Origin of the sequence: Chroococcidiopsis sp. CCNUC1 (assembly GCF_023546805.1) — a bacterium.
GTDB lineage: Bacteria > Cyanobacteriota > Cyanobacteriia > Cyanobacteriales > Chroococcidiopsidaceae > Chroococcidiopsis > Chroococcidiopsis thermalis.
This window is the reverse complement of sequence record NZ_CP097480.1, coordinates 692,057-749,727: the sequence shown is the minus strand read 5'-3', so window position 1 is coordinate 749,727 and position 57,671 is coordinate 692,057. Positions and strand designations below refer to the sequence as shown.

Here is a 57,671-nt window from a genome sequence, read left to right as displayed (position 1 = left end):
GGCGTAGCATTCGCCTCGGTTCGGGCAGCGTCCCTCCTCGCAAATCGTGTGAATCTGTCGCTGCTTAATAATTTTTTGAACTGTAGATAATTCGCTTGCCTTACCAATCGGTCGGCGCAGCCATGACGGTAAAGCCTCAATTTCCGACTTGAACTCAGAACGAGAAGATAGAGTCATATATTCAGTGACCAGTGACCAGTGACCAGTGACCAACTTCCATTATTAACTACTAATCACCAATTCCCCATTACCGACTACCAATTACCAATTACCCTTTTGATAGACAATTTGCCGACCGAAAATTTACCGAACTATATCTATTTAAGGAAAATTTTGCGATCGCGCAATCAGTAAAAATTCCCTTGGAGACAAAACGCGAACAGCGTTAGGTTTAGTTCGTAGTTTTGTTGTGCAAGGTTAGCTAGAAAAGTAAGTTACTGGTGTATCCCAGGTGGCTTTTACTCTCACTTACGTGTTTCAATTGAGCGAGTTCGAGATGTTGGCGATCGAGAATTTAAATTTACAGTTAACTAATATCTGCCGCACTCACTTTCTAGACTGCATAACCAGATATTCCCGCCTTTAAATCGTATTTTTCTATCTTATTCCCCTTAAAATTCATTGCCGAGGAGTCAGTTGTGGCAAGTAACAAAATCGTAGTTATCGATGACAGTCGCGTAATTCGGATGCGCGTCAAAGAAATGTTGCCACCTGGCAACTTTGATGTTTTAGAAGCAAAAGATGGTTTGGAAGGACTCAACTTAATTCGTCAAGAACGACCGAACCTGATTATGCTTGATTTTTTGTTACCTAAACTCAGCGGCTGGGAGGTGTATCAGCAAATCCAACAAAATGCCGAACTCCAAAAAATTCCTTTAGTCTTAATGTCGGGGCGCAAAGAAGAAGTTGTCGAGAAAATTCCAGAGCCATTCGAGTATTTTGAATTTATCCCTAAACCGTTCGAGCAAAAAGATTTAATCGGTGCAATTAAAGCGGCAATGGTAAAGTCAAAACTGCCGCGCCAAGGAGGAGCAACAGCACCAGTAGCGCCACAGGTAGCTGCAACAGCAACTGGAACCAGCACATCATCATCCGATCTGCAAGCTTTGAATGGAAAAATTGCTGCTATGCAGGCAGATATAGAACGGTTAAAACAGCAAATGGCGCAAGTCATGGCTGTGCTGGCTAGAAAATAACCTATAAGTTAGGTTTGAGCAGTTAGCTTTGACGACTGCTGAAGAAAACATACCTGGTAGCGATCGCTGCCAGGTATGTTTTTTGGTCATTAGCCATTGGTTGTTATTCTCTCCTCTGCTCTCTGCTCCCTGTTAACTGTTAACTGACAACTGATAACTGACTCCCCAAAACTAGTAAATTGAAAAGGATGATTTTTGGACAGCTAATGGAGTTAGATGGTTTTAGCTGGGTAAGTAATTTTACTCTGTGGGGGTCTACGCCTTTACTGCTAACTGCGCCAGAAGCAGAGGCAAATAGTGCTTTGGTGCTAGCAGGAGTGCTGCTAAGTTTGGTCGTCATTTACTTTGCTAGCAAAGTGGGTGGAGAAATCTCTAACCGCTTTGGTTTACCTCCAGTTTTAGGCGAACTGGTGGGTGGTGTCATTGTCGGAGTTTCTGCCTTACATTTATTAGTGTTTCCAGAAGGTGGGGCTGATGCTACGAGTTCTCTGATTATGAATTTCCTTCAAACCACCGCAGGGCTAGCGCCGGAGGAAGTTGCCCCCACCTTTGCCGCTCAAAGCGAAGTGATTTCAGTTTTGGCTGAGTTGGGTGTGGTGATCCTGCTGTTTGAAATTGGGCTGGAATCAAATTTAAAAGAATTAATGGCAGTCGGTATCCAAGCGGCTGTGGTGGCTTGTGTAGGGGTAGCCGTGCCGTTTGGTGCAGGTACGGCAGGGTTGATGATATGGTTTGGTGTACCTGCCGTGCCTGCGATTTTTGCTGGTGCTGCCTTGACTGCAACGAGTATTGGTATTACTTCCAAAGTCTTGTCGGAACTGGGAACTCTCAACTCAAGAGAAGGTCAAATTATCTTAGGAGCCGCCGTAATTGATGATGTACTAGGTATCATCGTGCTGGCAGTGGTGGCAAGCTTGGCGAAAACTGGCGAAGTGGACGTGGGTAATGTCATTTATCTGATTATTAGTGCCACTGGTTTTTTGTTAGGGGCAATTCTACTTGGCAATGTTTTCAACAAAACCTTTGTTACAGTTGTCGATCGCCTCAAGACGCGCGGTGAATTAGTCATCCCAGCTTTTATCTTTGCTTTTGTCATGTCATACTTAGCTGCGGCAATCCATCTAGAGGCGATTTTAGGAGCATTTGCCGCTGGTTTAGTGCTAGACGAAACTGATAAGCGCAAAGAACTTCAGAAACAAGTCGTACCGATCGCGGATATGCTCGTTCCCATCTTTTTTGTCACTGTAGGGGCAAAAACCGACTTGGGAGTTCTCAACCCCGCCGTTCCCAGTAACCGCGAGGGGTTGATTATTGCTATCTTTCTGATTGCTGTGGCAATCGTCGGTAAAGTTGTCACGGGTGCTGCCGTCTTCGGACAACCTGGCATCAATCGTTTAGCGATCGGGGTAGGCATGATTCCTAGAGGCGAGGTAGGACTAGTATTTGCTGGTGTTGGTTCTGCAAGCGGCGTTCTTTCTAAACCACTAGAAGCTGCCATTATCATGATGGTGATTCTTACCACATTTTTAGCACCCCCCTCTTGCGTTTCGTCTTTCCCCCACCACTGCTGTAGGAGGTGAACCAGAAACTCCCGTGTAGTAAGACAAGGAGGACAGGAGGACAAGGAAGAAATTCAATTCCACAAGCCAAAATCATAAATTTCCCTCACTCCTCACTCCTCGCTCCTCACTCCTGAAATTTGTAAATTTTGATGTACTTTTATCGTTCTGTTACGGGCAAACTGCGATCGCAGCCGCAAGATGCGGTACTAAATTAAAAAACGCGATCGGATAAGGAGGGTCAAGAAACTATTAGCATTTGAAAAATTATGCATTACACTACTGAAATCTTCTGCTACTCAGTTAAATTTTTCTGAAAATCAATGGCTCAATTGAGATAAATTAATCCATCGCTTGTTGGTGTGAGCGGACTGCAATGGGAATACTTATATGAAGCGCGAATCGTCAAATTTGATGAGAAGCATTTCACATTATGTTTAAATCTAGTTTCAACCATTATTGGAGGACTCAGGTATACTCATGGTCGGCATTGGCTCGACACTGCGGGATCGGATGGAGTGAAACAGCGCCAACAGAGGAGACGTTGACAGCTGGGATGCATGCGCATAAGGAGAAAGCACCGTGAAATTATACTGGCTTTTACCCAGTACTTTAGGCATTTTTCTAATCTCGTCTCCTACTGAGGCGGCGAGTCTGAAATCGTGGCATTTTAATGCCAAACAAAATCGACTGGAAATCAAAACAGAAGGCAAAGTTCAACCCAGAGCAAAGCTGGTATTTAACCCCACGCGCCTGGTGATTGACTTGCCGGGGACAGCTCTGAAGCGAACGACAGTCAAACAGAAAGCGGGTGGAGCGTTTCGCGCTCTCCGAATTGGACAGGTTGACCAAAAAACGACGCGGATTGCGCTCGAACTCAGTCCAGAGTATAGTCTCGACCCTAACCAGGTAAAGGTTCGCGGTGCTTCTCCCAGTCATTGGTTGGTGCAATTGCCGCAGCCAGAAAAAATTGCTAGCTCGTCTCCCGCTCCTGCACCGCAGTCGTCAGATGAGTCTGCGTCCTCAGAATCTCCGCAGCCACCTGTGGAGCCACCAGCTGCGACTACGCCTCCAGAATCTCCACAGCCACCTGTGGAGCAGCCAGCTGCGACTACTGCACCTTTGACGGCTGCCCCTTCATCACCACCAACGGAGCTACCAGCTGCGACTACTGCACCTTTGACGATCGCAGCGCCAAGACCATTAGAAGCAGCACCTTTATCCAATCCTAGTCCTGCTGTCTCTCCACCCAGGCAGTATTTACGGCGCACCAGCCGCACTACTGCGCCAGCCACGCCTACTCCATCTGTCAACGGCTTGCAAGTACAAGGCGTTCGTGCTACGGGTGATGGCTTTTTTATCCGTACTGTTGGCACTGGCAAGCTCGACGTTAATGTCGATCGCAACTCCGATGGGGATAAAATTTATGTCGATCTTAAGGGCGCGAGTTTAGCACCTAATTTCTCGCCACCAAGAGCATTTAGCCGTTTTGGGGTGAAAAAGATTTCCCTCAGTCAAGCTCAGTCCGAGCAGCCTATAGTCCGCCTGACGATGGAAGTCGATCGCGATAGCCCTAACTGGCGGGCAATGGTGAGTCGATTTGGCGGTCAGTTGGGCAATCAATTCGGTGGAGTCGTTTTACTTCCGAGTCGAAATCGGTATACGGATCGCGCTAGTACAGAGCGACGCAACAGAACGACAGAATTAGCCACAATTGAATCGGTGGACTTGCGGGGCGATCGCCTCTACGTCAAAGGCGATCGAACTTTAGTCTATGCCAGTGGTTGGGATCGGTCGTCTGCTGCCTACAGCATTACTATTACCAATGCCCAATTAGCTAGAACGGTACAGGGACCAACTTTAGATACCAATAGCCCAGTTTTAAGGGTGCGCTTGCGGCAGACCGATCCGCGCACGGTTACGATCCTAGTCCAGCCAGCGGCGGGAATACGAGTGGGAGAGGTCGAGCAACCCAGCCCAGAGTTTCTCTCGCTAGATTTGAAGCGCTCGTCGATGGTTCTAGTCCCGCCATCCTCTCCAGCGACTAATCCTTCAATTTCCGTTCCGCCGCCAGTACCCGCAGCACCACCTCGAGCCCGCGATCGCAATGGGAAAACAATTGTGGTCATCGACCCAGGACACGGCGGTAAAGACCCAGGAGCCGTTCAGGGAGGAGTGCATGAAAAAGATATTGTTCTGCCAATAAGCAATCGAGTTGCTCAGATATTGGAACAAAACGGCGTTCATGTCGTGCTGACGCGGGATAGCGACTATTTTGTAGGGCTACAAGGACGGGTAGATATCGCCGAACGGGTCAATGCTGACTTGTTCGTCAGTATCCACGCTAATTCCTTGCCTACGCGCCCAGATATCAGCGGTTTGGAGACTTATTATTTTGATAGCGGCTACAATCTAGCCGTGACAGTTCACAATGCTATGTTGCGAAATGTTCCAAATCTTCGCGATCGCCGCGTGAGAAAGGCTAGATTTTACGTCCTACGCAAGAGTTCTATGCCAGCTGTTTTGGTAGAAACTGGATTCATGACAGGGAAACATGACGCACCGCGTTTGAAAACGGCTGCTTATCAAAATCAACTGGCAGAAGCGATTGCTCAGGGTGTTCTTCAGTACATTAAACAACAACGTTGACACTACGGTAATGTCAGTGTTAATTATCAACTTGACGGATGGGTTTGCGTTGCTGGTTGCCGCTTTTGCTAATACCAGTTAACAAACTTGCCCATAGGTTCTGTGCTAAGCATAATTAACGGGTTAAGCTCGAACTGTGTTTTATTCCTATCTTTCTATCAATAATCCTTCCGATTTTCCCAGTCGAGAACCCCAACAATCGCCAATTGGCGTATTTGATAGTGGTGTGGGTGGTCTTACTGTTTTAACTCAGCTGTATCGGCAGCTACCAAACGAATCTATTTTATACTTTGGCGATACGGCTCGCCTACCCTACGGCACGCGATCGCCAGCCGAGATCGTACAATTTACTCGCGAAATCCTCTGCTGGATGCAACAGCAGCAGGTAAAAATGGTCGTGATGGCTTGTCACACGGGTTCCGCTCTAGCTTTAGAGACGGTGCGGTGGGAATTTCCGTTTCCCATTTTGGGTGTGATTTTACCTGGAGCAAAGGCGGCGGTAAAACAAGGTAAGCGCATCGGTGTAATTGCAACTCCAGCAACTGCTGCTAGCAACGCTTTTCCACAGGCAATTCAAGAAATTGATAGTACTGCTAAAGTCTGGCAAGTCGGTTGTCCCGAATTCGTGCCTCTGATCGAAGATAATCGGATCAACGAGCCATACACTAAAGAGGTAGCACGGCGCTATCTGGCTCCCTTAATTCAGCAGCAAATCGATACTCTGATCTACGGCTGTACCCACTATCCTCATTTATCACCCGTGCTGCGATCGCTTTTACCTAACAGCATCAAGCTGGTCGATCCGGCAATTCACGTTGTCAAAGCCGTAGCTTGCGAACTCGATTTACTAGGACTGCGAAATAATTTACCACCGATGCCAACTCGCTTTTGTGTCAGCGGTTGCCCCCAGCAGTTTATTCAGTCCTCCGTGCGATGGCTGGGTTATGCTCCTGTGGTGGAAAAAGTTAATTTAGAAACAGTCCTTACTCCCAGTTATCCCCTAGAACTTTTGGACTAGAGACGTTTGTAGAGACGTTATATGTAACGTCTCTACACGGTCACCGGTCGCTGGTCGCTGATAGTTGACCCAACCCTTCCTCTTTAGGAGTAGAGATGTCCCGAGTCTCGGGATTTTTTACCTGCCTTTGCGCTAACAGTAGTAAAAGGTAAACAGTCAATAAATAACCAGTTGCCAAGCAAGGAATAATCATGGGTACGTTGCCGTAAGTCATTGTGCCGCCAGCGAGTCAAGAAAGAGAAATAATGTTTAGAAAATAAGACAGCGCAAAGCATCGACCAAAAGCAGCTTTTGGCAGTTTCCACGTCGCAATAAGTTCTTACCAGTCAGTCAAACGAATGCCTCGCCAGCTGCTGGTTTCCTCACTGTTTTCCGCACACCACTAACTTAATTTCCGAGATTATCTCTCTATTCAAAACCTTTAAGCGCTAGCAGGTCTACCAAACAAAATTAACTGACTGGCACTTAAAAGTTTCGGAACGATGCCGAGGTTCTGGGTTGCGTTTGGGTATGCTCACCTAATCGACTCAGCCGATCTCGTTACCTCTTGGCAACTTGCTCGACTGTGTTGAATTTGTGAATTGGTTTAAATGCTTCAGTATCTAGGCTAACACATGAATCTAGACTTTTAGTCACTAATGTTGCCTCTAAATTTAAAATCAACGGTCGGATAGATAAATCTTGGGTAAATTTACTGAACTTGGGAAGGATGACTTTGACAAAGCGAAGTTTTTCTAAGTCTTTTTGCTGAATTGTAGCTAAGGCTACGACAATTTTTTGCAGGAAATGCATTGGGGCGATCGCGACGATTGCGAAAAATTCCATTTACCAAAACTTCCCCCTTGCCGAGGCTTAGCTTAAAATGAGTACAGAATATGTAAAATTTCGTAAAAAACTATTAGAGTCAGCTCCTTCATGACATCAGCGACTTCCCTATTTTCTCCAGTTGAAGCAGACCTGCGTATACTGTCAGAGAACCTAATAGAACTAGTAGGAACTCGTCATCCCATCCTCTCCGCCGCAGCAGAGTACTTGTTTGGAGCTGGAGGAAAGCGGGTGCGACCAGCAATTGTTTTGCTGATGTCGCGGGCGACGATGCTAGATGAGGATATTACTCTCCGTCACCGCCGACTTGCGGAAATTACGGAGATGATCCATACGGCAAGTCTAGTACACGACGACGTAGTAGATGAAGCTCCAATGCGGCGCGGCGTTCCTACCGTCCATAGCTTGTTTGACAACCGGATTGCCATTTTAGCAGGCGACTTTTTATTCGCTCAGGCTTCGTGGCATTTAGCCAACTTAGACAATCTGGAAGTGGTCAAACTGCTTTCGGAAGTGATTATGAACTTCGCCACAGGTGAGATTCAGCAGGGAATGACTCGATTCGATACCGCAATGACGATTGAAGCTTACTTAGATAAAAGCTATTACAAAACAGCTTCTTTGATTGCTAATAGCTCTAAGGCTGCGGGTATACTCAGTGGCGGCTCAAAAGAAATTGTCGATCGCATGTATGGCTACGGTCGTCACTTAGGTTTAGCATTCCAAGTCGTGGACGATATTTTAGACTTTACAGGCTCGACAGAAGTGTTGGGTAAGCCAGCCGGATCGGATCTCAAAAGCGGTAATTTAACCGCACCCGCTTTGTACGCTCTGGCAGAAAAGCCTTATCTTGAAGTCTTAGTCGAACGGCGATTCGAGCAAGAAGGGGATCTAGATGAAGCTTTGGCATTAATCAAAGATAGTCAAGGCATTCAAAAAGCCAGAGAGTTAGCCTCTTACCATGCTAACCAAGCAGTAGAGTGCATCGGTTATCTTCCAGTTTCAGAGTCTCGACAAGCCTTGATTAATATGAGCGATTACGTGTTGAATCGATTGTATTAAATGGGGAGTAGAGAGTTGTAGAGATGTTACATGTAGCGTCTCTACAACTCTTCCTTAGTCCCTCTGCTAGCGGCTACGGCTGAAGAAAATAGCGGCGATAATGATGAAGCCTAAAAGCATCAAAGGAACCCAGAGATTGGGGAGATCTGAGCTGCTCATGTTAGAAGATTTACAAATAGCTGATAGTGGTTTGGGCAGTTGGGAACATTCTCTATGAAAATAGATAACGCCGATTGGGGTAGCAGGGAAAGACAACGGCAGGAATAAAAGAATTTCAAAACATACAATTCATCGTATCCTTGAGGCATAAGGGCTGTCGAGCTAGTAGGTCTGTGTAGAGCCACGGAACGTCTCGACTCGTCACAATGAATGAAGTATTGCAAAACAGGGGGATACGATGTCTCCAGATTTACTCATCTGGCTGCAAGAGCGAACGGCGCTATCGGTGCTATCGTCAGAAGTATTAAATGCGATCGCCCAAGTTGCTGTAGAACGAGTCATCCCCGCTAACGAGCGTTTAGTCGTGGAAGACACCGACCCAGAAGCGCTTTATATTCTGCAACAAGGTCGCTTGGAGAGTAAACACACTAATTCGACTAGTTCCGTATGGGCGACTAGTTTGCTTCCTGGGTCAGTCATTAATCTCCAAGAGTTAATCTTAGAACAGCCAGTGCAAAGAACGGTGACTGCCTTGACAGAATGTCACTTATGGGCAGTGGCAACGGCAGAATTTCAGCAGATTGTCGGACAATACCCCGAAATCTTTCAAACGATTTCGCGCCAGCTAGCGCAAGAATTAAGCCAATTAACTTCAGCACTATCATACGAACAAGAACGAGCGATCGCCCTGCGCCCGTATTTGGTTACTAAAGTCAAGCGCGGTATCATCGGTACGAGTCGTTATGCGGTGCGGCTGCGTCAAGAAATTAGAGAAGCAGCTAATAATCAAAAATCAATTCTCATTTTTGGCGAACCAGGATTAGAAAAAGATAATATCGCTACCCTAATTCATTTCAGTTCTCCTCAACGCCGTCAGCCGATTATTAAGGTTAACTGCAATTTATTGCAAACCAGCGGTGCAGATCTTTTCGGTCGTGTTGGTGGAAAGCCAGGGTTGCTGGAGTGGTTGGGTGAAGGAACGCTGGTTTTGAATAATACTCAAGAGTTGCCCGTGGAATTAGTGCCGAAAATCGCGCAATTGCTGCAAACTGGTACTTATCAACCTATCAGCCGTTCTGAAGATGCACCAGAAGTCACTCGTACGAGTAAAGCGCGGATTTTAGCAATTGCAGAACGAACTCAACCCGCGATCGCGCGTTGTATTGGACAAACAATTAAAGTACCGCCACTACGGGTACGAAAAGCCGACATTAAAGCTCTAGTAGAATATTACATCAGTTTGTACACTCGCAGCGAGGGATTAGCCAAATCGAAAATTGCCCCCGAAGCCTTGCGTCGCCTGCAATCTTATGATTTTCCTGGCAACTTGAAAGAGTTACAAAGTTTAGTCGAACGGGCGCTCGTGCAGTCGGGAGAAGAAACTGAGTTAACGGAAGAAATTTTTTGGTCGGCACAAACGAAGAAAAAACAATTTCGCGTCAACGTATTAAATATTTACCCTAGTTTACGGCGATTTCTGCGCAGTTCTTGGTATCCCGACCGGATTAACTATGGCTTTACCTTGTGGTTTTTTGCCTTCATTGTCATTATCTTATTTGTTGGTCCTCAACAGCGAGATCGAAATTTCGCCTTAAATATGTTTTGGGCTTGGTGGTGGCCCCTCGTATTGTTGGGTTTTCCGTTTGTGGGTAGGTTATGGTGTGCGGTGTGTCCGTTTATGATTTACGGCGAAGTCACGCAAAAGTTATCTCAATGGTTGTTTCCAGGGCGAAAGCTGAAACAGTGGCATCGAGAACCAGCAGAAAAGTGGGGTGGATGGTTTTTATTCGGTTTATTTACCTTGATTTTTCTGTGGGAAGAACTGTGGAATTTGGAAAATACAGCCTATCTTTCTAGCTGTTTATTACTATTAATTACAGCTGGAGCGATGATTTTCTCAGCAATTTTTGAACGGCGATTTTGGTGTCGCTATTTGTGTCCAATTGGCGGGATGAATGGGTTATTTGCTAAGTTATCGATGACAGAATTGAGAGCGCAGCAAGGAACTTGTTCGGCAGAATGTACGACGTATCAATGTTACAAGGGTGGTCCTCAAAAGGGTGAGGGCATGGAAACCAATGGTTGTCCTTTGTATTCCCATCCGGCGCAGTTGGAAGATAATCGAGATTGCGTATTGTGCATGACTTGTTTAAAAGCTTGTCCGCATCGTTCGGTTGAGTTTAATTTACGTCCGCCAGGGATTGAGTTGTGGACAACTCACATCCCTCATAGTTACGAAGTCGCATTGTTATTATTGCTATTGGGTGGAATTTTCTTACATCGCTTACCAGAAATCCAAACTAGTTTGGGTTTAAGAATTGATTTAACACAATTTTTTCCTCATTTAGGTTTATCTTTGTTGGTTTTGTTGGTTCCGACTGGGTTTGTTTTTGTGGTTTATGGTTTGATGCGATCGCTTTTTTGGATGAGGAGTTATGTTGCGCAAAGTCGCATTAGCCGCAGGCGAAGCGAAGCGTTAGGCGCGAAGGATACAAAGGATTTTTCGCGTTTTAAGCCTAAGCCGTTTGTGGAGTTGGTATATGGGTATTTACCGTTGATTTTAGGGGGAAGTTTGGCGCACTATCTGCGTTTGGGTTTAGGGGAGGCAGGACGAATTTTACCCGTGACTTTTGCGACTTTTGGTTTGAGTGGGGCGGGATTACCTGTGGTGGTGGCGCATCCAGCCGTGATTGCATTTTTACAGGGAACAACGCTGATTTTTTCTGTATTACTGACAGTGGTATTGACTCAGAAAATTGCGCGTCAACCGTTTCGGCTGTTGCTACCGCAGCATCTAGGGGCTGTAATTATTGCTGCTAGTATTTGGGCGATTGTTGTGGGGAGATAGCGCCGAAACATGGATACTCAAACGAACTCATCTTTTGAATTTTTACAACTCCAAGCAGCTTCTTTACTAATATATCAATCTGTTTTAACAGATGAGGTAGGACAGGCTTTTCTTAATTTACTACGTTCTTTACGCCAAATCGATTTGTTACAGTCATTGCGACACAGCGAGGTAGATGAATTAGGATGCGTTCGCGCTTATGGAAATTATTTTAAGGCGATCGCTTCTCAAAACCAATCCTGGCAAGGTTATTTAATTAGCCGAATTCTTATAGATGAGAATCCGTTTTCACGGCAAGTTCAAAATACCAATTTGGCGGATTTACCACCTTCTCTCATCGCCGCCGTGCAGCAAGATTTACAAGCTTTACAAAGCCTCTATCAATGTAGTGGAATTCAATTAAGTCAGTGGGTACAAGCCGCAGCTAAATTAAATTTACCTCCGGTAGCTTGGAGTGAAATAACTACAAAAACAACTACAGAAAAAGCTAGCGATCGCACTATTTACTATAAATTATCACACCTCGACAACTGGGCAGATATCTTACCAGATTTAGCCGCATACTATCGCCAACATGGTACGGGTATCTTTGCTAAATATCAAGCTTTACGCTGGCAGTCAGGACAACTTATCGGTATTCCCTATGCCGATCCAGTGCAGTTACAGCAGTTGGTAGGATACGAGTATCAACGAGATACTTTGAAAAAAAATACAGAATTCTTGCTAGCAGGTTATCCCGCCCTACATGTTTTACTTTACGGTAGTCGCGGTTCGGGAAAATCTTCTTTGGTAAAGGGATTGTTAGATGAATATGGCGATCGCAACTTACGTTTAATTGAAGTTGCTAAATCAGATTTGGTTGCTTTACCTACAATTGTCGAGCAACTGCGGGGCGTGCCGCAAAAGTTTATTATATTTGTTGACGACCTCTCATTTGAAGAAGATGACGATGCTTTTAAAGCTTTGAAGGTTGTTTTGGAGGGGAATATAACTGCCCGTCCTCAGAATGTTGTCGTCTATGCGACTTCTAACCGCCGTCATTTGGTCAGAGAAATGTTTGGCGATCGCCCCCGTCCGAGTCAAAATGAAGAAGTCGGAGTGTGGGACACGGTACAAGAGAAACTGTCATTTAGCGATCGCTTTGGTTTGACTTTAACTTTTGAGCCAGCAAATCAGGGCACTTATTTACATATTGTCCGACATTTAGCAGCACTAGCCGAGCTAAATATTTCCCAGACAGATTTAGATTATCGTGCTTTACAATGGGCAACTCGTCACAACGGACGTTCTGGACGCACGGCTAGGCAATTTATAGACTTTTTACAAGCTGATTTGAATTTAGGCAGTTAAGAGTAAATTTTTAATAAGTTTATTTTCGCTAAAATACAAGAACTAAAGCTGTTATAAGTTCGTCTAGGAGGAATCAATGGGATTTTATTCACAAAGAATCCTACCTTACCTGCTTGACTGGTCGTTATCCGATCCGACTATGGCTCAATACCGACGCGAAGTTTTAGCAAATGTGACAGGAGAAGTTTTAGAAATTGGGTTTGGAACAGGATTAAATCTTTCTTACTATCCAGAAAACATTCATAAATTAGTAGCAATTGATGCTAATCCTGGCGTTCATAATCTTGCTCGAAAGCGTATCCAAAAATCTCATATTACTGTAGACAATCGCGTGTTGAATGGCGAAAACTTGCCAATGGCAGATAATACGTTTGATAGCGTTGTCAGTACTTGGACGTTGTGTAGTATCGCCAAAGTCGAACAAGCACTGCAAGAAATCTATCGAGTATTAAAACCAGGAGGAAAATTCTTTTTTGTAGAACACGGACTGAGTAATGAACCTCAAGTTCAAGTCTGGCAAAACCGTTTGAATCCAATTCAAAAAGTTATTGGTGATGGCTGTCACTTAAATCGTAATATTAGACAACTGATAGAAAAGCGATTTGATACGGTGACACTGAAAGAATTTTATGCAGAGAAAACACCCAAGTTTGTAGGTTATTTATATCAAGGTGTTGCTACTAAAGCTGTTTAGATGATAACTGAAAACTGACAACTAACAATATGCAAATTCCTCGCCTGCATCCCGATACAGTCGAACAAGTGAAACAAAGAGCTGATGTTGTTGATATCGTCTCGGAACACGTTGTTCTGCGCAAGCGGGGGAAAGATTTTGTCGGTTTATGCCCGTTTCATGATGAGAAAACCCCTAGTTTTAGTGTCAGCCCAGGTAAGCAAATGTATTATTGCTTCGGTTGCGGGGCTGGAGGGAATGCAATTACATTTTTGATGGAATTGGGCAAGACTTCTTTCAGTGAGGTGGTACTGGATTTAGCGCGACGCTATTCCGTTCCCGTCCAAACTTTAGAACCCGAACAAAGACAAGAATTACAGCGTCAGATTTCGCTGCGAGAGCAATTATATGAAGTGATGGCTGTCGCTACACAATTTTATCATCATGCTTTGCAGCAACATCAAGGGCAGTTAGCTTTAGATTATTTGCAACAAAAACGACAGTTTAACTCAGAAACAATTCAGCAATTTAAGTTAGGATACGCGCCTGCGGGATGGGAAACTCTATACAGTTATTTGATAGAACAAAAACGATATCCCGTGCAAATAGTAGAACAGGCGGGATTGATCCGGCGGCGACAGTCAGGAGACGGGTATTACGATTATTTTCGCGATCGCATTATTATTCCGATCTGCGATCCGCAAGGACGATTTATCGGTTTTGGGGGCAGAAGTTTAGGCGACGAACAACCGAAATATCTTAATTCTCCTGAGACGGATATTTTTAATAAGGGTAGAACTTTATTTTGTTTAGACAAAGCTAAAAACGAGATTGCCAAACAAGATCGGGTGGTAGTAGTAGAAGGCTATTTCGATGCGATCGCCCTTCACGCTGCTGGAATTACTCACTCTGTCGCCTCGTTGGGAACAGCTTTGAGTATCGAACAAGTCCGAGCTTGTTTGCGTTATAGCGAATCAAAACAACTTATTCTTAATTTTGATGCCGATGCGGCAGGAACGCAAGCTACAGAAAGAGCAATAGGAGCGATCGCTAATCTTGCCTATCAAGGCGAAGTCAATTTACGAATTCTCAACTTACCAAATGGCAAAGATGCAGATGAATATCTCCACACTCATAGTCCAGAACATTACCGCGAACTTTTACAAAACGCCCCGCTATGGCTCGATTGGCAGATCCAACAACTAGTAGCAAACCGAGATTTAAAGCAAGCACCGGAAGCACAACAAGTCACGGTAAGTATGGTGAAGTTGTTACAGCAAATAAGCGACAGCAATCAACGCCAGCATTACATTCATCATTGTGCCGAAATTTTAAGTACAGGTGATGCCAGACTCGTACCGTTGTGGATTGAAAATTTATTAGATCGAGTTGCGCCAAATAGTTATCGCAAACCAGCACCACCAAGAAAACAGCAGCAAGCTAGCAATTCTAACTTACCTGTAGCAGGCGATCGCGCTTTACTGGAACAGGCAGAGGCAATTTTGTTGCGAATTTACCTACACCATCCCGAATACCGTCAAATCGTCACGGAAGCCCTACAGGAACGAGATTTAAAATTCGATCTACCCCACCACACTTTTCTCTGGCAGCAGATTTTGGCAAATGTAGAGACATCACACGTAACATCTGCCCAATCATCAGATTTAATTTCGCGGCTACAAGTAGAGTGTATGGAGTATGAAGGTGAAACAAAGGCGATCGCGCGTCTATTTCACTTAGATGAAAAGACACAGATTGAACTATCGCGCTTTGCCCAGGTGATTCAAGCCGCTACAGCTTGTATGGAACGGGTGCAGTGCGAAAAACGCTACCGTCAATTTCTTCAATTGTGGGAACAAACCGACGAAGTAACTGCACCAGAACAATCTCAGTTATATTTTGAGTCGTTACGGCAAGCCCAGCAACGGCTGTTGGAATTGGACAAACAGCGACAGTTTACGCTGGCAGATTTGATCTAGGTGGGTGATGCCCACCCTACATTTAACTGATGGTAATTCAGGCAAGGGCGCACAGCTGTGCGCCCCTACAGAACGTGTGGTATCAGTTGTCAGATCCGTTTGAATAACCACGTTCTCGCGAGGGCAGGTTTATGAATACCCTCATTAAGAATTAAATATTGTTGGTAAACCCGCCCCTACAACCAATTTTTGACTTTCGACTTTTGACTTTTGACTTTGCTTAATGTTTCAACACGATCCGATATCGTGCCTTGCCACTACGTAGGTGTTCCAACGCCTCGTTCACTTGGTCAAAACTGAAGGTTTCAATTATGGGTTCGATCTGATGGCGGGTGGCGAAGTCAAGCATTTGGGTGACAGTAGCCGGACTACCCAAGGGACTGCCGGAGATCGATCGCTGAGCCATAATTAAGGGAAAAATTTCCGTAGAAATAGGGTTAGGAACCACACCTACAAAATGCAATCGTCCTTTAGGACGCAAACAGGCAATGTATGTACTCCAGTCTAGATCGGCATTCACAGTAGAAAGAATCAAGTCAAAAGAGCCTTCTACCGATTTAAGTGCATTTGGATCGCGGGAGTTGATGAAGTGGTTAGCACCCATTTCCCTTGCTTCTGGTTCCTTATCGGCGCTGCTGGAAAAGGCACTGACATCGCAGCCCCAAGCATGAAGAAATCTCAATGCCATGTGTCCCAAGCCGCCAATACCAATGACTCCAACGCGATCGGTAGGCTTAACATCAAATTGGACGATTGGGTTAAAAACCGTAATTCCGCCACAAAATAAGGGTCCGGCTGACACTGGCTGCATGGCATCGGGTAGGGGAGCAACCCAAGCTTCATGGGCGCGCACCTTGTCAGCAAAACCACCATAGCGACCGACAATTGTACCTTCTGCGGTGGCACAAAGGTTGTGATTGCCAGACATACACCACTCGCAAGTCATGCACGATCGCGAATACCATCCCAATCCGACCCGCTGTCCGACTTGGAGTTTTTTTACGGCACTGCCAACATCCGCAATCTTGCCTACAACTTCGTGTCCTGGGACAAAGGGATATTGTGTCATGCCCCAGTCATTATGGAGCATACTCAAGTCGCTATGGCAAATCCCGCAGTATTCTACGTCAATCTCTACATCTTCACTACCGAGCGGTTTTGGATCGTACTCGAAAGGCTTGAGTTCTCCACCTTTTTCTAAAGCTGCGTAGGCACGAATCATCTATTAGTCCTCGTGAAATGACACGACAAGCTTCATCGTAAAAGATTGCGATAAAGATTGCGATCGCTTACGGACAGAATAAAGTATCGCGGGTAGCGCGTCCTGTAGTTGGGTTAACACCTTTAGCAACTTGACACAATTTATCTTGCACGTCGCGGCGCATCAACACATCCGTGAAATCGGCTCCGTCGATGACTGCACCGTCAAATTTGGTATTTGCCGCAAATGCGCCTTCTAAAATAGCATCCTTTAAATTGGCTCTAGTTAATCGTGCCGAGTCTAGAGTGGCGCTTGCCAAATTCGCCCCCTCAAAATTTGCCGAATCTAAATTAGCAGCAAACAAACTAACTCCTTCTAAATTAGAGTGACTGAAGTTACTACTACGCAAATTGGCGTGGCTGAAGCTAGAGTCCGTCAAGTCCCGCCCAGAGAAATCTGTCTCAATCAAACTTTCTTTGTTGTAATCCAGCGCTACAGCAGGGGGAACAATAGCAAGAAGTACTGAAAATGCGATCGCACCCCACAGTACAACAGCGAATATAGATTTCCAAATTCGATTTCCTAGCCCAGAATTCATAATCTTTCAGCTCATGGCAAACCATCCTGCCTTTCATTATCCCGACATTGGCGTACTTGGAGAAGATCTCGTCGCTCGGTGGCTGCAATCTTCCGGTTGGGAAATCCTGCACCGTCGTTGGCGCTGTCCTTGGGGAGAGTTGGATTTGGTTGCGAAGTTGGATGTACGTGAGAGGGACAAGGGGGACAAGGAGGACAAGGGAGACAAGGGGGACACGATCGCGCACCACCCATTCCCGACTCCCAACTCCCGACTCCCGACTCCCCTCTTAGCCTTTATTGAAGTCAAAACCCGCAAGCAAAATAACTGGGATGCAGGTGGTTTGTTGGCGATTACACCGCAAAAACAAATACGGCTTTGGCAAGCTGCGGAGTACTTTTTGAGTGTCTCTCCAAATTTAGCTACCTACCAATGCCGCTTTGATGTGGCGCTAGTCCAACATCGTAAATTATCGTTGGCTCGATTGAGACAGGCATCGCCTACACTTGACATTTCCCCTGACTTATCGTCTCTGTCAGTGCAGTTAGGACAAGCAGTTATAGTCGCTGGTTATCAACTCGTGCTACAAGAATACTTATCCGCTGCTTTTGATTGATGCGATCGCCATATCTCAATTTCAGGCTTCAATTTCATTCAGCCTGCAGTTCTGTTGCTGCCGATTTAAGCCAAAGTTTCGGGACAATAACCCAATCCCTTGACAAATTGTTGCCGAAATGTTTCTATTTCTTCCCGTTCTGGGTTGCCGTGAGAGACAATTGCGACTTGATAGCGACGCATCACGTCTACCGGAGATTGTCCGGCTTCCAAACTCCATAACGCCATTCTGACGCGAATCGGTGCTTCGTAGGGAATTCCCAGTTCATTTAAAAAAGCGCGGAAATCACCATCTTGTTGAGAGTTGAGAGGAGATTTCATTTTCACCTTCACAACCCAGCCATCAATTTGATGAATTACGGTAATGAAACTCAAGGGCATCTGGGGTCTGCCATGCAAATGTTCAACGATCCTCAATGTGAGGCTGGCGTTGGCAAGATAGTAAAGGTATTCCATATCCTTGCTGGGGAAACAAGCTATTCCTACATTTATATTTTTGCGAATTGACCGCGACGATACTAGCGTCAAACACCCACTCCACCTGGGTAGATTCACCCAAATACCCATGCGATCGCATCAATTCAAAATCTTACTTAAAATCCGTTAGAATACCGAACGTCACGCTCACAAAAAATGCATATCAATCAATTTAAAGATGCACTGTCTGCATTGAATTCCGTAAAAACACCTAATTTTGACTTGACGTCTTCTGCTAAATCTGAATTAGACTACTCTTTATCGAGTTATGATTACGAATTACCAGCAGAACGGATCGCTCAAAATCCAGTTTCTCCCAGAGATAGTTCTCGCCTGTTAGTAGTAAATCTCGATAGTCACGCCCATCAAATTTTTCGCGATTTACCAGAATTTCTTCAAAAAGACGATTTGCTGGTTATGAACGATACGCGGGTAATTCCCGCCCGTCTCTACGGACAAAAACCTAGCGGTGCGGCAGTGGAAGTATTACTGTTAGAAGAACGCCAGCCGAATGTATGGTTAGCTTTAGTCAAACCAGGGAGACGTTTAGCACCTGGGGCGAAGATTGTATTTTTTGAGCGGGAGGATAAAGGAGACAAGGGGGACAAGGGGGACAAGGGAGACAAGGAAGCAGGGGAGCAGAGGGGCAGGGGAGCAGAGGAGAAAAACAGTGCAACTCCCGATTCCCGACTCCCGTACGGGCGGGTTTCCAAACCCGCTCCTACCGACTCCCGACTCCCGACTCCCTGCTCTCTCACTGCTACAGTCCTAGAAACAGATGAAGAGACAGGCGGACGGGTGATACAGTTTGACCTACCAGAAGGTTTATCTGTCATTCAATTATTAGATAAATTCGGTCACGTACCTTTGCCACCCTATATTACCGATTCTCAGGCGGAATCAGAGCAATATCAAACAGTTTACGCTGAAAAACCAGGCTCGGCAGCAGCACCGACAGCAGGGCTGCACTTTACACCTGAATTACTCAAACGCCTGCAAGAAAATGGTATAGAGCAAGCATTTGTCACTTTACATGTAGGAGTTGGCACGTTTCGTCCGGTAGAAGTGGAAGACGTAAAGACACATCAAATGCATGGAGAGTGGATTGAAGTTCCAGCTGCTACTGTAGAGCAAATTCGCGCTACGCGATCGCGAGGAGGCAGAATTATTGCTGTCGGAACGACAACGGTAAGGGCTTTAGAGGGTGCTGCTGCATCGGGAGAACTACAGCCATTTTGCGGTAAGACAAATTTGTTTATTTACCCTGGTTATCAATGGCGGGTAGTAGACGGGTTAATTACTAATTTCCACCTGCCGCGTTCTAGTTTAATGATGCTCGTCAGTGCGGCAATTGGCAGAGAGCGATTGTTGGCATTGTACCAAGAAGCGATCGCCCAACAATACCGTTTCTATTCCTTTGGTGATGCCATGCTGATTTTGCCTCAAGGTAAAGAGTTGTAGGGACGCACAGGTGTGCGCCCCTACTAGAATTCTTCTGATGTGTTGAATTGTATAAATAACTGCCTAGTTTTCTTCCTAGTTTCGCTACAAAAATAGATAGAGCCGCGCATTGAAGGGTATTTCTGGGAACTCTATTAACAGTGGGTGGCTGTAAATCGTTTTAGCAAGCAATCGGATGCATGACGTAACTGAGTGCTTGGCAATCGTCGGCTTTAACCGATTAAGCTGCTTGAATTAGCAGTAACTAGGCATCATTGCTAGGGATATGAGAAATGAAAAGTTTGTCTGCTCGTGTTTTTCTCTTGCACAGCGCGTTATTTACAATCTTTTTTGTTGGTGCGCGGCTTCCTGCGTCAGCTTCCAATCAGTTATCAGTTACCAGTGACGAGACTTGTAGGGGCGCACAGCCGTGCGCCCCTACCATGACCCCAATATCATTACCAGAATCTAAAGTATGGGTGATTAAAAATAATAGCCAGCAGCCGGAATTACAATCTTATCTGTGGCTGGCTAATCATGAGCGGCAAGATTCTCGACAATCAACGCTGTTGTTAGCTCAAGAATCTAATCAGCTAGCAACAGCAAAAAATCCCAAACCGTCAGAGCTAAAAGCATTTAACGAAGTTATCAAAAATAGTAGTGCTATTAAAGGATTATTTACACTTTATCGCCAGAAGGATACAGGCAAAATTTATTTAGAAATTCAGCCGCAACAATTCAATAAAAACTTCCTCAGTACGATGACGATGGAAGCAGGGATTGGAGAGCGGGGGATTTATAGTGGAATGCCTTTACAGGATTTTTTATTTTATTTTCAGCGAGTCAACAATAATATTCATTTTGTCGTGCGTAACGTTAATTTTCGCGTTACTCCTGGTTCGCCGCAAACGCGATCTTTGACGCGATCGTTTAGCGATTCCGTTCTCTACTCAATTCCAATTAAAAGCATTCATCCTCAACGTAAATCTATTTTAATTGACCTTGGCGATCTCCTATTAAAAGATTTACCAGGACTAGCAGCATCGCTCTCTACTCAGTTAGGAACGACCTATCAATTAGATGAAAATAAATCTTATTTTGGCTCAACTAAAGCTTTTCCCCTCAACATGGAAATTGAGTCAGTTTACGGCTTTTCCTATGGAGGCGCTAAGAGTAGTGCTACGCCAAATTTGATGACGCTGCCAGACAGCCGCGCTCTAACTTTACGCATTCGCTATAGTCTATCTGAATTATCGGCTAATTCTACCTACAAGCCTCGCTTAGCTGACGATCGCATCGGTTATTTTATCACTGCCTATCAAGATTTTGCGATTGAAGACCGTAAAGAACCGTTTGTTCGCTACATTAACCGCTGGCAATTAGAAAAGCAAAATCCTAACGCCAAACTATCACCACCCAAAAAACCAATCGTATTTTGGATTGAAAATGCCGTTCCACTGGAATATCGGGATGCAGTTAAAGAAGGGGTATTAATGTGGAACAAAGCCTTTGAAAAAGCAGGATTTATCAATGCGATCGAAGTGCGACAAATGCCTGATGATGCTAAATGGGACCCTGCGGACGTGCGTTACAACGTAATTCGCTGGATTAACACAGTTGATGGCTTTTTCGCCCTTGGTCCTTCGCGGGTTAACCCCTTAACTGGGGAAATCTTGGATGCAGATATTTTAGTCGATGCCAGCTTCGTGCGCGTGCTGAAGCAAGAATATCGACGCATGGTTCAAGACAGTCGATCGCAGCCAACATCGGTATTATCTCAAATGATAAACGATCGCAGCGTATGTAACTCCGGTTTTGGACGAGGCTTCGGAGGACAAGGAGGACAAGGGGGACAAGGGGGACAAGGAGGACAAGGGGGACAAGAAGGACAAGGAGGACAAGGGGGACAAGGGGGACAAGGGGGACAAGGAGGACAAGGGGGACAAGGGAGAGAACAACCAATTACCAATTACCAATTACCAATTACCAACTCCCATTTATCAAAACTCGCAACAGAATACGACCTCTGTTATGGCATGGAAGCAGCAAACCAATTTGATTTTGGTTCTTTGGCACTCACGCTGTTTCAAAATACCACGCCTAACAGCGACAAAATGCAGCAATACATTCATCAATATTTGCGGCTGATTATTGCTCATGAAGTCGGGCATACACTCGGTTTGCGGCACAATTTTCGCGGTAGTACCCAGCTTCCACCAAGTGAGTTAAATGCTACCAAAATAACTCGCGATCGCGGTTTGACAACTTCAGTTATGGACTATCTTCCCCGAATCTGGCTCCACCCGACCGCGAACAGGGCGACTTTTTTCCTGACAGCATCGGTTCCTACGATGAGTGGGCGATTGAATACGGTTACACGCCCACAACAGCACCCCATCCCTTAGCAGAAAGACGATTTTTAGACCGAATTGGCGATCGCTCCTCGCGTCCAGATTTAGCTTATGCTACAGATGAGGATCGGTTCGATCTCGATCCCGATGTAAATGCTTGGGACTACAGTAGCGATGTTTTGGGCTATTCCCAAGGACAATTAGATATAGCGCGGGCAATGTGGAAAAAATTAAATCGGCGCTATCCAACTTCAGGTGAGAGTTACAGCGATTTAAGCGAACTGTTCGATCGCATTTTCTTACACTACCTGCGTCATACATACTACGCCACTAAATATATTGGCGGACAGTCATTTTACCGCGACCATGCTAGCGCTGATAACGGCAGATTACCATTCGTTCCCGTACCTGTAGCAAAACAGCGACAGGCTTTAGCAGTGCTGGAGAAATACGTATTTGCCCCAGATGCATTTAATTTTCCGCCAGAACTCTTGAATAAACTCGCACCCTCTCGCTGGATGCATTGGGGAGAGCAAGCCGTGATGAACCGCCTCGATTACCCAATCCACGATAGTATTTACGCGCTACAAAGTTTAGTATTACGAGATATACTATCGGGCGATCGCCTTTCCCGCTTACGCGACATCGAACTCAAGAGTCAGCCAAAACAAGCCCTCACTCTACCAGAATTATTTACCACCTTACAAAATGATATCTGGATGGAGGTTTTAAATCCAGACAAAACACCAACAAATATTTCTAGTTTGCGGCGAGCCGTCCAACGGGAACACCTGAAAATCATGACAGATATGATGTTACGCAAATCTAACGTTCCTGAAGATGCACGAACGCTTGCATGGTACAATTTGCAGCGGTTGCGAGAGAAATTAAATAAAGCAGTTGCTCGTTCTGGCACATTAGATGAATATACGAAAGCACATTTAGCAGAAACCCGCGATCGCATTGCCAAAACTTTAGATGCGAGAGTGGAATCGAGATGAATTCGGAATTCGGAATTGGTTGTTGATGAAATAGCAAGTCAATATAATCTTGGCGTTCTTCAACTTTGCGTCTTTGCGTCTTTGCGTGACATTAGATCCTATCTCTTGCTTCCAAGCAAAATTTAGATATCCTTAACCACCCACATCTCCTTGGATTATCAACACCGAACAATGAGCATTACGAACAACATGATTGCTAACGCTACCTAACAAAACTTCAGTAATCCCTTTATATCCCCTACGCCCTAAAACAATTAAATCTGCACCCCACTCTTTTGCTGCATCGCAAATTGTCGATCCTGGATTTCCCACCCGACAATTAAATTCAACTGAAATTCCCAAATCTTTTGTTTTCTCGCGATAACCCTGCAAAACATCTTGTCCTTCCTCAGTTTTTGCTTCAATTTGGGATGGATAATTCATTCTTGCTCCCAACTCAACGCCGTGAAACACCATCAAGTTTGCTAGATCTTTTGTAGCTAATTCTACAGCCTGCTCGAATACCACAGATGCTTGAGCTGAGCCATCAACGGCAACAAAAATTTTTTTGAAACTCACGATCGCCCCCAAATTAACTATCCTGTTACTGACGATACAGTAGATTCAGTCTCGATTCTATGAAAGAATCGCACAGATCGATAAATAGAATAGGTTCGATACTACAAAAATCTACCTAGAGTGGTAGAGTCTGAGGCAGAATTTCAATCAGTAGAAATATGATAAGCGATCGCCAAAACATTCAAGTATCTGTTGCTATCGTCGGCGGGGGACTCTCCGGTATGAGTGCAGCTTGGGAACTCTACCAAGCAGGGATCGATTCACTCGTTGTTTTGGAAGCAAACGATCGCATTGGCGGACGCACGTTTAACCAGCTTCATCCTAAGATTGGTTATGTAGAAATGGGTGGTACTTGGGTAGGACGCACGCAAACAGCTGTCCTCGATTTGGCACGACAGTTAGGAGTTGCCACCAAACAAGGTAAAGTTGATGGAGCCACGATTTACGGCTACCAGGGGATCTGGACGATGCACGAAGACAACCCTAGCGAGTCCGCCACGCCAGCTCAAAAAGATTTTGCTCAGGTAATGGCAAAATTCGAGCAACTCAGTCAGAACGTACCGCTAGACGCACCCTGGAACACACCTAATGCTGAGACTTTAGATTCTATCTCTGCGGGAGAGTGGATCGATCGCAATACGGAGACAATAGAAGCAAGAGCTTGGATGGCGGGTAGTATTCGTCAAGGAATCGCAGGCGATCCGCATCAAGTCTCGATGTTGTTCGTTTTATATTTTATGGCGAATGCGGGGTTTTTCGACCTACGCGAGACAGCCGAAGATTATCGTCTCGTCGGTGGTTCCCACAGCCTGACGTTAAAAATTGCCGAGCATTTAGGCGATCGCGTGTGGTTGAATACAAGAGTACGAGAGATTTCGCATGGCGATCGGGTACGCTTAGTGACAAAAAGGGGAGTCATACAAGCAGACTACGCGATCGTGGCAATGATGCCTAAAGATGCGGGAAAAATTCATTTCGATCCGCCTTTACCAGCAATTCATCAGCAATTAATATCGGAATGGCAGCAGATGAGCTGGATCAAATTCTTCTGTCTCTATCCACGTCCGTTGTGGTGGGGAAAAGCAGCCAGCGGACATTACTACAGTATGGACACGGAAGCAGAGGTTTTTGACGTTTCTCCAGATGATGGTAGCTATGGTTTATTAATTGGTTTTTTCGAGCCAAAATACTCTAATTTAAGTGAAGTAGAACGGCGCAAATGTGCGATTCAAACTGTTACAGATATGTTTGGTATTGCAGGCGCTGCACCAGAAGAATATTTTGAAATTGATTACACTCAACAATCGTGGACGAGTGGTTGTGTAGCAGCTTTACCACCTGGTTTATTGACACAAGCAGGAGCAGCACTAAACGAACCTGTGGGTAGAATTTATTGGGCAGGAACCGAACGTTCTACCCGTTGGATCAATTATATGGATGGAGCAGTGCGATCGGGTCAACATGCCGCACGTCAGATTCTCGAACAATTGATTTAAGATTTAATGACTGACAGAATTTTAAATCAACAAGTAGAATCAAAGATAGTAGTGGTCAAAATTGCTTAAAGGTAACTACTTATGGTACAAATATCACCTAAATCTTTAACATTGGAAGAGTTTCTAAAGTTACCAGAAACGAAACCTGCTAGCGAGTATATTGATGGTGAAATAATTCAAAAACCAATGCCTCAAGGAAAGCACAGCGTTGTTCAAGGTGAATTAGTACCTGCAATTAATACTGTTTTAAGAGCTCCAAAAATTGCCAGAGCATTTCCAGAACTCAGGTGTACGTTTGGCGGACGCTCTACAGTTCCCGATGTATCTGTATTTGTTTGGGACAGAATTCCTCGCGATGAGAAAGGTGAAATTGCTAATACTTTCTCAATTGCACCTGATTGGACGATTGAAATTCTCTCACCCGACCAAAGCCAAACAAAAGTTACTAAAAATATCTTACACTGCCTCAAATATGAAACTCAAATGGGTTGGTTAATCGATCCAGAAGAACAAACAGTATTTGTTTATCTTCCCAACCAACAGCCAGAAGTATTTGATGAACCAGAACAGCAGATTCCTGTTCCATCTTTTGCACGAGAAATTAAATTAACTGTAGGAAACTTATTTGGATGGTTAATGGAGTAAAATCTGACTCATGCTGCTTCAACCGCTGCCATAATACCAAAGATAATAAACAGAATTCCTCCAGCAATAGTTAACTTTCGCTCCGAGATACGTCCAGCTAACATGCGTCCGCAAACAACTGCAAGCGCCGCACACAAAGCATGACCTAAAATTGCTCCAATAGTCACGCCTACAACTGGATATCGAGTTGCTAAAGCAATAGTTGCAATTTGAGTGCGATCGCCCCATTCTGATAAAAAAGTTAGCGTGAAAGCCTCAGCAATAATTGCTCCGGCATTTTGAGTTTTCGGTAAATTAAATTCTGCTTTCTCAATCGCAGTTTTTGCCTCTTGAATAATTTCTGTATCGCAAGAACTCACTGGCATTTTACTTGCTTCGTAAAGCAGCTTCAAACCAAAACCAAGAAACAAGGCTATTTCTGCATATTGAATGTATGTTTTAGGCAACAAAGCCGCAACTTGTCCCACTAAAACAGAAAGTATTGTCATTGCTGCCAAAGCGGATACTGCACCAGCAAACACCAGCCGTCGCGAATGACGCATCGCCAAAATTGCAGCGATGAAAAAAGTTTTATCTCCTAATTCTGAAACCGCAATCAGTAAAAAACTGGCAATGAAGGCTGCTAGCACTCTCTCAAGCTCCTTTGTAGCTGACTAACTTGAGCTTGCGAGCTTGACGAGTTACGAAAGACCTCACCAAGCTCACAATCTTCCTCTGTGAACTTAGTGAAGGTCTCACTGACAAGAGAGCGTCATTGGTCATCGGTCATTTGTTGAAGACAAGAACTTATGACTTTTTTCGCTCAATTGTCACCTGAACCAGGCAGCAAGCCAGCATGTTGATTCAGGTATCTGGCACAGTTGTGATGCCAGTAGCTACTCCCCTTCAAATTTATTTGATCCTTAACATATCATTGCTGAGATGCGTCGTCAAACAGCGATCGCGGATCGGTGTAGAGACTTTACATGTAACGTCTCTACACCGATCCCTAATATTTCCGTTCTTGTGGCTCAAACATAGTAATTGCGACGGGTTTGTATTGTAGGTCGATACCAGCAGGGGAATAATACGAGAGGGTGTGCTTGAGGAAATTACTGTCGTCCCGTTGCGGAAAGTCCTCGCGGAAGTGAGCGCCACGGCTTTCTTGACGGTTGAGGGCTGAATGTAAAATGAGTTGTCCGACGACAATTAAACTCCCCAATTCTAAGGCTTCAATAATTTCTGTATTCCAACAACTGCCTTTATCATCTAGATATATTTGCGCGGATTGCTGTTGCAGTTGTTGCAATTGTTGTAAGCCTTCTTGCATCAAACTTTCCGTCCGAAATACGCCGCAGTGCTGCGTCATAGCATCTTGAAAAGCCGTACGGACTTGCTCGATCCGGTACTTTCCTGGTTGTTCTAACAAGGCTTGGATTTGCTGTTTTGCCTCGTTGATATAGCGTTGCTCTTGGATATCCGGTAATTTACGATTTTGGACGTATTGCGCGATCGCAGCTCCGGTACGCCGTCCGTAGACTACGCATTCCAACAAAGAATTGCTCCCCAAGCGATTAGCACCGTGGACGGAGACACAAGCACACTCTCCAGCCGCGAAAAATCCCTCCACTAACTGCTCGGCACTACGGCGCACCTGTCCGTCTGTATTCACGGGTATCCCACCCATAGAATAGTGGACTGTGGGACGCACGGGCATCGGCTGATGGACGGCATCAACTCCTACGAGTCGATGGGCTTCTTCCCAGCAAAAAGGGACGCGGCTCATGATTTTTTCTCTGCCCATGTGCCGCAAGTCGAGATACACGCAGGGACCACCCGCTCGACCATCGGGATAAACGCCGCGTCCGGCACGAATTTCATAAGCGATCGCCCTAGAGGTAATATCCCGTGGCGCTAATTCCATCCTTGAGGGGGCGTATGTTGCCATAAAACGCTCTCCCTCGGCATTAATTAAATAAGCTCCTTCTCCCCGCACGGCTTCCGAGATCAATACGCCTACTGGATACAATCCCGTGGGGTGAAATTGGACGAATTCCATGTCTTCTAACGGCAGACCTGCGATCGCTGCCATCGCCAATCCGTCGCCTGTCGAAGCATAATCGTTAGAAGTCGTGTTGTAGACTCGACCGTAACCGCCCGTAGCAAACATCACCGCTTTGGCGCGTACGACTTCGATGTGTCCGTCGAGAATGCGGTACATCACCACGCCCTTAGCTTGACCGTCCTCCAAAATCAGACGCATCACGTACCATTCTTCATAAACCTGTACGCCGTACCGTCGTAAATTATTGACGAGTTCGTGCAAAATAGCGTGTCCGGTCTTATCTGCGGCATAGCAGGTACGATTGTGAGAATGTCCGCCGAAGGCTCTTTGGGCGATGCGACCGTCAGGCAAGCGAGAAAACAACACCCCCATATGTTCTAGGTCTATCACCACATCGGGGCTTCACGGGCTAGCAACTCTACTGCATCTTGATCGGCTAGATAGTCGGAACCTTTCACGGTATCGAAGGCGTGGGCTTCCCAGCTATCTTTATCATCCACATTCTTCAGCGTTGCAGCAATTCCTCCTTGAGCGGCGACAGAATGAGAGCGGATCGGGTGAGTTTTCGCCACTACAGCCACATTCAAACTCGGATCGAGGCGGGCAATTTCTACTGCGGCACGACAGCCAGCCAGTCCGCCGCCAACAATAATGACATCGTGTTCTAGCATTTAATTACATTATTTGCTAAAAAAGTGTTCTCTAGCTCTATAGTGGCTTAACAAGGGGCGAGGAGGAGCCAGTTCGTTGGGCGGGTTCCCCGACTTGAAGCATCTGGCGTTGAGGAGCGAGGGTGAGAAAATTTTATATTTTGAATTGGAGTTGCTTCCTTGTCCCTCTTGTTTCCCTTGTCCCCCTTGTCCTTTCCCTCACCCCTCATCCCTAGCTAACTGGCGCTGGTTGTTGCTGCGAAACGTTACCAGGAATAGGTTCAGATTTTGTACCTGGTTCTGTTGCTGTCAGTTCGATATGATTGAGCAGGGTTGTGACGAAGGCAAAAAGTAGGAAAGGTAAAGAAAGTAATACAATGAGTCCTACAGTCGCTAAGGCGTAAATTGGTTTTCTCGCACCCATCATTGCCATTGCCGCAGCCAAACTCACGGTGATAGTGATCAACCAGACAATAATCTGACCGTAAATATCCCCAAATGTCAGAGTGCAGACAAAGCGATACTTTTGAATGTTATTCATATTCATCAGATTTCCTTTTAACATCTCTTATTTTTCTAGGTTAAAGCTCTGATAGGTTTCTGGACAGTTTCTAAACATTTTTGTCATTTTTGCAACAGTTATTTACATTTTGCTAGATGGTTTTCTCGCGATTCATCTTTCAAGCTAAAAGTTGTTATCTCCTGCTTTTTCATAGATCGGCATTGACAGAGAGTTTTCGGTTAAATTTGCTACTCAGTAGCTATCAAACTCTTGTTTTCACGTAACCGCTTGTATTGGCATTCAATTGAGCTACTTGGCGCTAGAAGCATTTCCCTGCTTAAACTTCAATTAATCTACGATTAACCTAATGTTAGGTTTTGCATAACGAGTTCATCCACTATGTGCGTGATTATTAAGATTGTCTGTGCGATTGACTACTATTAGTGGATGAGGAGACTCAGAAGAATATGCTGCTATCTGGAATTACGCTGAAGCGTGTTGTTGCGACTTCAGCAGTCGCAGCTACAGTTACCTTGGGAGCTAGTTTAACGGGAATTGCGCAACAAACTGCTACCCTCAATGGTGCTGGGGCGACTTTCCCAGAACCCCTATATCAACGCTGGGCTAGCGAGTTGCGTAAAGCTAACCCGCCACTTCAAGTCAACTATCAAGGAATTGGTAGCGGTGGCGGCGTGAGACAGTTTATTGCTGGCTCAGTCGATTTTGGCGCTAGCGATAACGCCATGACCGATGAAGAAGTGAAAAAAGTTAAGAACGGCGTGGTATTCGTCCCCACAGCTGGCGGTCCCGTTGCCGTGGTGTATAATGCTCCTGGCGTTAACGAGCTAAGACTATCTCGTAAAGTCTTACCACAGATTTTTGCAGGTCAAATTAAGAATTGGAACGATCCGGCGATCGCCGCTGATAATCCTGGGGCAAAATTACCAAATCAGCCTATTAGACTTGCCGTCCGTGCTGATGCTAGCGGTACGAGCTTTATCTTCACCAACGCCCTCAGCGCCATGAGTCCCTACTTTAAAGGTAGAATCGGTCCTAATCGCGCTCCTTCTTGGGCTGGTAGCCCCCTTAAAGGCAAAGGCAATCCTGGTGTAGCTCAAATCGTGCAGCGGACTCCTGGTAGCATTGGCTATGTAGAGGCTGCTTTTGCTAGTGAAAATAAAATTCCAATGGCACAAGTGCAAAACAGCAAAGGGGAATTTATATCACCAACTCAAGAGGCAGCAGACCAAGCTTTAGAAGGTGTGAAGTTCAATCCTGATTTTCGCGTAAACTACGATCTACTTGGCAATCCTGACTCTGGATATCCAATTGTCGGTTTGACCTGGATTATGGTTTATAGAAACTACGAACAGCCAGGTAAAGCTGATGCCGTCAAACGGATGGTAGAGTGGATGATGACTGACGGTCAGGCAATTAACGGTCAACTCAACTACACGCGCATTCCTGCTAAGGTTGCCGGTCAAGTCGTACAGACTGTGAAAAGCGAAGTGAAGTAGATAATTGCATGTAGAGACGTTACCTGTAACGTCTCTATATAGTTGATTTCAAACAAATGATGTATGTCAGAACCACATGTAGAAAATAATCGGCAGTTTCCTCTTAAGTCAGAGATAGATTTAACTGCATCTTCAGGAAAATTTGCGTGGTTCGACCAAGGGTTTACCTGGCTAGTATATGGCTTGGCATTTGCTATGGTAGCCCTGCTTTTTTGGATTAGCTGGATTATCTTTGAAAATGCCCTGCCAGCTATTCAACAATTTGGGCTGGGTTTTTTGTGGAGTCAAGAATGGAATGTAGCAGATCTCAAATTTGGGGCACTGCCATTCATTTTTGGCACTCTAGTCAGTTCGGCACTCGCCATGTTAATTGCCGTTCCCGTGGGATTAGCAGTAGCGTTAATTACGAGCGAAGATATTTTGCCTGCTTCAGTGCGATCGCCCATTGCTTTCATGGTAGAGTTGATTGCCGCTATTCCTAGCGTCATTATCGGTCTGTGGGGCATTTTCGTACTGATTCCGTTTTTGCAACCGATTCAACAATGGCTTTACGACCATTTCGCTTGGATACCCCTGTTTAGCACTCCGCCTGTAGGCTATGGGATGTCGAGTGCAGGCGTAATTCTGGCGATTATGATTTTGCCGACAATGGCAGCAATTAGCCGCGAAGTTCTACTTGCCGTACCAAAGGAATTACGCAGTGGTTCGATGTCTTTGGGTGCAACCCGTTGGGAAACTATTTTCGGCGTGCTGTTACCAGCAGGTATTTCTGGTATAGTTGGAGCGGCAATTTTGGCACTCGGACGAGCGTTAGGGGAAACAATGGCTGTAACGATGGTAATCGGAAATACAGCACAAATCAGCCCTTCATTGTTAGATGTGGCATATACGATTCCATCTGTGCTAGCGAATGAGTTTGGTGAAGCATTAGATGGATTGCACGTCGGTGCGTTAATGTACTTAGCTTTGATTTTGTTTTTAGTCACGCTACTGGTAAATATTGCTTCAGTGGCTCTGGTAAAATTTATTAGCCGACACAATTGATTAAATTAAATAGCGATCGCTGTGATGTAAATTCATCCTGATATCTTCAATCTTTCCCCGTAACCAATTTTTAGACTCAATATCTATGAACGATCGCCCAATCGTAGAAAAGATAGATCCATCTTTGGCAGCAGAATTACGCCGTCCTTTGCCTACTTATAGAGCGGTTTTTAATAGCGGTATGACTGCGATCGCTCTGCTATTAACGGCTCTAGCTATATTACCTCTAGGATCGATCTTGCTCGAAATTCTGCTGAGGGGTGGTCAAAACTTTAGCTGGGCTGTGTTTACAAATATACCTGCCCCCGTAGGCGTAACGGACGTTCCCAATGGTTTTGGTAATGCGATCTTGGGTACTTTAATGATGGTAGGTATTGCTTCGGCGATCGCAATTCCAGTAGGAGTGCTGACAGGGATTTTCTTATCTGAATTTGGTAGAAATACAGCTATTGGCAGCTCGATCCGATTTATTATTACTATTCTCACGGGTATACCTTCAATCATTGCAGGTGTATTTGCTTACGGCGTTTTGATCTTGAACAAAGTTACGCAATTTTCTGCTGTAGCTGGAGGTTTTGCCCTGGCAGTCATCATGCTGCCCATCGTAGCGCTGACGACGGAAGAAGCTTTGAAACTGATCCCCAATCACCAACGCTTGGGTTCCGCCGCCTTGGGCGCAAATCGTCTGCAAACAACCTTCCGCGTTGTCGTTGCTGCGGCAATTCCCGCCATCACTACAGGCGTTTTACTCGCTGTTGCCCGCGCCGCTGGTGAAACAGCACCGCTACTATTTACCGCTTTATTTAGTATTAGCTGGCCCGATGGATTGTTTAATCCTACCCCCTCGTTATCCGTCCTGATTTACAACTACGCTAACTCTCCCGACCTTGGGCAAAACCAGATGGCATGGACTGCGGCTTTAGTTTTAGTAGGACTAGTTTTATGTATTAGTATTATCTCGCGTCTAGCAACCAGAAGAAGACAGTGACTAGTGGCTAGTGGCTAGTGGCTAGTGACTAGAAGCTCTCCCTTGTCCTCCTTGTCTCCCGACTCCTGACTCCCGACTCCCCAATCCATGAATTACACAAAATCAGTAGCAACAAATTTAATTCCAGCGCTGCGAGTGAAAAGCCTAAATTTTTTCTATGGCACTCGTAAGGCGATCGATAAGGTGACAATGGATATTTACCAAGGACAAGTTACCGCGATTATCGGTCCTTCTGGCTGTGGTAAATCGACTTTTATTAAAGCCCTTAACAGAATTAGCGAACTGGAAGGTAAAGTTAAAGTTGAGGGTCAGGTAGAGTTTTTCGGTCAAGATATTTACGATCGCCGTGTCAACCTGAATCGCCTGCGCCGCGAAATTGGCATGGTATTCCAAAAGCCTAATCCTTTCCCCATGAGTATTTACGATAACGTGGCTTATGGTGTAAGAGCGCAGTCTCGTCCGTCGCGGATGCAGTTGGATGATATCGTTGAATCTGCTCTCAAGGGTGCGGCTTTGTGGGATGAAGTCAAGGATAATCTGAAAAAATCGGCTTTGGGTTTATCAGGCGGACAACAGCAGCGTCTCTGTATTGCTAGGGCGCTAGCTGTCAAACCTAAGATTTTGTTGATGGATGAACCTGCTTCCGCCCTCGATCCGATCTCGACGATGAAGATTGAGGAATTAATTCACAGTTTGCGCGGAGAACTGACGATCGCGATCGTGACTCACAATATGCAACAAGCCGCCCGCGTATCTGACTATACGGCATTTTTTAGCACGGATGAGAGTCGGATCGGTCAGATGGTGGAGTTCGACGAAACGGAGAAAATCTTCTCCGAGGCTAACGATCCTCGTACTCAGGATTATGTGGAAGGTCGTTTCGGTTGAGGATTATTGTTGCGATATTATTACTTTCGTTAGCGATCGCGTTTCCTGCGGTTGCTAGTGTTTGTCGGACTCGCAACGGACATCAGATCTGCATTCTGAGTATTCAACGCAGTGCTAAAAATTATTGGGAATATCGGGCAGATGTCAGTGTAGATGGTGTGAAAGGGGGTACGGAGGTTTATAATTGCCGCGATCGCGTTAAAGTTCAAAAAGATCGGGTTGTGCCTTTTAGATCGGACGATCCTGGCGATCTGGTCTGTAGTTTTTTCAAGCGATCGTCATGACCGTAGGGGCGGGTTTATCGACTAGATTGACTAAATTCGGAGTTGCTTTGTAAACCCGCCCTCACAAGTCACGTGTCATGTCACGCAAAGGCGCAGAGGCGCAAAGGGTTAGCGAGGGATCTGGGTAGTTGCAAATATATCTACGAAGGTTCTTTAGCTGCTAGGGGTGTGGGTAAGCCGTCGATACTGACAAGGTTTTTTTGCTTTTGATAGTCTTGTAATCCCTGTTCGCCTTTTTTGTGCGCCCACTTGATAAGGTTTTCTCGTTCGCCTTGGTGTTCGTATAGCGGTACGCCAAAGCCGCAGGATGTCTGCACGCGATCGATCTCGGCGACGATAATTTGGCGCGTTCCTGGTGTCGGTGGAAACAAGGAGTGTAGGTTATCCCACTCAGCACGATCTGGTAATACTGTATAGCCTGTGCCGTAAAGTCGCAGAATGGAAGGTGAACCTTGAAAGGCGCAAAACATGAGGGTGATGCGTCCGTTTTCTTGTAAATGGGCTGATGTTTCGTTTCCGCTACCCGTTAAGTCTAAATAAGCAACGCGATTGGGGGAGAGAATGCGAAAGCTGTCTAAACCTTTGGGTGAAACGTTAATATGCCCAGTTGAACTGATGGGTGCAGTCGCTACAAAAAAGATGTGTTGGGTAGCGATGAATGCTTGTAGTTCGTCCGTGATGCGATCGAAGACTTTAGCCATTTTTGAGAATCAAGCGCGTATTTTTCGATTCTATCAGTCGCGATCGCGTGCCGAGAGCGGGAGAAAATGGGAAACTAAAGTAAATAGACCCACACCACCAACAAAATCCCTTCCATACCCAGTTCAAGTTCAAGTTAATAATTTATGGCGATGCGCGTTCTTTCAGGAGTTCAACCAACTGGCAATCTACACTTAGGTAATTACTTAGGAGCAATTCGCAACTGGGTAGAAGGACAAAGCCAGTACGATAACTTTTTCTGCGTGGTAGACTTACACGCCATCACCGTACCGCATAATCCGGCAACCCTAGCAGCCGATACTTATACGATCGCGGCGCTTTATCTAGCCTGTGGGATCGATTTAAAGTATGCCAACATTTTCGTCCAGTCCCACGTTTCCGCCCACAGCGAATTGACATGGTTGCTCAATTGCATTACACCCCTCAACTGGCTGGAAGACATGATCCAGTTTAAAGAGAAAGCGATTAAGCAGGGGGAAAATGTCAATACAGGTCTGCTAGACTACCCCGTACTAATGGCAGCAGATATTTTGCTCTATCAAGCTGATAAAGTCCCAGTAGGAGAAGATCAAAAGCAGCACTTGGAACTGACGCGCGACATTGCGGCGCGATTTAACTATCAATTTGCCCGCGACAACCCAGTGTTGAAGTTACCAGAACCTTTGATTCGGGCAGAAGGCGCAAGGGTGATGAGTCTGACAGACGGAACCAAAAAAATGTCGAAGTCAGACCCCTCAGAGTTGAGTCGAATTAATTTGCTGGATACACCAGACCAAATTCAACAAAAAATTAAGCGCTGTAAGACCGATCCGATTCGCGGCTTAGTATTCGACGACCCCGAAAGACCGGAATGTAATAATCTTTTGACTCTTTATATGCTACTATCTGGCAAAACCAAGCAGGAGGTTGCGGCAGAGTGTCAAGATATGGGCTGGGGACAATTTAAACCACTGCTAACCGAAACAGCGATCGCTGCCCTTAAACCGATTCAAGATAAGTACAACGAGGTAATGGCAGATAAGGGATATCTAGAGTCAGTATTGCGCGATGGCAAGCAAAAAGCAGCCGCGATCGCTAACGATACCCTAAGCAAAGTTAAAACAGCTTTGGGCTTCTCCGTACCGCTTTAGAGTGAGTCAGGTTTTCAGGGTGCAGTGCTATAACCTATACCTAATAACTAAAACTGAAATCTGATGCATAATACAACCCGTTTAAATTCATTTCGCAAAGCCGTTAAAGCCAGAGAGTTTTTAGTGACAGCTGAAGTTGCCCCTCCCAAGGGTGGCGATCCCAGCCACATGCTCCAAATGGCGCAGGCGCTTAAAGGACGGGTACACGCAGTCAATATCACAGATGGTAGCCGTGCCGTAGTACGGATGTCTTCTTTTGCCTCATCCGTTATTCTCTCACAGCAGGGGATCGAACCGATTTGTCAAGTTGCCTGTCGCGATCGCAACCGCATTGGTTTAGAAGCCGACTTGCTGGGCGCACATGCCCTGGGCATCCACAATATCTTGGCTTTAACTGGCGATCCTGTCAAAGCAGGCGATCGCACTGATGCTAAAAGTGTCTTCGATCTGGAATCGGTACGGCTGCTACAACTGATCGGCAAAATGAATCAAGGCTTAGACTGCGATGATAAACCTTTGACAGATGGGGCGACAGATTTGTTTGTCGGTGCGGCTGTCGATCCGCAGTGCAAAAGTTGGTCGGGATTGCAAAGTCGCTTTGAACGCAAACTAGCAGCAGGGGCGCAGTTTTTCCAAAGTCAGTTGATTACTGATTTCGATCGCCTAGAAAAGTTTATGACTCAGATTGCAGGTGGTTGTAACAAGCCAGTTTTAGCAGGTATCTTCTTATTAAAATCGGCTAAAAATGCTCAATTTATCAATCGCTGCGTTCCTGGCGTAAACATTCCCGAACATATTATCGATCGCCTTGCCCAAGCCAAAGAGCCTTTAGCAGAAGGGGTAAAAATTGCTGCCGAACAAGTGCAAATTGCTCGTCAACTTTGCGACGGCGTACATATGATGGCAGTGAAACGAGAAGATTTGATCCCCCAAATTCTCGACTTAGCAGGAATTCCTCCTGTTGTCAGCTACAGTTTGCCATCTCAGGTAGTTAGTTCGCTCAGATGAAATAACGCTTACAAATCAGCCTGCCTCCGCAGGCTATTTTGTATGTATTTCAATCATCTAAAATAACCTACAAATTTTTGTCTTTTCAGTGCATTATCTAACGTATCCTACAAATTTTTGACTTTTGCCTTTTGACTTTTATCCTACTATTCGTTCATATTGCGGTAAGTCGCTACAGCAGAAGGAGAAATTCTGTTGAGATAACGGAAAATCCAGTATTTAAAAATCGTGTCGAGAATTACGGGAAATGTCGCGATAAATAAGAAGATAAAATCGTGATTTTCTGGTAATCCTAAGTGTCTGGACACGCTAGATAAAATCACTTCCCAACCATGAGGAGAGTGGAATCCAACAAATACATCTGTAAATAAAATAATAATAAATGCTTTTGCACTATCGCTTAAACCGTAAACAATTTGATCGAAAAACTCTTTCAAAACAGCGAGTTCTCGCTTACTCATGAGTAGCAGCCAGATAAAAGCACCAACAGAAAGTAAGTCAGCAAAAACATTTTTAATTGCATTGGAACTTTCAGCACGGAATTCCTCAGCAATTTCTGCTACCCTCTCTTGCAGCCTCTTTTCAATCTCAACTGCAGAGAGTTCTTCACCTCCATTTAGAAAACTTTGAAATTTCAGTCTTTCCTCAGACTTCCGCATCTCTTCTAATGCTTTTTCTTCCATTTCATAGTTGAGGAACATCGTAGCCTGTTCGGGATTGCGGAAGCGATCGACAAGCGGTCCAATCACTAGATTTTTTGAAATTTGAAAAGTTAGAAAAGGAACTATAATTAGTAACAATACTAATCTAACTGAAATGAGAGTTCTTCTTTGCGAAGTACGAAAATTTTTGACAACTTCTTCTTCAGCGCTCGGATCTAATTCTACTTTCAGTCGGTTCAGGGTACTTAAGATCGAGCGAGGTAATACACCTGTCTCTTCGGTTTTACTACTAGGTTTATTATTTTTCTCTGAACTTTCAATAGAATTGGAGCGAAGTCTTTCTTGAGTACTTTGAAGATCTCGGTTATTGAAAACTGCATCCGGTCGCATAACTTGAGGCTTAATCGCGGGAAGATTTTCTTTTTTTTCTTCCTGATATCTCGATGCGATCTCATCAATAAATCTAAGTTTTTCTAAAATTAATGATGGATTATTTTTCTGTTGTATAGCAAAAGAATCCCTGTTAAAGTTTATCCCATCTTGCCTAGATAATTTAGTAATAGTTTGATTGGGATCTCCAAAAATAGTACGACTGGCATTAAACTCAACGAGTCTCATGCGAATCGTTTTCAGATGTTTTTTCAGATCTGACTCAAACATCGCCATCGTATTGCGTCCGAAACTGGCATATTCTGGTGAGATTTTCCGACCACCAAAATGCTCATCTTCGATCGTCTTAATTAGAAGTGCAGCTTTGTAAGCTTCATCGAGCGATCGCTCTGGCGTGTCAAAATACCACTGTTGGGCAGAGCGTAAGAAAACATAAATTTTTTGCGTCCAACTATAATTTCTCATCGCCAGCCTTGAGTCAAGTTTATAGTGGTTAGTGGCTAGTGGCTAGTGGTTGAATTCTGATCTCTAGTCACCAGCTAATCGCTCGCTAGTCACTGATGACTGATAACTGGTCACTGGTCACTGATTAACATACCGGGTATATTAACAAATCTCCGAGGATAGAGTTAGTGCGAATTATTTCGGTTTGGATGGTTGGTTCTACTCGCAGCGGCAAAACGACTCGTTTAGTCGAACAGTTTTGTACGTGGTTGCAAGCAGGCGATCGCCAACAGTCCCCTGAGAGACGACAGCGCTTATATCCTCATCAAGGAGAACCAGCAGTTTTAGTCTTAGCAGCAAATGACGATAATCGGCGGGAATTACGAGATCGATTAGCGGCAGCAACAGATGGTAAATATCCGATTCGCGCTAAAACCTTATTAGGTTTTTTTCAAGATGAAGTCACTTTATTTTGGCCCCTGCTGCTCCAGATTTTGGGGCTAAAAGCTCAGTTTCCCGTGCGTTTGCGCCCAGAAACCGAACAGGAATTAGCCACGCGCCTGTGGCGACAGCAGCTAGATGAAATTCCCCGTCCAGCAGGGGTAAGCGAGTCTCGTTGGGTGCGTCGCCTACTGGATATCTTGCAGTTAGCAGCAAATAGCGGCACTGCGATTGAAGATGTGGGGTCTATTCTCGCAGCACTGGAAGAGGGACAAGAGGAAAAGAGAGCTGAGGGAGAAAAACCACGCGCCACTAGCCACCAGCCACTAGCCACTCTCCCGACTCCCGACTCCCTAATCTTACAGTGGCGCAATTGGTGTTGGGAGAGGGGGTTTTTGACTTATGGAATCACGACAGAACTCTACAGCAAGTATCTTTTAGGCGATCCCTACTATCAGCAGCATTTACTACGACGCTATCGCTACATTCTGGCGGATGATGTCGATGATTATCCAGCTATAGCCCGCGATTTGTTTGAGTTTCTCCTCGACCGAGGGGCGGTTGGTGCGTTTACTTATAATCCCGATGGAGCCGTGCGTTTGGGACTAGGAGCCGATCCCGAATACTTGCAAGGCTTAGCAAAGCGCTGTCAGATAGAATTTATCCAACCTTCCTCGATCGCGCTGGCTGACGATTTGGCAACGCCAGTAGTAGAGTTAGTCACGGAACCACTGGCACTGTTTTCGCTACCAGAATCAGTGCAAGCAATCCAAACCATATCGCGGGGCGATTTACTGCGACAAACTGCCGATTTCATCATTCAAGCGATTAAATCGGGACAGATTCAGCCGCAGGAAATTGCTTTAATTGCGCCTGGTTTAGATGCGATCGCCCGTTATACCCTAGTAGAAATTCTGACTAAACACGGGATCTTTGTCGAATCCCTGAACGACCAACGCCCATTGACAAGTTCTCCGATTATCCGAGCTTTACTCACCCTCCTCACCCTCGTCTACCCAGGCTTAGGACGTTTAGTCGATCGAGATATGGTAGCGGAAATGTTAGTAGTATTAAGTACGAGGCGAGAGGCAGGAAAGCAGGGAATAGGGAGCAGGGGGAAGAGAGCTGAGGGAGCCCAGGGAGCTGAGGGAGCAAGACAAGTCACTCCTTACTCCTCACAAGTCACAATTGATTCCGAATTCCGACTTCCGAATTCCGAATTCCAAATCGATCCCGTCCGTGCTGGCTTGATTGCCGACTACTGCTTCCAACCGCATCCAGAACATCCAAATTTACTCCCAGCAACGACCTACGATCGCTGGGATCGCTTGGGATATGCGGCAAGTTTAGCTTATGCTCAGATCGTGCAGTGGATTGAAGATCAGCGATCGCAGCAAGAACAACGGCTTCTCCCCAGTCCCATTGTTCTACTCGACCGCGCTATTCAGAAATTTCTCTGGCAAGGCAGTAACCTTCCCTACGACCAGTTAGCAGCATTACGAGAATTACTAGAGACTGCTCAACACTATTGGGAAATCGATGCGCGGCTGCGGCAGTCTGAAGGGATCGATACTCCTGCTCACATTACGATCGCTCAATTCATTCAACTGCTACGACGAGGTACAATTACAGCAAATTCTTATCCCGTGCGTCCGATTGGTACTGCTAGTCGTGCTGTCACCTTAGCAACAATCTTCCAATATCGTTCCAGTCGGCGGTTTCATCGCTGGCAATTTTGGTTAGATGCAGGCTCTCCCTTGTGGTCGCGTGGTGGTGCGGCAACTTTATACGGTGCGCCGTTATTTTTACAACATCGCTTCGGTCGCCCTTGGACGGCGGAGGACGATTTAAGCGCCGATACGGAAAGACTGCGACGAATTTTACGCGATTTATTAGGGCGTGTAGGAGAAAGAGTTTATCTATGTCACAGTGATTTAGCCGCCAACGGGCAGGAACAGAACGGTACTTTGTTATCTTTAGTCAACTCGGCAATTCCAGTTATAAACAATGGTTGATGGTTGATGGTTGTTGGTTGACCGCTCCCTTGTCCCCCTTGTCCCCCTTCGCCCCCTAATCCCCACTCCCTTCGGTCGCGGGGAAGAGCGAGTTCCCTCTTCTCCCCCTTGTCCCCTTCTTCCCTACTCCCTGATAAATGTTCACCGCAAACGATAGCATACGCCTCCTTCCTGCTGTATTCGTTCAAACGATTCATCTAGATAAATTGTGGTTTCACTACCACCGAGAAATAAGTAGCCGTCCGGTCTTAATTGCTGTCTAACTTTTTTGAGAGTGGATTTCTTTGTATCAGTATCAAAGTAAATCAACACATTTCGCAGGAAGATAACATCCATTGCTGGCATTGATAACCACGGATGAATAAGATTGATTTGACGAAACTCAACCATCTGGCGGATTTGGTCTTTAATCTCCCAGTTCTGCTGCTGTTGCTGAAACTGAAAGTATTTCTCTCGTAGATCGGCGGGCAATCCGCGCTGAATTTCCCACTGCTTGTAGCGACCTTGACGGGCGCGGGCAAGGATCTGGCTAGAAAAGTCGCTGGCAATTATCTGCAAATCCCAAGTTGTTAGTAGAGGAAAATGTTCGCGGATCAGTATCGCAAGGCTATAAGGTTCCTGACCGCTGGAGCAAGCTCCACACCAAATCTTAAGCGATCGCTCTTTTGCCCGTCGCGAGATTAATTCTGGTAGCGTGAAATTTTTGAGTACTTCAAATGGATGACGATCGCGGAAAAATGATGTTTCAGTGATGCTCAGTGCCTCGATCGCTCGGACATGCAAATTGCCAAATGGCTGCGATCGTAAATGTTCTACAAAACTATTTAAGGAATCAAATCCCGCTGTTTCTGCTATTGGTTTTAAGTGTAGCTCTGCTAAATAGTCTTTACTGGCATCCAGCACAATCGCCGAATGTTGATAAACTAGTTGACAAAGATACTGAAAACTAATTTTACTAATGTCTGTTGTCTGTTTGTTACAGACTTTGAACATTGCGATCTAAAAATATTAACTATATTTTAGGTATTATTACACACTTGGCGGATCGTTTCATCTGCCATTTGGTCGATCGGCAGCACTCGGTTAGCAAGTCCGGCATTAGCTACAAACCCCGGCATTCCCCAAACTACGCTACTCGCTTCATCTTGAACTAAAACTCGCCCCCCAGCCTCGCGTAGCTGCTGGCAACCCCGCAATCCGTCTTGACCCATACCTGTTAAGACAATTGCGATCGCGCTTGCACCAAAGACTTCTGCGACTGAGCTAAATAAGACATCGACGGAGGGACGGCAGGAGTTTTCTGGTGGCGCTTGGTGGGTGACTAGGCGCACAACCTTGCCATCCCGTTGCACGGCGAGATGAAAATCTCCTGGGGCAATCCAAACCTGTCCAGGCTCCAGCACTCTCCCTGAAACAGCTTCAGCGACTTTTAAGCGGGACTTGGCAGCAAGCCGTTCTGCTAACAGTTGAGTAAACATTGGTGGCATATGCTGCACGATCGCAATTGGTACGGGAAAATCTGCTGGCAACTGCGATAGCAATACGGCTAGAGCGTTTGGTCCTCCGGTAGAAACGCCGATGGCGACGATTTTGGGAGTCGGGGAGAAGACAGCTGGGGGATCTGAGGGAGAAAAATTACTGCTGGCTCCTGACTCCTGACTCCTGACTCCTGACTCCTGTGTTTTGACTTTTGACTTTTGACTTTTGACTTGCTTTGTCCCGAACAGTTTTATTTTCGGCACTAAGTCGTCAAAAACATGTTGGCGGATAGCTTCGATATTGCCTAAGTGACTTGGCTTGGTAGCATAATCCGATGCACCTAGAGATAGAGCATCCAAAGTTGCGATCGCCCCTGCGCGGGTGAAAGTGCTAAACATGATGACAGCTATATGGGGATAGGTCTGCCGGATCGCTGCTAAAGTTGCTAAGCCATCCATGTCTGGCATTTCCACATCCAAAATCACCACATTAGGATTGAGTTGAGCAATTTTTGCTAGTGCAATGCGACCATTCGCCGCTACTCCCACCACTTCCAATTCTGGATCTTCAGCTAGCAGCTTACTCAGGCGGCTGCGCACAACCACTGCATCGTCAACTACGAGAACTCGGATTTTTGGCATTAGTCATTTGACAATTTAGTCAATGAAATGATTAGTAAATGAACTGATTTACGACTTTTTGCAGTTGGGCAGCCATACGAGCTAGTTCGGCAGCTGCTTGGTATGTATTACTAGCACCTGCGGTTGTAGCTTGAGCGTTACGGGCAACGATGCCAATATTTTTGGCAATATCAGTAGTCCCTTTAGCGGCTTCGGCAACGTTGCGGGAGATTTCATTTGTCGTTGCAGTTTGCTCCTCTACAGCACTGGCAATCGTATTTTGGATATCGTTAATCTGATTGATAATGTCGGTAATTTGGACGATCGCCTCGATCGCACTCTTGGTATCAGTTTGAATTGCTTCAATTCGTTGACTGATATCTTCTGTAGCGCTAGCGGTTTGTTTGGCTAATGCCTTCACCTCGCTTGCCACGACAGCAAAACCTTTACCTGCCTCTCCTGCCCTTGCTGCTTCAATTGTGGCATTCAGCGCTAATAAATTTGTCTGCTGGGCAATAGATGTAATCACCTTGATGACTTTGCCAATTTCACCGCTACTTTGCCCTAATTTGGTAATTGTATCGTTGGTGCGATCGGCAGTTTTAACGGCTGTATTAGCTACCTGCGCTCCTACGGCTGCGTTTTTAGCAATCTCGCGAATGCTGGCGTTCATTTCTTCTACTGCTGTAGCGACGCTGGTAGCATTGGTACTCACTTGTTCGGCGGATGCGGAAGCAGATGTTGCTTGTTCGGCAGTTTGAGTCGCGTTTTCTGCCATTTCGGTGCTTACTGCTGTCGTTTCTTCCGCAGCAGAAGCGACTGTAGTTGATATATCGGCAATCTGTTTCATGGAAGCTTTGAGATTGGCGATCATCTGATTGACGCTCTCCGTCAAGTTCTGAAACTCCCCTGCATTTTGCGCTTCAATTTGTTGAGAGAGATTACCCTGAGATATAGCTGATGTCACATCAGCAATGCTTCTAATCTGCTCTGCGAGATTGGCAGACATTGCATTTGTATTGTCGATCAGCTCTTTCCAAGTCCCAGCAGCACCCTCAACGGTAGCACGAGCATCTAGTTTGCCTTCGGTTCCCAGTTCTCGCGCTACCCGCGTCACTTCGCCCGCAAAAAGATTGATTTGAGCTACCATTTGATTAAACTCTTGGGCAACCTCACCTAACCCATTTCCTTCAGACAAACGCACGGTTAGATCGCCATTTTTGACCGCTTGTATAGCTTTTAATAGCGGTTTTAGTTGGGCTTGATTATTATTTCTTTGTCTCGTACTCGTTCTAGCTTTACTAACTGTTTGAGTTGCTTTTCTATTTGGCAATCTTTCGGAATTTTCTGAAGATTCCAAGCTTTCTGTAGCCGATTGATTAGATTTATTGACATCAGCCATTAGTAGAACTTCCCCCTTGCTAATTTAAATTTTGAGTATGCGATGCATTCTCTGCACCTACCATACAAGAATCCGCTCTGCGTCTTTGCGCGGACACTTTAACTCAACGGGGGATACCCCCGCACGTAAGTGTCCTTGGCTTTGCGCGACCAAAATCGTTAATCTAAACTTTTAAAACTTTCTCAATATCTAAAATCATCAAAAAACCTTGTGATAATGAATATGCACCTCGTAATAATTTTCGCATTTGACCCGCTAGCGTAGCGGGTGAAGATTCAAACCGATCTGATGTAAACTCCAACATATCGCCTATGTCTTCTACTAGCAAGCCAGCAATCTCATCCTTAGTCTGAACTATAATGTTATGAGCCAAAAATTCTTCATCTAACTCTGGATCGGAGGTAGAAGATAGCAAGCTCTGACCCATTCCTAGCCTACATTGCAAATCGATTATCGTCACAATTTTTCCGCGCAGATTAATTAAACCACAAATATCAACAGGCGCAAGGGGTACGGGATTTATCTCAGGAACCCGAATGACTTCTTCTACCTGTTTGATGTCAATCCCAAAATGAATTTTGTTAATAAAAAAAGTACAATATTGCTGAACTTCAGTCATGTTTATATAACTCTATTTAAGTTAGAAAATGTTTGCAAGGATGTCATTTGTCATTTGATTGTCGATCGCTGATAACCGACCGCTGTTAACTGTTAACTGATTGAAGTAAATATGGATAGGCAATTTGAACTATTGTATGCAGGTCGAGAATTTCGGTAACTTGACCCTGAATAGCTGCCAAATACAGGATACCGGATCGAGTCGCATGACCCGCGATCGCCAATGGTTCCTCAACAATATCGAGAATGCGTTCTACTACCAAGCCAAGGCTGCGCTCTCGATCTAGCTCCACAACAATGACTTGCAGTTTATCATCTTTCCCATTTGTAGCCTCCCTTGCCCAGGACAGTTGAGGAGATATTGCCCCCCTTGTCAAGGGGGGTTGGGGGATCTGCTTTCAGGGAAATCAGAGGACAATTGAGGAGATATTGCCCCCCTTGTCAAGGGGGGTTGGGGGATCTGCTTTTAGAAACATCAGAATTACCAAATATTTGATGCAAGTAAATCAAGGGCAAAATTGTATTTCGGTATTGCACCACTGGTCGATCTGCCACAATTTCCACCGCGATCGGATCGAATTCTTCTAAACGGAAAACCTGAGACATCAGCAGACCCATTCGTGCGCCCGATCCGCCATGAAAAAGCAAGATCGATTGGCGATCGCCCGTGCGTTCTTCTACTGCTGTAGCTGTAGCGATCGCCAGTTGCTGCTGTAATTGCGAAGTAACTCCAGCACAATTTGCTAAACCAACGGCATCGATAATTAATGCTATTTTGCCATCGCCAAGAATTGTTGCTCCAGCAAAAGCTGAGACATCTCGCAGTTGTTTGCCCAAAGGTTTGACGACAATATCTTGGATATCTTGAATTTCATCGACAACTAAACCAAAGCAGTAATTGTCCGCATTGATGACAACTATATTAATAATCTCTGCATCGGCTCTTACTGCCTGTAGTTGTAATGTTTGATTGAGATAGACCAAAGGCAATAATTTGCCACGCAACCTATATACAGGAATATCGTAGAATGTTTCAATCTCAAGTAAAGATGTCTCAACTTCCAGTTGTACTAATTCTTGAATGCTTACTTGAGGAATGGCAAAACGATGGTTCCCACTATCAGCAATCAAGGCAGGAATAATTGCCAGCGTTAAAGGAATTTTCAGCTTAAATTTTGTTCCTTGTCCTACCTGGCTATCAACCTCAACCTTGCCATCGATCGCATCCAAATTAGTTTTCACCACATCCATCCCTACACCCCTTCCAGATAGATTGGTGACTTGCGCTGCTGTCGAAAAACCAGATACAAAAATTAAATTCAGTGCTTCCGCTTCGCCGATCTTTTCTGCTTCCACTGCACTGAGAATTCCAAGTTTTTGCGCTTGCTGTTTGAGCTGTTGCGGATCGATCCCGTTACCATCATCGCTAATTTCAATCTTAACAGTGCCACCTTCATGCCAAGCATGGAGAGCAAGCTTACCCTGAATCGGCTTCCCGCGACTGCTGCGAATTTCAGGTGTTTCAATTCCGTGAGCGATACAATTGCGGACAATATGAGTTAGAGGGTCTTTAATTGCTTCTAGCACGCTGCGATCTAGTTCCGTATCCGCACCATTCATTTCTACTTGCACCTGCTTTCCAGAGGCGATCGCCAAATCGCGGATCGCACGAGGAAATTTCTGCCAAATCGTGGCGATCGGTTGCATCCGAGTTTTCAGTACCTCTTCCTGTAACTGAGTCGTCACTTGATTCAATCGTTGGCAAGTCTCAGTCAAGTCTGAATCTGGCACAGTCTCGGCAAATCGTACCATTTGGTTGCGAGCCAAAACCAACTCACCCACTAAATTCATCACGCGATCGAGCAGTTCCACATTCACCCGAATTGTAGAATCTGATGGGTTGGTATTTGGTAGTTGGTAGTTGGTTGTTGGTTGTTGGTTGTTGACGGCTGACGGTTGACAGTAGAGAGTGACTGGTGACTGGTGGCTAGTGGCTAGAATTGGTTCCCCCTCTCCCTTGTCTCCCTTGTCTCCCCCCTCTCCCTTGTCTCCCTTGTCTCCCCCTCTCCCTTGTCTCCCTTGTCTCCCCCCTCTCCCTTGTCTCCCTTGTCTCCCCCTCTCCCTTGTCTCCCTTGTCTCCCCCCTCTCCCTTGTCTCCCCCCTCTCCCTTGTCTCCCCCCTCTCCCTTGTCTCCCCCCTCTCCCTTGTCTCCCCCTCTCCCACACTCCCTACTCCCTCCAACGCTGCAATGAGTGCGGCATAATCGCCATCTCCCTCATTGCCAGTCGCTTCAATTTGGGCTAAGATTTGGCGAATTGCATCGACAGTTTGAAGTAAAATACTGACAATCTGGGGATTGAGAGTGAAATGCTGTTCCCGCAATTTTCCTAGTAAATTTTCTCCTGCATGGGCGACTGATTCTAGTTTGGGCAACGGTAAAAAACCGCAGTTACCTTTAATTGTATGGAGGGCGCGATAAATACGAGTTAAATGTTCGGAATTTGCAGAATTATCTTCTAGATTGAGAATAACTTGCTCGATCTGATTCAGATTTTCGTAACTTTCAACTAAAAATGCTTTGATATCGTCATCGATTTCGAGTGACTCCATGACTGATAGGAATTAAATACATCGTATATTTGATAGCCTATACTACACTGACTCTAGGTAGATGTAAATTTGTCTTTTGCTATTTGTCGTCGGTGAGTGATGCGTGAAATACTTTCTGTCGATCTTTTCGATAATATGATAGGTAATAGCTTAGAAGATCGGCAATGATATCTGTTTTGATAGTTGATGATGCTGCATTCAGCCGCCGGATGATTCGCAAATTTTTGCAAGCTGATGGCTATGAGATTTGGGAGGCGACTAACGGTAAAGAAGCATTAAGTATTGTTCGCGATCGCGCTCCAGATTGTTTAGTAACAGACATTCTCATGCCTGACATGAATGGGTTTGAATTGCTCCACACTTTAAAAGAACAGGGATTGGCTATTCCCACAATTATTATCTCGGCAGATATTCAAGAAAGTTCTCGTCAGCGAGGATATAACTTAGGAGCAACTGCTTTTATCAATAAGCCACCAAAAGAAGATGAGCTACGCCAGACCGTCCGACAAGTTTTTAGCTTCTAGAGGATCTCTCGTGAAGCAGTTGACAGAAGACCAAATTGATGCAATAAAAGAATTGATTAATATTGGCGTGGGTCGAGCTGCCAGTCTCTTAAATGAAATGGTTGGTTTTCCCATCTGCCTGGAGATCCCCTTCATTCAGGTATTGACTGTTGAAGATTTGCAGCAAGAATTAATTGCTAGATTTAATAGTAACTATTTAGCTACTGTAAGGTTGGGATTTACTGGCTCTATTAATGGCAGCGCAGAGCTAGTATTTCCTACCGAGAGTGCATCAACACTCGTATCTATTCTCACAGGAGAAGATCTAGGCTCTCCCGATCTTGATGCAGTAAAAATTGGCACTTTAACTGAAGTGGGCAACATTGTCATTAACGGGGTAATCGGTTCGTTGGGCAATCTGTTGAAGCAGCGGATGAATTACTTAATTCCTACATACACGGAAGATACTGTAGAAAATTTATTTGCTGCTGTTGAACCAGATGACTCCACAATTGTATTGGCGCAAGCAAGTTTTACAATTGAACAGCTTCAAGTGATTGGCGATCTTATTTTTATATTTGAATTGCAAACGTTCGACCAACTCATTGCAGCGATCGAAGAAGTGTCATAGTTATTAGAGATACAAGTTTAGCGCTGAATTTTTTTGCGATCGCCATTTATTTTTGAGTATGCAGCAACTGCAACAAGCCCAGCAGAATTTTAGTATTCTAGACCAAGTACCTTTAGGGGCTTGTATTTTGCGTTCGGATCTAACGATCTTGTTCTGGAATAGCTGCTTAGAAGAATGGACTAAGCTATCTAGAGCTGAAATGTTAGGGACTTGTATCGGCGATCGCTACCCCCACTTTCATCAAACTCAGTATGCCAACCGCTTGCAGCAAATATTTCAAGGGGGACCCCCCACAATCTTTTCTTCTCAGTTACACAAACACGTCATTCCCGCCTCTCTACCCCAAGGGCAAATGCGCATTCAGCATACAACTGTCACCTCGTTACCTGCTTTAGAGGGGGATGAGTTTTACGCCCTATTATCAATTCAAGATGTGACAGATCTCACATTTAGAGTCCAAGAATATCGCCAGATGCGCGATCGAGCATTGGTAGCTCAGGAAACAGCAGAGAAAGCAAACCGCGTTAAAGACGAGTTTTTGGCGATCGTCTCCCACGAGCTTCGGTCTCCTCTCAACCCAATTTTAGGTTGGTCGCGACTGCTGCGAACAAATCAGTTAAATCCTGCAACAATCGATCGCGCTCTCGATACCATCGAACGCAATGCCAAGCTACAAGCACAATTAATCGAAGATCTATTAGATGTCTCCCGCATTCTGAGGGGCAAGCTGAAACTTAATTGGGAAATAGTCGATCTGGCAAATACAATTACATCTGCCTTAGATACCGTAGTTCTGGCAGCAGAAGCAAAATCAATTCAGATTGGACTCAGTTTGAACCCTAATGTAGGAATGGTGCGGGGTGATAGCAGCCGTCTTCAGCAAGTTGTATGGAATTTACTTTCTAACGCAGTTAAATTTACCCCATCTGGCGGACAGATAGAGATCTCGCTCGCACGAGTGGGGAGCAGGGACGAGCAGGAAGCAGGGAGCAGGGACGAGCTGGGAGCAGGGGGAAGAGAGCAGAGGAGCAGGGGAGCGGAGGAGCAGGGGAGAATCACAACCAATTACCCATTACCCATTACCCATTACCAACTACCAACTACCAACTACGCCCAAATCCAAGTGAGCGATACAGGTAAAGGCATTAGTGCAGATTTTCTCCCCTACATATTTGAATATTTTCGACAGGCAGACAGTAGCATGACTCGCGCCTACGGCGGTTTAGGACTTGGTTTAGCGATCGCTCGTCAATTAGTCGAGCTACATGGCGGTACAATTTGGGCAGAGAGCCACGGTGAGGGTATGGGGGCAACATTAACGGTACAGTTGCCGATTTATGAAGGGAGCAGGGAGTAGGGAGCGCACGAGCAGGGGAGCAGAGGAAGCAGGGGAGCAGAGCGGAGGAGCAATTCTAGCCACTAGCCACTAGCCACTAGTCACTAGTCACTGATAACTCTCAACCGTTTGCTGCTTGCTGTTGAGCTATGTACGGGTTTTGCTCCATTTCTGCATTCTGAGGCTGCCAGTATCCTTTGATACCATAGTTAAATAAACCCATGTATTCGTAGAAAATCATCATTGCCCTTCTTGTTGGTGGCAAGTTTGCAGGCAAAGGAGTAGGACGGGGAAAAACGGTGAACCCCAGACTGCGAAACGTTAGTAGCGATCGCATCATATGTGGCGAGTCCGTGATCAAAACGATTCGCTTCACTCCCATCGGTTGCAACATCGCCGCTGTAAATAGTGCGTTCTCTTCTGTTGTCTGAGAACAACTTTCGGCTTTCAATACTGACTTGGGGACTCCTTCCGTTTTGAGCATCTTCACAATATCTGCTCCATCCCCTGCACCACTGGCAAAAATTAGGGGAGCGCGTTTGCTTTTCCACAGGTCAGCAGCAACCTCTACTCTAGACTTTCTCATGTACGCACCGCGACCTAAAATCACGATCGCATCTGCTTTCCTACCCGGATCTTCAGGTAAAAAGGCAATTAATCCCTTACTGGCGATCGCGACTGTAGCCGGAAAACTAACAAGAAAGTAAGCTACTAGCGATAAACTTCCCATCACCAACATGTAACGCTTCCAACGCCATTTGGGAAAAAATTTGACTAGCAGAATGAAAGCTGTTAGCGGTATGACAACCAGTACGGGAGTCATCAGCCAGTGGGAAAGCGTTGACTTCAAGACAAGCCACTGGCTCAGAGGACGAGCGCATAAAGCAGGGTCTAGCATTGAAGTTACCCTCAGCAGTACAAATACTTACTATATCATTAAGCTATGTAAACATACTAGATAGATTTATAACTTTTCGCTACGAGTTATAAACCTTAGATCTACTGTTATTTATCTGTAAATTTCAGTGTTGCAATATACATAAATTACTAAATTAAGAATACAGAAGATGGGAGACAAAGCATTCCCAAATTTAAGACCTCCTAGCCTCTTTTTATGTTCCTGCATTTTCGAGAATACACGTATCGATTTATATTTATGTAGTTATATAAGCATTCTTAGGAATACAATATAATTGCAACCTGCAATCTACCATCGAGCTTTTAGCAGTCAACCGAAACTATTTGCGATCGCTGCCAAATTTCTTCTATTGCCGATCTCGCCCAGTACTTTCTATAGCTTCCGAGCGGATTTAACTTATCTTTAATGAGTAGAAATCAGAAATAAGTCTAGAGATGAATTTGATTTCACTCCAGATTGAGAGATTGTGGAATTGGCAGTTCAAGTGATGAATCTGCCAAAAGTGACTAAAATTTCACCTAATATCTCGCAACTCAAAAGTGTGACATTACTCTCGGAGAAACTTTGGTCTAGCTAGCTGAGTTGAATTTAATTGTTTTTCTAAAGCTTGCCAATCTTCTCGTACAATTAATTGCGCGATCTCATCTAATCGATCGCGATATTGTTGTAGCGATCGCAACAACTCTGGGCGATTGTACCGCGCCATCATCACTCCTAATTCAGGGCTACCACCTCCAACGCGACTTGTATCGCGAAATCCAGAACTAGCAAGTTGTTGTGCTAATTCCAGCACTGCTGGGTTAGGTTCGCTGGCACAAGCAGCAATTAAACTGGCGCTAACCATGACTGGTAAATGAGAAATCCAACTGACGGCGCGGTCGTGATCGGCTGGGTGACAATGATATATAGTAGCTTGGAGCGATCGCGCTAATTGCTCGACAACCTTCACGGCTGTTGGTGGTGTAGTATCAATCGCGGCGATCGCATAAGGTTTGCCGATAAATAATCCTGTTTGGGCAACTTCAATACCACTTTCGGCTTTACCAGCCATTGGGTGTCCGCCGACAAAGTTGTGCCACAAAGGGGCGATCGCGTCTACAATTGGGGCTTTTACCGAACCGACATCGGTTAAAACTGTTGCTGGATCTATGTGGGGAATCAGTTGTTCTACGGTAGGGCGAATCGCTGCCAAAGGAGTGCAGATAAAAATAACTTCTGCGGTTTTGAGACTGGCAAGATCGGCGCTAGCCCGATCGACAGCACCACAAGCGATCGCCTGGGCGCAAGTAGATTCGCGCCGACTGACACCGAAAACTTTGTGTCCTTGCGATCGCCAGTCTAAGCCCAACGAGCCTCCAATCAACCCCAGTCCGATAATACCGATATTCATGACTTGACAATTTTGCTTCCGATCTTACCGTCAATTCCCTTAAATCTAGCGATCGAGGGGGAGAAAGATTTGTGAGAGCGCGATAAATTGAGTAAGAAGATATGGAGGGAAGATTATGAATTCATGGCGCGATCGGATTAATCGAATATCAGGGCGGACTCGGTTTGTTGGCTGTCGGATATTTCTCCATCTTGCAGGGCAAGAAGTAGCACCGCTATTAGGAATTCTCAACCGTCAGGCAAGGGAAGCCATAGACGCTGACGGCGATATTGAAGTCGTAGGTGAAGGTTTGGCAGAAATTTGTCAAAGCTTACTGCAATATGACGAGTATTGGCTCTCTGGGGCAAATGAAGGCGATGTATTCTGGGATGAAGGTGCAGCCAGCGACTATTTCAACGAATTATTTACCGATTCTGCCCAACGCTACTTAAGCGAACCAGATTTAAGTTCCCCCGCTACTACAAATGAAGCTTTTTCCTTGCCCGTTACCCGTAACTTAGTCGTCATGCTGAGTGTAGTTTATGACGGAGAAGTGCCGGAATTAGAAACTAATCTGGCAGATATAAATGCGATGAAGGCTGGATTGAAAGCCCTGATTAATCTACACTATCAAAAAAGATTGTGGGCAATTCAAGTCCAGTTTTCTCCCGCTCAATTTGGCGAAGAACTGACGAACGATCAACTATTACTACATTTTCCCGAATTGGTTCCTTTATAAAAGGAATAGAGCGTAAAAGCAATAGAGACGTAAAATTTTGCGTCTCTACTTTACAACGAATCGATTTTGCCTTCTTCGCGAGCAGAAATAGCTTCTAGACGATTTTTTCCCATAATTCTAAGCGTAACCTGCTTCATCAGCCAGTACAAACCCGTAATAACTGCGAAGGTAACAATCATAATAACAACCGGACGTTTGCCGAATAAATCTTCAACTATAGCAGTAAGGAGAATATCGGGTTGGGTGATAAAATCCCAACTATTAAACCGCAAAAATCTACCTAAATAGACTCCTATTGCACACAAAGCGTGAGCGATCAGCTCTGTGCCCAAAATCCACGTACTTTTACCAATTCTTTGTAAATAAGACCCCTGGTTAATTAAAGATAGTACGTATGCCTCAAATCCAGCTCCCATAAATAATACATATACTGGGATGAGAACCAAAGTAATTAGCCAAACTGAGTGAATATCTCTAATATCTCGATATAAATGAATGATATCAGTTAAAACATACGGTGCGTTCGGTAAAAAAGCAAAAAATACTAAAAATAAAATTGACCAGTTAAAAGTTTGCCAATGCTCTCTAGCGGATGAGATAAATAAGAGATATAAAGGAATACAAACTAAGGGTACGACCCATATTAGCTCGGATGTAACGATACTCATATTGAAACGTAATATATTAGTTAAAACATGACGCGCACTCGGTAAGAAAGTCAACAAATCCAAAAATAATAGCCAAAATAGCCAACGCCGCTTTTGACTTCCTCTAAGAAATAGCCACGCACTCAAAGTTAAAGGAACAAAAGCTAGAAACAAATTCCAGCTCATCCAACGATTATTTTTAGTTAGTACGTGCCATACGTCTGTCATCACGGCTGATAGATCCGGTGGCATAGGCATATCCTCAGTTAAGTTGGTGTTTGAGTAGGAACTTTAACCAACCAGTATAGCTATTCCCAATTGATGCTTAGTGTTCTGAACGCGATCGCGCGGATAGTTAAATAAAGGATATGCAAACAAAAAGGATGCACTTAAGATGCATCCCGCGAATGTCAGTATTTTATCGGTTGTTTGTAATTTCTCAAGTCAGTGGCATCAAACCTTGTGACAAAAACTTAGTTGCAACTTCAGTTGAAGTATCTCATTTCTGCTTCTAGCTGGCGGATGAGATTCTCATCTCCGTTAGCTCTGGCAACATCTAAACGATGTTGTAGACTTTTTTGAATATTCTGACGGTGAGCTTCGGCGGCTTGTTTTACAGCTTGTTGTTTATTTCTGCTCATAGAGAACATTATTTTTACTTATCTTGTTTATGTTGATTTATCCTAACATAGAGAAATTTTAGTAACAATAGCTACAGAAATAAATTTAAACATTTTTAAGACATATTCCAGCAAATGCCTGTAATACAGATGAATTCAAACCGGATTTTGACTTTAACCAGTGATTTTGGCTTCAGTGACGTGTATGTAGGAGTCATGAAAGGTGCGATCGCCCAAGTGAACCCTAAGCTGACAGTTATCGATATTACTCACGAGATCCCGCCCCAGAATCTCGCTGCGGCTAGATTTTGCTTGTTGGATGCCTATGGCTATTTTCCTGATGGAACCGTGCATGTGGCTGTAGTCGATCCTGGGGTAGGTAGCAATAGACGCGCGATCGCCATAGAATTCGAGCATGGATTCTTAGTGGGACCAGATAATGGAATTTTTAGCGGCGTATTGAGTCAAAGCCCTGCGATCGCCGTTGTAGAACTGACTCATTCTCAATACTGGCGCACTCCCCAACTCTCAAAGACTTTTCACGGACGAGATATTTTTGCCCCAGTAGGGGCGCATCTTGCGAGTGGAGTTCCCTTAAGAGAATTGGGGAGAACGATCGATCTTGCTACGCTACTACAGTTAGACTTACCCCAGTTAATCTATACTCCTACAGAAATAATTGGTTGCATCCAATATATCGATCGCTTTGGCAATTTAGTCACTAATATTCCTGGTAGCGACGTGGAAAATCGAACTTGGACAGTACGATTAGGCGAACGAATCGTCCCAGGGTGTCAAACATACAGCAACGTCTCTCCTGAAGCGGCACTCGCCTTAGTTGGTAGTCATGGCTGGGTAGAAATTGCCATCAATTGCGGCAATGCCCAGTTACAATTGCAGCAGCATTGGGGAGATAGAGTAGAAGTGGTTATTAGTGAGAGATAAGTTATGACTCAACAAATAGTATCCGAAACATATCAAGGTCAGTTTGGTGAGTTTACAATCGATAAAAGCGATCGCCTCGGTGTTATTATCTATCGAACTGGCTTAGCGATCGCCGCCCTCAGCTTTGCAATTGGTAGTACTCTAGTTCTGTCGAACCCTCATCCCGGTGTTTTTCCAGCACTCACACCCCTATTTTTCTGTTTTTGCGGTGCATTGGGTGTTAGCTTACTAACTATTCATATATATCTGGCAGTATTGCATCGCGTCCTACAAATATTTTGGGCGATCGGGACGATCGCCGCAGTCGCGATCGCATTGAGTAATAGTACGCCACTTGCTGTCACGGTTTACGAACATCCAATAACTTTATTGGGTGTTGGCTTTATTTTTGCAGCGCTCACAGGAATTTACTTCAAAGAGGCATTTTGTTTTAATCGGTTTGAAACCAAATTTCTCACACCTCTAGTACCAATTCTATTGTTAGGACATTTAAGCGGTATTTTACCGCTCCAGTGGGAACAAATCATGCTTGGTACGTGGGCTGTACTATTCGTTATCTTTGCCATTCGTAAAGCAGTACAACCAATTCCACCTGATATTGGTGATAAATCCGTGTTTGCTTATTTAAAGACACAAAAGACAGCAACAGTAGATAGCCAGTAGAAGTTACCCCTGCGCTAGAAAAACTCACAAAACATGGTTTGAAACTCACTTATAGCGATTCTCGTTATGATGCGATACATTCGTAGGGGCGCACATCTGTGCGCCCCTACAGATCTTGTATTTCATCGAATTGAAAAAGGCTATATCTGTAGTCCGCCTGCGCGGACTTAGTTTTTCTAGTCGCGAATTCTATTCGCCTAATCCTACTAAGTTTGAAGAGTTGACGACTGAAATCGAATTTTGGATTAAAGTAGATTCTACACCCTAAGCTATGCAAAACTACATTTTTAATGGCTGCTAAAAAGCGATCGCAATTCAAACTACTAAATATCACTCTCATTCGACAACAAGAAATATGGTTGCCTACGGTATGGGGATGGTTATTTTTGATCTTATTAACTTTAACTTTATTGACTGTCAGTATTAGTAACTTACCTTCATTTCTAGCTGTTAATCAACCAGTTAACGCTGAAGTTTTGGTCATTGAAGGCTGGCTACCAGACTATGCAGTTAAAGAGGCACTAGCTAGATTTAAACGCGGTTCCTATCGCCAGATCGTGACTACAGGTATTCCGATTGAAAGAGGATGCTACTTAGCTGAATATAAAAATTATGCCGAGCTAGCAGCAGCAACCTTAAAAACGTTAGGATTAGAGTCAGAAAAAATCGTTCCCGTCCCGACACCAGAAGTACGTAAAGACCGAACTTATGCTTCTGCTATTGCTTTTAAACAGTGGTTAGAAAAGGCAAATACACCAATAAAATCGATTGATTTACTAACACTCGATTTACATGCTAGACGAAGCTGGCTGCTGTATCGTCAAGCACTAGCTTCAACCAATACTAAAGTCGGTATTATTGCCATGCCACCCATCGATTACGATCCAAAATACTGGTGGCGCTACAGTGCAGGTGTGCGGAAATTGATTAATGAGTTAGTTGCATATATTTATGCGCGTTTTATTAACTGGAATACTTAAACCAAGTACAAACAGCAATCGCCTTTGCAGCCTACAGAAGTTATTTGTGGCGATCGCCATCGGCTTCCCGTACATGATATAGTTCAAATTTTACTTCTTCTTTAAGAATGCTACGTATATTCTCGTAGAATTCAAATTTTACGTAAAATTGGTAAAAAAACAAGCCGATCGGTGTAAAGATAGTTACATTATAAATATATTTTTAAGTCTTATCTTCTGATGACATCTTTAAAAACGCCATCAGAGACAGATGCAAAGATATTATTCAAAGTTATTCAAATCAGCTAGGTAGTAATCTTCTCCGGCTGCACTTTGCAGTTGATATTTGTATTTCTAGAGGTATCCTTAGGTGGATCGTAGTCATAATTTTCGGATTGCGTGGTTGTTGCCTGTTGCGTGGTTTTATTGGCAGCCAGCGCTTTGCCAATTTACACAGATATTTCCTCAAACTAAAGTATTTACTGGACTTTTTCCTGGTTTTGCACGAGGATTTGACAACTCATTTGTAGTAGAAGTTATCGGTAAATTTCATGTGCTAGAAATGGCGCGAGAAACGACAAGCTACGGATCTAATTTCACATATCTGTCTCCCAGTATTATTTTCCACTTGCTTCGGCTTAGACCTCATGCCATATTTTCTAGTTCTTTTGGCATTTGGACAATTCTAGCACTCCTATTAAAACCGCTTTGTTGGTGGCGAGTCATCATTGCCTATGAAGGTAGTTCGCCTAGTGTAGACTATCGCAATTCAGCATTACGTTTATTAGTTCGGCGACTAATGGTCAAGCTTGCCGATGCTTGCATTACCAACAGTCATGCTGGAAAAGCCTATCTAGTAGATATTCTTAACGCTAAAGACAGCCGCGTTTTCGTTCAGCCTTACGAAATTCCCGACACCAAAACTTTAGCAATTCAGGAAAATCTTGAGTTAAATAATTCTCAAATCCAGCGACCAGTTTTTCTTTTCGTCGGACATATTATTCCCAGAAAAGGATTACAGATATTGCTAGAAGCCTGCCAGATTCTTCAGCAACAAGGTTATCGAGAATACACATTACAAGTTATAGGCAATGGATCGCAACAAGAAGAACTAGAAAAATTCGCTCAAGAGAATCATCTGACTGACTGCATCCAGTGGGTAGGCAGAGTAGATTACAACCTCATCAGTGCTTATTTTCACAATG

49 protein-coding genes and 4 pseudogenes (2 of these 53 running past the window's edge) are annotated in these 57,671 nt (G+C 44.9%); 31 read left to right on the top strand and 22 right to left on the bottom strand.

Annotated elements, in window-relative coordinates:
• Nucleotides 1–177 carry the 5' end (the start) of a lipoyl synthase gene (gene lipA / locus M5J74_RS03525; RefSeq protein WP_106167185.1) on the bottom strand. 726 nt of this gene lie to the left of the window's left edge, so the window shows 177 of its 903 coding nt (coding positions 1–177); it begins with the start codon at nt 175–177; its stop codon lies beyond the left edge, outside the window.
• Nucleotides 178–198: 21 nt separating this feature from the next.
• Between lipA and M5J74_RS03520 the strand changes: the two genes are divergently transcribed.
• From M5J74_RS03520 to murI, 5 genes and pseudogenes are all read left to right on the top strand, one after another.
• Nucleotides 199–354 carry a hypothetical protein gene (locus tag M5J74_RS03520; protein WP_158265965.1) on the top strand — a complete coding sequence of 52 codons (156 nt, stop codon included), beginning with the start codon at nt 199–201 and terminating at the stop codon, nt 352–354.
• A 284-nt stretch (nt 355–638) separates the two neighbouring features.
• Nucleotides 639–1,196: a PleD family two-component system response regulator gene (locus M5J74_RS03515; protein WP_106167184.1), complete on the top strand. Its 558-nt coding sequence runs from the start codon at nt 639–641 to the stop codon at nt 1,194–1,196.
• A gap of 206 nt (nt 1,197–1,402) precedes the next feature.
• Nucleotides 1,403–2,769, top strand: a pseudogene (locus M5J74_RS03510) (cation:proton antiporter).
• A gap of 568 nt (nt 2,770–3,337) precedes the next feature.
• Nucleotides 3,338–5,404, top strand: a complete 2,067-nt coding sequence (locus tag M5J74_RS03505; RefSeq protein WP_106218204.1) for an N-acetylmuramoyl-L-alanine amidase — start codon at nt 3,338–3,340, stop codon at nt 5,402–5,404.
• Between the two features lie 136 nt (nt 5,405–5,540).
• Nucleotides 5,541–6,422, top strand: coding sequence for a glutamate racemase (gene murI, locus M5J74_RS03500; protein WP_015152746.1), 882 nt, complete (start codon nt 5,541–5,543; stop codon nt 6,420–6,422).
• A gap of 540 nt (nt 6,423–6,962) precedes the next feature.
• Here murI and M5J74_RS03495 read toward each other — a convergent pair.
• Nucleotides 6,963–7,247 (bottom strand): hypothetical protein, encoded by a 285-nt coding sequence (locus tag M5J74_RS03495; RefSeq protein ID WP_015152744.1) that lies wholly within the window; start codon nt 7,245–7,247, stop codon nt 6,963–6,965.
• Between the two features lie 90 nt (nt 7,248–7,337).
• On the opposite strand from M5J74_RS03495, the gene sds reads away from it, so the two are divergent.
• The 5 genes from sds (at nt 7,338) to dnaG (ending at nt 15,318) form a co-directional block, all read left to right on the top strand.
• Complete coding sequence (gene sds, locus M5J74_RS03490) at nt 7,338–8,309, top strand: solanesyl diphosphate synthase (protein ID WP_015152743.1); 972 nt, start codon at nt 7,338–7,340, stop codon at nt 8,307–8,309.
• Between the two features lie 397 nt (nt 8,310–8,706).
• Nucleotides 8,707–11,316 carry a sigma 54-interacting transcriptional regulator gene (locus M5J74_RS03485; RefSeq protein ID WP_250015374.1) on the top strand — a complete coding sequence of 870 codons (2,610 nt, stop codon included), beginning with the start codon at nt 8,707–8,709 and terminating at the stop codon, nt 11,314–11,316.
• A gap of 9 nt (nt 11,317–11,325) precedes the next feature.
• On the top strand, nt 11,326–12,666 hold the full coding sequence (locus M5J74_RS03480) for an ATP-binding protein (RefSeq protein ID WP_250015372.1): 1,341 nt from the start codon (nt 11,326–11,328) through the stop codon (nt 12,664–12,666).
• A gap of 76 nt (nt 12,667–12,742) precedes the next feature.
• Entirely contained in the window at nt 12,743–13,360 is a 618-nt protein-coding gene (locus tag M5J74_RS03475) for a class I SAM-dependent methyltransferase (RefSeq protein ID WP_250015371.1), read from the top strand.
• Between the two features lie 29 nt (nt 13,361–13,389).
• A complete protein-coding gene (gene dnaG, locus M5J74_RS03470; protein WP_015152739.1) occupies nt 13,390–15,318 on the top strand; it encodes a DNA primase in 1,929 nt (642 codons plus the stop codon).
• A gap of 220 nt (nt 15,319–15,538) precedes the next feature.
• On the opposite strand, the gene M5J74_RS03465 is transcribed toward dnaG, so the two are convergent.
• Both M5J74_RS03465 and M5J74_RS03460 read right to left on the bottom strand, forming a co-directional pair.
• On the bottom strand, nt 15,539–16,540 hold the full coding sequence (locus M5J74_RS03465) for an NAD(P)-dependent alcohol dehydrogenase (protein ID WP_106169011.1): 1,002 nt from the start codon (nt 16,538–16,540) through the stop codon (nt 15,539–15,541).
• Between the two features lie 67 nt (nt 16,541–16,607).
• A complete protein-coding gene (locus M5J74_RS03460) occupies nt 16,608–17,117 on the bottom strand; it encodes a pentapeptide repeat-containing protein (protein WP_015152737.1) in 510 nt (169 codons plus the stop codon).
• Between the two features lie 13 nt (nt 17,118–17,130).
• Between M5J74_RS03460 and M5J74_RS03455 the strand changes: the two genes are divergently transcribed.
• Nucleotides 17,131–17,712: a YraN family protein gene (locus tag M5J74_RS03455; protein ID WP_015152736.1), complete on the top strand. Its 582-nt coding sequence runs from the start codon at nt 17,131–17,133 to the stop codon at nt 17,710–17,712.
• A gap of 65 nt (nt 17,713–17,777) precedes the next feature.
• Here M5J74_RS03455 and M5J74_RS03450 read toward each other — a convergent pair whose 3' ends face one another.
• Nucleotides 17,778–18,167 carry a hypothetical protein gene (locus M5J74_RS03450; RefSeq protein WP_015152735.1) on the bottom strand — a complete coding sequence of 130 codons (390 nt, stop codon included), beginning with the start codon at nt 18,165–18,167 and terminating at the stop codon, nt 17,778–17,780.
• Between the two features lie 177 nt (nt 18,168–18,344).
• Here M5J74_RS03450 and queA point away from each other — a divergent pair, with 177 nt between their 5' ends.
• Nucleotides 18,345–19,649 carry a tRNA preQ1(34) S-adenosylmethionine ribosyltransferase-isomerase QueA gene (gene queA, locus M5J74_RS03445; protein WP_250015369.1) on the top strand — a complete coding sequence of 435 codons (1,305 nt, stop codon included), beginning with the start codon at nt 18,345–18,347 and terminating at the stop codon, nt 19,647–19,649.
• Nucleotides 19,650–19,921: 272 nt separating this feature from the next.
• Nucleotides 19,922–22,980: pseudogene (locus M5J74_RS03440) on the top strand (zinc-dependent metalloprotease).
• A 132-nt stretch (nt 22,981–23,112) separates the two neighbouring features.
• Here the strand turns inward: M5J74_RS03440 and M5J74_RS03435 are convergent.
• Nucleotides 23,113–23,538: a universal stress protein gene (locus tag M5J74_RS03435; RefSeq protein ID WP_015152732.1), complete on the bottom strand. Its 426-nt coding sequence runs from the start codon at nt 23,536–23,538 to the stop codon at nt 23,113–23,115.
• Nucleotides 23,539–23,696: 158 nt separating this feature from the next.
• Here M5J74_RS03435 and M5J74_RS03430 point away from each other — a divergent pair, with 158 nt between their 5' ends.
• Together M5J74_RS03430 and M5J74_RS03425 are read left to right on the top strand one after the other, a co-directional pair.
• A complete protein-coding gene (locus M5J74_RS03430) occupies nt 23,697–25,034 on the top strand; it encodes an FAD-dependent oxidoreductase (RefSeq protein WP_015152731.1) in 1,338 nt (445 codons plus the stop codon).
• Between the two features lie 81 nt (nt 25,035–25,115).
• Nucleotides 25,116–25,679 carry a Uma2 family endonuclease gene (locus tag M5J74_RS03425; RefSeq protein WP_106169390.1) on the top strand — a complete coding sequence of 188 codons (564 nt, stop codon included), beginning with the start codon at nt 25,116–25,118 and terminating at the stop codon, nt 25,677–25,679.
• Between the two features lie 8 nt (nt 25,680–25,687).
• Here M5J74_RS03425 and M5J74_RS03420 read toward each other — a convergent pair whose 3' ends face one another.
• The 4 genes and pseudogenes from M5J74_RS03420 to M5J74_RS03405 form a co-directional block, all read right to left on the bottom strand.
• Nucleotides 25,688–26,308 carry a TMEM165/GDT1 family protein gene (locus M5J74_RS03420; protein ID WP_250015367.1) on the bottom strand — a complete coding sequence of 207 codons (621 nt, stop codon included), beginning with the start codon at nt 26,306–26,308 and terminating at the stop codon, nt 25,688–25,690.
• Between the two features lie 359 nt (nt 26,309–26,667).
• Nucleotides 26,668–28,394 (bottom strand): annotated as a pseudogene (locus M5J74_RS03415) (succinate dehydrogenase/fumarate reductase flavoprotein subunit).
• A gap of 47 nt (nt 28,395–28,441) precedes the next feature.
• On the bottom strand, nt 28,442–28,603 hold the full coding sequence (locus tag M5J74_RS03410; RefSeq protein ID WP_181824264.1) for a hypothetical protein: 162 nt from the start codon (nt 28,601–28,603) through the stop codon (nt 28,442–28,444).
• Between the two features lie 2 nt (nt 28,604–28,605).
• The gene (locus M5J74_RS03405) at nt 28,606–28,920 is read right to left on the bottom strand and encodes a hypothetical protein (RefSeq protein ID WP_015152727.1); all 315 of its coding nucleotides are present in this window, start codon (nt 28,918–28,920) and stop codon (nt 28,606–28,608) included.
• Nucleotides 28,921–29,342: 422 nt separating this feature from the next.
• Here M5J74_RS03405 and pstS point away from each other — a divergent pair, with 422 nt between their 5' ends.
• The 5 genes from pstS (at nt 29,343) to M5J74_RS03380 (ending at nt 33,596) form a co-directional block, all read left to right on the top strand.
• A complete protein-coding gene (pstS, locus tag M5J74_RS03400; protein ID WP_015152726.1) occupies nt 29,343–30,392 on the top strand; it encodes a phosphate ABC transporter substrate-binding protein PstS in 1,050 nt (349 codons plus the stop codon).
• A gap of 63 nt (nt 30,393–30,455) precedes the next feature.
• A complete protein-coding gene (gene pstC, locus M5J74_RS03395) occupies nt 30,456–31,436 on the top strand; it encodes a phosphate ABC transporter permease subunit PstC (protein WP_250015365.1) in 981 nt (326 codons plus the stop codon).
• Nucleotides 31,437–31,521: 85 nt separating this feature from the next.
• On the top strand, nt 31,522–32,424 hold the full coding sequence (gene pstA, locus M5J74_RS03390) for a phosphate ABC transporter permease PstA (RefSeq protein ID WP_015152724.1): 903 nt from the start codon (nt 31,522–31,524) through the stop codon (nt 32,422–32,424).
• Nucleotides 32,425–32,511: 87 nt separating this feature from the next.
• Complete coding sequence (pstB, locus tag M5J74_RS03385; RefSeq protein ID WP_015152723.1) at nt 32,512–33,312, top strand: phosphate ABC transporter ATP-binding protein PstB; 801 nt, start codon at nt 32,512–32,514, stop codon at nt 33,310–33,312.
• Complete coding sequence (locus M5J74_RS03380; protein ID WP_250015363.1) at nt 33,309–33,596, top strand: hypothetical protein; 288 nt, start codon at nt 33,309–33,311, stop codon at nt 33,594–33,596. Before pstB ends, M5J74_RS03380 begins: the two co-directional genes overlap by 4 nt.
• Nucleotides 33,597–33,736: 140 nt before the next feature.
• Here M5J74_RS03380 and M5J74_RS03375 read toward each other — a convergent pair whose 3' ends face one another.
• Nucleotides 33,737–34,297, bottom strand: a complete 561-nt coding sequence (locus tag M5J74_RS03375; RefSeq protein ID WP_106169118.1) for a pyridoxamine 5'-phosphate oxidase family protein — start codon at nt 34,295–34,297, stop codon at nt 33,737–33,739.
• Nucleotides 34,298–34,441: 144 nt separating this feature from the next.
• Here M5J74_RS03375 and trpS point away from each other — a divergent pair, with 144 nt between their 5' ends.
• Together trpS and M5J74_RS03365 are read left to right on the top strand one after the other, a co-directional pair.
• The gene (gene trpS, locus M5J74_RS03370) at nt 34,442–35,446 is read left to right on the top strand and encodes a tryptophan--tRNA ligase (RefSeq protein ID WP_250015361.1); all 1,005 of its coding nucleotides are present in this window, start codon (nt 34,442–34,444) and stop codon (nt 35,444–35,446) included.
• 63 nt (nt 35,447–35,509) lie between these two features.
• On the top strand, nt 35,510–36,454 hold the full coding sequence (locus tag M5J74_RS03365; protein WP_106169120.1) for a methylenetetrahydrofolate reductase: 945 nt from the start codon (nt 35,510–35,512) through the stop codon (nt 36,452–36,454).
• A gap of 146 nt (nt 36,455–36,600) precedes the next feature.
• On the opposite strand, the gene M5J74_RS03360 is transcribed toward M5J74_RS03365, so the two are convergent.
• The gene (locus M5J74_RS03360) at nt 36,601–37,971 is read right to left on the bottom strand and encodes a proton extrusion protein PcxA (protein ID WP_250015359.1); all 1,371 of its coding nucleotides are present in this window, start codon (nt 37,969–37,971) and stop codon (nt 36,601–36,603) included.
• Between the two features lie 188 nt (nt 37,972–38,159).
• Between M5J74_RS03360 and M5J74_RS03355 the strand changes: the two genes are divergently transcribed.
• Nucleotides 38,160–40,406 (top strand): recombinase family protein, encoded by a 2,247-nt coding sequence (locus M5J74_RS03355; protein ID WP_371934000.1) that lies wholly within the window; start codon nt 38,160–38,162, stop codon nt 40,404–40,406.
• Between the two features lie 141 nt (nt 40,407–40,547).
• On the opposite strand, the gene M5J74_RS03350 is transcribed toward M5J74_RS03355, so the two are convergent.
• The 6 genes from M5J74_RS03350 to M5J74_RS03325 all read right to left on the bottom strand — a co-directional run bounded on the left by M5J74_RS03350 (nt 40,548) and on the right by M5J74_RS03325 (nt 47,135).
• Nucleotides 40,548–41,399, bottom strand: a complete 852-nt coding sequence (locus M5J74_RS03350) for a protein-glutamate O-methyltransferase CheR (protein WP_015152715.1) — start codon at nt 41,397–41,399, stop codon at nt 40,548–40,550.
• Between the two features lie 26 nt (nt 41,400–41,425).
• The gene (locus tag M5J74_RS03345; protein WP_015152714.1) at nt 41,426–42,526 is read right to left on the bottom strand and encodes a chemotaxis response regulator protein-glutamate methylesterase; all 1,101 of its coding nucleotides are present in this window, start codon (nt 42,524–42,526) and stop codon (nt 41,426–41,428) included.
• 31 nt (nt 42,527–42,557) lie between these two features.
• The gene (locus M5J74_RS03340) at nt 42,558–43,907 is read right to left on the bottom strand and encodes a methyl-accepting chemotaxis protein (protein WP_106169360.1); all 1,350 of its coding nucleotides are present in this window, start codon (nt 43,905–43,907) and stop codon (nt 42,558–42,560) included.
• 163 nt (nt 43,908–44,070) lie between these two features.
• Nucleotides 44,071–44,526 carry a chemotaxis protein CheW gene (locus tag M5J74_RS03335; RefSeq protein WP_015152712.1) on the bottom strand — a complete coding sequence of 152 codons (456 nt, stop codon included), beginning with the start codon at nt 44,524–44,526 and terminating at the stop codon, nt 44,071–44,073.
• A gap of 85 nt (nt 44,527–44,611) precedes the next feature.
• The gene (locus M5J74_RS03330) at nt 44,612–44,902 is read right to left on the bottom strand and encodes a hypothetical protein (RefSeq protein ID WP_250015356.1); all 291 of its coding nucleotides are present in this window, start codon (nt 44,900–44,902) and stop codon (nt 44,612–44,614) included.
• 64 nt (nt 44,903–44,966) lie between these two features.
• A complete protein-coding gene (locus M5J74_RS03325; RefSeq protein ID WP_250015354.1) occupies nt 44,967–47,135 on the bottom strand; it encodes a chemotaxis protein CheA in 2,169 nt (722 codons plus the stop codon).
• A 164-nt stretch (nt 47,136–47,299) separates the two neighbouring features.
• Between M5J74_RS03325 and M5J74_RS03320 the strand changes: the two genes are divergently transcribed.
• The 3 genes and pseudogenes from M5J74_RS03320 to M5J74_RS03310 form a co-directional block, all read left to right on the top strand.
• Nucleotides 47,300–47,659, top strand: a complete 360-nt coding sequence (locus tag M5J74_RS03320) for a response regulator (RefSeq protein ID WP_015152710.1) — start codon at nt 47,300–47,302, stop codon at nt 47,657–47,659.
• Complete coding sequence (locus M5J74_RS03315; protein WP_051033153.1) at nt 47,619–48,269, top strand: chemotaxis protein CheC; 651 nt, start codon at nt 47,619–47,621, stop codon at nt 48,267–48,269. The genes M5J74_RS03320 and M5J74_RS03315 overlap by 41 nt, the downstream gene beginning before the upstream one ends.
• A gap of 58 nt (nt 48,270–48,327) precedes the next feature.
• A pseudogene (locus M5J74_RS03310) lies at nt 48,328–49,623 on the top strand (ATP-binding protein); the annotation flags it as partial.
• A gap of 103 nt (nt 49,624–49,726) precedes the next feature.
• On the opposite strand, the gene M5J74_RS03305 reads toward M5J74_RS03310, so the two are convergent.
• Both M5J74_RS03305 and M5J74_RS03300 read right to left on the bottom strand, forming a co-directional pair.
• Nucleotides 49,727–50,503: a YdcF family protein gene (locus M5J74_RS03305; protein ID WP_015152707.1), complete on the bottom strand. Its 777-nt coding sequence runs from the start codon at nt 50,501–50,503 to the stop codon at nt 49,727–49,729.
• A 568-nt stretch (nt 50,504–51,071) separates the two neighbouring features.
• Nucleotides 51,072–51,914: a prephenate/arogenate dehydrogenase gene (locus M5J74_RS03300; RefSeq protein ID WP_015152706.1), complete on the bottom strand. Its 843-nt coding sequence runs from the start codon at nt 51,912–51,914 to the stop codon at nt 51,072–51,074.
• Between the two features lie 115 nt (nt 51,915–52,029).
• On the opposite strand from M5J74_RS03300, the gene M5J74_RS03295 reads away from it, so the two are divergent.
• Nucleotides 52,030–52,632: a DUF1517 domain-containing protein gene (locus tag M5J74_RS03295; RefSeq protein WP_015152705.1), complete on the top strand. Its 603-nt coding sequence runs from the start codon at nt 52,030–52,032 to the stop codon at nt 52,630–52,632.
• A 50-nt stretch (nt 52,633–52,682) separates the two neighbouring features.
• Here M5J74_RS03295 and M5J74_RS03290 read toward each other — a convergent pair whose 3' ends face one another.
• Together M5J74_RS03290 and M5J74_RS03285 are read right to left on the bottom strand one after the other, a co-directional pair.
• Nucleotides 52,683–53,537 carry a DUF1361 domain-containing protein gene (locus M5J74_RS03290; RefSeq protein WP_250015351.1) on the bottom strand — a complete coding sequence of 285 codons (855 nt, stop codon included), beginning with the start codon at nt 53,535–53,537 and terminating at the stop codon, nt 52,683–52,685.
• A gap of 227 nt (nt 53,538–53,764) precedes the next feature.
• The gene (locus M5J74_RS03285) at nt 53,765–53,920 is read right to left on the bottom strand and encodes a hypothetical protein (protein ID WP_181245476.1); all 156 of its coding nucleotides are present in this window, start codon (nt 53,918–53,920) and stop codon (nt 53,765–53,767) included.
• A 129-nt stretch (nt 53,921–54,049) separates the two neighbouring features.
• Between M5J74_RS03285 and M5J74_RS03280 the strand changes: the two genes are divergently transcribed.
• The 4 genes from M5J74_RS03280 to M5J74_RS03265 all read left to right on the top strand — a co-directional run.
• On the top strand, nt 54,050–54,844 hold the full coding sequence (locus M5J74_RS03280; protein ID WP_250015343.1) for an S-adenosyl-l-methionine hydroxide adenosyltransferase family protein: 795 nt from the start codon (nt 54,050–54,052) through the stop codon (nt 54,842–54,844).
• 3 nt (nt 54,845–54,847) lie between these two features.
• Nucleotides 54,848–55,507, top strand: a complete 660-nt coding sequence (locus tag M5J74_RS03275) for a DUF2301 domain-containing membrane protein (RefSeq protein ID WP_015152701.1) — start codon at nt 54,848–54,850, stop codon at nt 55,505–55,507.
• Between the two features lie 290 nt (nt 55,508–55,797).
• Complete coding sequence (locus M5J74_RS03270) at nt 55,798–56,487, top strand: ElyC/SanA/YdcF family protein (RefSeq protein WP_015152700.1); 690 nt, start codon at nt 55,798–55,800, stop codon at nt 56,485–56,487.
• Nucleotides 56,488–56,836: 349 nt separating this feature from the next.
• Nucleotides 56,837–57,671: the 5' portion of a glycosyltransferase family 4 protein gene (locus M5J74_RS03265; protein ID WP_015152699.1), read on the top strand. 311 nt of this gene lie beyond the right edge of the window; only the first 835 of its 1,146 coding nucleotides appear in the window; the start codon lies at nt 56,837–56,839; the stop codon falls past the right edge of the window.

Excerpts from the sequence above, each read along its gene's own strand:
- M5J74_RS03270 (WP_015152700.1), top strand. The coding sequence starts at position 55,798 with ATGGCTGCTAAAAAGCGATCGCAATTCAAACTACTAAATATCACTCTC.
- M5J74_RS03465 (WP_106169011.1), bottom strand. The coding sequence starts at position 16,540 with ATGATTCGTGCCTACGCAGCTTTAGAAAAAGGTGGAGAACTCAAGCCT.
- M5J74_RS03365 (WP_106169120.1), top strand. The coding sequence starts at position 35,510 with ATGCATAATACAACCCGTTTAAATTCATTTCGCAAAGCCGTTAAAGCC.
- M5J74_RS03350 (WP_015152715.1), bottom strand. The coding sequence starts at position 41,399 with ATGTTCAAAGTCTGTAACAAACAGACAACAGACATTAGTAAAATTAGT.
- M5J74_RS03410 (WP_181824264.1), bottom strand. The coding sequence starts at position 28,603 with ATGAGGGGTGAGGGAAAGGACAAGGGGGACAAGGGAAACAAGAGGGAC.
- pstA (WP_015152724.1), top strand. The coding sequence starts at position 31,522 with ATGAACGATCGCCCAATCGTAGAAAAGATAGATCCATCTTTGGCAGCA.
- queA (WP_250015369.1), top strand. The coding sequence starts at position 18,345 with ATGCATATCAATCAATTTAAAGATGCACTGTCTGCATTGAATTCCGTA.
- M5J74_RS03495 (WP_015152744.1), bottom strand. The coding sequence starts at position 7,247 with ATGGAATTTTTCGCAATCGTCGCGATCGCCCCAATGCATTTCCTGCAA.
- M5J74_RS03320 (WP_015152710.1), top strand. The coding sequence starts at position 47,300 with ATGATATCTGTTTTGATAGTTGATGATGCTGCATTCAGCCGCCGGATG.
- M5J74_RS03485 (WP_250015374.1), top strand. The coding sequence starts at position 8,707 with ATGTCTCCAGATTTACTCATCTGGCTGCAAGAGCGAACGGCGCTATCG.
- M5J74_RS03375 (WP_106169118.1), bottom strand. The coding sequence starts at position 34,297 with ATGGCTAAAGTCTTCGATCGCATCACGGACGAACTACAAGCATTCATC.
- trpS (WP_250015361.1), top strand. The coding sequence starts at position 34,442 with ATGGCGATGCGCGTTCTTTCAGGAGTTCAACCAACTGGCAATCTACAC.
- M5J74_RS03475 (WP_250015371.1), top strand. The coding sequence starts at position 12,743 with ATGGGATTTTATTCACAAAGAATCCTACCTTACCTGCTTGACTGGTCG.
- sds (WP_015152743.1), top strand. The coding sequence starts at position 7,338 with ATGACATCAGCGACTTCCCTATTTTCTCCAGTTGAAGCAGACCTGCGT.
- M5J74_RS03480 (WP_250015372.1), top strand. The coding sequence starts at position 11,326 with ATGGATACTCAAACGAACTCATCTTTTGAATTTTTACAACTCCAAGCA.
- M5J74_RS03295 (WP_015152705.1), top strand. The coding sequence starts at position 52,030 with ATGAATTCATGGCGCGATCGGATTAATCGAATATCAGGGCGGACTCGG.
- M5J74_RS03450 (WP_015152735.1), bottom strand. The coding sequence starts at position 18,167 with ATGGAATACCTTTACTATCTTGCCAACGCCAGCCTCACATTGAGGATC.
- pstB (WP_015152723.1), top strand. The coding sequence starts at position 32,512 with ATGAATTACACAAAATCAGTAGCAACAAATTTAATTCCAGCGCTGCGA.
- M5J74_RS03275 (WP_015152701.1), top strand. The coding sequence starts at position 54,848 with ATGACTCAACAAATAGTATCCGAAACATATCAAGGTCAGTTTGGTGAG.
- M5J74_RS03325 (WP_250015354.1), bottom strand. The coding sequence starts at position 47,135 with ATGGAGTCACTCGAAATCGATGACGATATCAAAGCATTTTTAGTTGAA.
- M5J74_RS03300 (WP_015152706.1), bottom strand. The coding sequence starts at position 51,914 with ATGAATATCGGTATTATCGGACTGGGGTTGATTGGAGGCTCGTTGGGC.
- dnaG (WP_015152739.1), top strand. The coding sequence starts at position 13,390 with ATGCAAATTCCTCGCCTGCATCCCGATACAGTCGAACAAGTGAAACAA.
- M5J74_RS03460 (WP_015152737.1), bottom strand. The coding sequence starts at position 17,117 with ATGAATTCTGGGCTAGGAAATCGAATTTGGAAATCTATATTCGCTGTT.
- M5J74_RS03455 (WP_015152736.1), top strand. The coding sequence starts at position 17,131 with ATGGCAAACCATCCTGCCTTTCATTATCCCGACATTGGCGTACTTGGA.
- M5J74_RS03430 (WP_015152731.1), top strand. The coding sequence starts at position 23,697 with ATGATAAGCGATCGCCAAAACATTCAAGTATCTGTTGCTATCGTCGGC.
- M5J74_RS03285 (WP_181245476.1), bottom strand. The coding sequence starts at position 53,920 with ATGAGCAGAAATAAACAACAAGCTGTAAAACAAGCCGCCGAAGCTCAC.
- M5J74_RS03355 (WP_371934000.1), top strand. The coding sequence starts at position 38,160 with ATGGTTGGTTCTACTCGCAGCGGCAAAACGACTCGTTTAGTCGAACAG.
- pstC (WP_250015365.1), top strand. The coding sequence starts at position 30,456 with ATGTCAGAACCACATGTAGAAAATAATCGGCAGTTTCCTCTTAAGTCA.
- M5J74_RS03360 (WP_250015359.1), bottom strand. The coding sequence starts at position 37,971 with ATGAGAAATTATAGTTGGACGCAAAAAATTTATGTTTTCTTACGCTCT.
- M5J74_RS03305 (WP_015152707.1), bottom strand. The coding sequence starts at position 50,503 with ATGCTAGACCCTGCTTTATGCGCTCGTCCTCTGAGCCAGTGGCTTGTC.
- M5J74_RS03280 (WP_250015343.1), top strand. The coding sequence starts at position 54,050 with ATGAATTCAAACCGGATTTTGACTTTAACCAGTGATTTTGGCTTCAGT.
- M5J74_RS03345 (WP_015152714.1), bottom strand. The coding sequence starts at position 42,526 with ATGCCAAAAATCCGAGTTCTCGTAGTTGACGATGCAGTGGTTGTGCGC.
- M5J74_RS03340 (WP_106169360.1), bottom strand. The coding sequence starts at position 43,907 with ATGGCTGATGTCAATAAATCTAATCAATCGGCTACAGAAAGCTTGGAA.
- pstS (WP_015152726.1), top strand. The coding sequence starts at position 29,343 with ATGCTGCTATCTGGAATTACGCTGAAGCGTGTTGTTGCGACTTCAGCA.
- M5J74_RS03405 (WP_015152727.1), bottom strand. The coding sequence starts at position 28,920 with ATGAATATGAATAACATTCAAAAGTATCGCTTTGTCTGCACTCTGACA.
- M5J74_RS03425 (WP_106169390.1), top strand. The coding sequence starts at position 25,116 with ATGGTACAAATATCACCTAAATCTTTAACATTGGAAGAGTTTCTAAAG.
- M5J74_RS03335 (WP_015152712.1), bottom strand. The coding sequence starts at position 44,526 with ATGACTGAAGTTCAGCAATATTGTACTTTTTTTATTAACAAAATTCAT.
- M5J74_RS03290 (WP_250015351.1), bottom strand. The coding sequence starts at position 53,537 with ATGCCTATGCCACCGGATCTATCAGCCGTGATGACAGACGTATGGCAC.
- M5J74_RS03315 (WP_051033153.1), top strand. The coding sequence starts at position 47,619 with ATGAGCTACGCCAGACCGTCCGACAAGTTTTTAGCTTCTAGAGGATCT.